This window comes from Bacillus sp. FSL R5-0439 (assembly GCF_038008805.1).
Classification (GTDB): Bacteria; Bacillota; Bacilli; order Bacillales; family Bacillaceae; genus Bacillus; species Bacillus safensis.
Map to the genome: position 1 here is coordinate 2,417,394 of NZ_JBBOZW010000001.1, position 57,671 is coordinate 2,475,064.

59 protein-coding genes, 1 riboswitch and 2 other annotated features (2 of these 62 cut by a window edge) are annotated in these 57,671 nt (G+C 42.4%); of the genes, 9 read left to right on the forward strand and 50 right to left on the reverse strand.

From position 1 onward, the window contains the following. Both secDF and NST59_RS12435 read right to left on the reverse strand, forming a co-directional pair. Positions 1-1,676, reverse strand: partial view of a protein translocase subunit SecDF gene (gene secDF, locus NST59_RS12430; RefSeq protein WP_039180313.1) — the 5' portion only. It extends 553 nt beyond the left edge of the window; 1,676 of the gene's 2,229 nt are visible here — the first part of the coding sequence; the start codon lies at positions 1,674-1,676; its stop codon lies off the left edge, out of view. Between the two features lie 41 nt (positions 1,677-1,717). Further along, the gene (locus NST59_RS12435; protein WP_003216788.1) at positions 1,718-2,014 is read right to left on the reverse strand and encodes a post-transcriptional regulator; all 297 of its coding nucleotides are present in this window, start codon (positions 2,012-2,014) and stop codon (positions 1,718-1,720) included. Positions 2,015-2,130: 116 nt separating this feature from the next. Between NST59_RS12435 and spoVB the strand changes: the two genes are divergently transcribed. Next, positions 2,131-3,681 carry a stage V sporulation protein B gene (gene spoVB / locus NST59_RS12440; RefSeq protein ID WP_341040671.1) on the forward strand — a complete coding sequence of 517 codons (1,551 nt, stop codon included), beginning with the start codon at positions 2,131-2,133 and terminating at the stop codon, positions 3,679-3,681. A 1-nt stretch (position 3,682) separates the two neighbouring features. Here the strand turns inward: spoVB and NST59_RS12445 are convergent, their stop codons facing one another. Then, complete coding sequence (locus NST59_RS12445) at positions 3,683-4,345, reverse strand: DUF421 domain-containing protein (RefSeq protein ID WP_039180318.1); 663 nt, start codon at positions 4,343-4,345, stop codon at positions 3,683-3,685. Positions 4,346-4,496: 151 nt separating this feature from the next. Here NST59_RS12445 and NST59_RS12450 point away from each other — a divergent pair, with 151 nt between their 5' ends. Further along, positions 4,497-4,874: a TIGR04086 family membrane protein gene (locus NST59_RS12450; RefSeq protein WP_341040673.1), complete on the forward strand. Its 378-nt coding sequence runs from the start codon at positions 4,497-4,499 to the stop codon at positions 4,872-4,874. Between the two features lie 49 nt (positions 4,875-4,923). Here the strand turns inward: NST59_RS12450 and yajC are convergent, their stop codons facing one another. From yajC to NST59_RS12485, 7 genes are all read right to left on the reverse strand, one after another. Then, complete coding sequence (gene yajC / locus NST59_RS12455) at positions 4,924-5,190, reverse strand: preprotein translocase subunit YajC (RefSeq protein ID WP_008360993.1); 267 nt, start codon at positions 5,188-5,190, stop codon at positions 4,924-4,926. Between the two features lie 47 nt (positions 5,191-5,237). Next, positions 5,238-6,383, reverse strand: a complete 1,146-nt coding sequence (gene tgt, locus NST59_RS12460) for a tRNA guanosine(34) transglycosylase Tgt (protein ID WP_034321314.1) — start codon at positions 6,381-6,383, stop codon at positions 5,238-5,240. Positions 6,384-6,414: 31 nt separating this feature from the next. Beyond that, positions 6,415-7,443 carry a tRNA preQ1(34) S-adenosylmethionine ribosyltransferase-isomerase QueA gene (gene queA / locus NST59_RS12465; protein WP_064497874.1) on the reverse strand — a complete coding sequence of 343 codons (1,029 nt, stop codon included), beginning with the start codon at positions 7,441-7,443 and terminating at the stop codon, positions 6,415-6,417. A 34-nt stretch (positions 7,444-7,477) separates the two neighbouring features. Then, a complete protein-coding gene (locus tag NST59_RS12470) occupies positions 7,478-7,678 on the reverse strand; it encodes a DUF2905 domain-containing protein (RefSeq protein WP_012010741.1) in 201 nt (66 codons plus the stop codon). Further along, positions 7,671-8,675 (reverse strand): Holliday junction branch migration DNA helicase RuvB, encoded by a 1,005-nt coding sequence (ruvB, locus tag NST59_RS12475; protein WP_024423143.1) that lies wholly within the window; start codon positions 8,673-8,675, stop codon positions 7,671-7,673. Before ruvB ends, NST59_RS12470 begins: the two co-directional genes overlap by 8 nt. Before the next feature lie 11 nt (positions 8,676-8,686). Continuing rightward, entirely contained in the window at positions 8,687-9,292 is a 606-nt protein-coding gene (ruvA, locus tag NST59_RS12480) for a Holliday junction branch migration protein RuvA (protein WP_024423144.1), read from the reverse strand. Positions 9,293-9,440: 148 nt separating this feature from the next. Further along, positions 9,441-9,941 (reverse strand): intercompartmental signaling factor BofC, encoded by a 501-nt coding sequence (locus NST59_RS12485; RefSeq protein ID WP_180272430.1) that lies wholly within the window; start codon positions 9,939-9,941, stop codon positions 9,441-9,443. A gap of 238 nt (positions 9,942-10,179) precedes the next feature. Between NST59_RS12485 and NST59_RS12490 the strand changes: the two genes are divergently transcribed. After that, complete coding sequence (locus NST59_RS12490) at positions 10,180-10,824, forward strand: serine/threonine protein kinase (protein WP_059375678.1); 645 nt, start codon at positions 10,180-10,182, stop codon at positions 10,822-10,824. 34 nt (positions 10,825-10,858) lie between these two features. On the opposite strand, the gene NST59_RS12495 is transcribed toward NST59_RS12490, so the two are convergent. Then, positions 10,859-11,041 carry a hypothetical protein gene (locus tag NST59_RS12495; protein ID WP_008342761.1) on the reverse strand — a complete coding sequence of 61 codons (183 nt, stop codon included), beginning with the start codon at positions 11,039-11,041 and terminating at the stop codon, positions 10,859-10,861. A 191-nt stretch (positions 11,042-11,232) separates the two neighbouring features. Here NST59_RS12495 and NST59_RS12500 point away from each other — a divergent pair, with 191 nt between their 5' ends. Continuing rightward, the gene (locus NST59_RS12500; RefSeq protein WP_180272418.1) at positions 11,233-11,379 is read left to right on the forward strand and encodes a hypothetical protein; all 147 of its coding nucleotides are present in this window, start codon (positions 11,233-11,235) and stop codon (positions 11,377-11,379) included. Positions 11,380-11,414: 35 nt separating this feature from the next. Here NST59_RS12500 and thiC read toward each other — a convergent pair whose 3' ends face one another. Then, positions 11,415-13,175, reverse strand: coding sequence for a phosphomethylpyrimidine synthase ThiC (gene thiC, locus NST59_RS12505; RefSeq protein ID WP_099663493.1), 1,761 nt, complete (start codon positions 13,173-13,175; stop codon positions 11,415-11,417). A 126-nt stretch (positions 13,176-13,301) separates the two neighbouring features. Continuing rightward, positions 13,302-13,410, reverse strand: a riboswitch (TPP riboswitch). Positions 13,411-13,645: 235 nt separating this feature from the next. Here thiC and NST59_RS12510 point away from each other — a divergent pair. Next, positions 13,646-14,278 carry a LysE family transporter gene (locus NST59_RS12510; protein ID WP_073979793.1) on the forward strand — a complete coding sequence of 211 codons (633 nt, stop codon included), beginning with the start codon at positions 13,646-13,648 and terminating at the stop codon, positions 14,276-14,278. Positions 14,279-14,323: 45 nt separating this feature from the next. Here the strand turns inward: NST59_RS12510 and NST59_RS12515 are convergent, their stop codons facing one another. From NST59_RS12515 to nadB, 5 genes are all read right to left on the reverse strand, one after another. Beyond that, positions 14,324-14,941 (reverse strand): YhcN/YlaJ family sporulation lipoprotein, encoded by a 618-nt coding sequence (locus tag NST59_RS12515; RefSeq protein WP_059375683.1) that lies wholly within the window; start codon positions 14,939-14,941, stop codon positions 14,324-14,326. Between the two features lie 334 nt (positions 14,942-15,275). Continuing rightward, positions 15,276-16,526 (reverse strand): SafA/ExsA family spore coat assembly protein, encoded by a 1,251-nt coding sequence (safA, locus tag NST59_RS12520; RefSeq protein ID WP_059375685.1) that lies wholly within the window; start codon positions 16,524-16,526, stop codon positions 15,276-15,278. A 130-nt stretch (positions 16,527-16,656) separates the two neighbouring features. Next, positions 16,657-17,766 carry a quinolinate synthase NadA gene (gene nadA, locus NST59_RS12525; RefSeq protein WP_144490374.1) on the reverse strand — a complete coding sequence of 370 codons (1,110 nt, stop codon included), beginning with the start codon at positions 17,764-17,766 and terminating at the stop codon, positions 16,657-16,659. Further along, complete coding sequence (nadC, locus tag NST59_RS12530; protein ID WP_247544488.1) at positions 17,753-18,616, reverse strand: carboxylating nicotinate-nucleotide diphosphorylase; 864 nt, start codon at positions 18,614-18,616, stop codon at positions 17,753-17,755. The genes nadA and nadC overlap by 14 nt, the downstream gene beginning before the upstream one ends. After that, entirely contained in the window at positions 18,598-20,172 is a 1,575-nt protein-coding gene (gene nadB, locus NST59_RS12535; protein ID WP_341040676.1) for an L-aspartate oxidase, read from the reverse strand. The genes nadC and nadB overlap by 19 nt, the downstream gene beginning before the upstream one ends. 94 nt (positions 20,173-20,266) lie before the next feature. On the opposite strand from nadB, the gene NST59_RS12540 reads away from it, so the two are divergent. Beyond that, on the forward strand, positions 20,267-21,409 hold the full coding sequence (locus tag NST59_RS12540; RefSeq protein ID WP_445285725.1) for an IscS subfamily cysteine desulfurase: 1,143 nt from the start codon (positions 20,267-20,269) through the stop codon (positions 21,407-21,409). A gap of 3 nt (positions 21,410-21,412) precedes the next feature. Then, entirely contained in the window at positions 21,413-21,955 is a 543-nt protein-coding gene (locus tag NST59_RS12545) for a transcription repressor NadR (protein ID WP_039180361.1), read from the forward strand. A 24-nt stretch (positions 21,956-21,979) separates the two neighbouring features. Here the strand turns inward: NST59_RS12545 and pheA are convergent, their stop codons facing one another. The 20 genes from pheA to NST59_RS12645 all read right to left on the reverse strand — a co-directional run bounded on the left by pheA (position 21,980) and on the right by NST59_RS12645 (position 40,106). Continuing rightward, on the reverse strand, positions 21,980-22,858 hold the full coding sequence (gene pheA / locus NST59_RS12550) for a prephenate dehydratase (RefSeq protein WP_024423155.1): 879 nt from the start codon (positions 22,856-22,858) through the stop codon (positions 21,980-21,982). Positions 22,859-22,876: 18 nt separating this feature from the next. Next, entirely contained in the window at positions 22,877-23,320 is a 444-nt protein-coding gene (locus tag NST59_RS12555; protein WP_008342790.1) for an ACT domain-containing protein, read from the reverse strand. A 55-nt stretch (positions 23,321-23,375) separates the two neighbouring features. Further along, positions 23,376-24,662: a GTPase ObgE gene (gene obgE, locus NST59_RS12560; protein ID WP_039180364.1), complete on the reverse strand. Its 1,287-nt coding sequence runs from the start codon at positions 24,660-24,662 to the stop codon at positions 23,376-23,378. Positions 24,663-24,683: 21 nt separating this feature from the next. Continuing rightward, positions 24,684-25,277, reverse strand: a complete 594-nt coding sequence (locus tag NST59_RS12565; protein ID WP_024423157.1) for a sporulation initiation phosphotransferase B — start codon at positions 25,275-25,277, stop codon at positions 24,684-24,686. Between the two features lie 256 nt (positions 25,278-25,533). Beyond that, positions 25,534-25,818 (reverse strand): 50S ribosomal protein L27, encoded by a 285-nt coding sequence (gene rpmA / locus NST59_RS12570; RefSeq protein ID WP_003216586.1) that lies wholly within the window; start codon positions 25,816-25,818, stop codon positions 25,534-25,536. A gap of 12 nt (positions 25,819-25,830) precedes the next feature. Then, entirely contained in the window at positions 25,831-26,169 is a 339-nt protein-coding gene (locus NST59_RS12575) for a ribosomal-processing cysteine protease Prp (RefSeq protein ID WP_099663499.1), read from the reverse strand. 14 nt (positions 26,170-26,183) lie between these two features. Then, a complete protein-coding gene (gene rplU, locus NST59_RS12580; protein ID WP_003216781.1) occupies positions 26,184-26,492 on the reverse strand; it encodes a 50S ribosomal protein L21 in 309 nt (102 codons plus the stop codon). 12 nt (positions 26,493-26,504) lie between these two features. Then, positions 26,505-26,577: a sequence feature (ribosomal protein L21 leader region), on the reverse strand. A 66-nt stretch (positions 26,578-26,643) separates the two neighbouring features. Further along, a complete protein-coding gene (locus NST59_RS12585; RefSeq protein ID WP_047203338.1) occupies positions 26,644-27,513 on the reverse strand; it encodes a M50 family metallopeptidase in 870 nt (289 codons plus the stop codon). After that, positions 27,506-28,297 (reverse strand): M23 family metallopeptidase, encoded by a 792-nt coding sequence (locus NST59_RS12590; protein ID WP_041086457.1) that lies wholly within the window; start codon positions 28,295-28,297, stop codon positions 27,506-27,508. The genes NST59_RS12585 and NST59_RS12590 overlap by 8 nt, the downstream gene beginning before the upstream one ends. Before the next feature lie 180 nt (positions 28,298-28,477). After that, on the reverse strand, positions 28,478-29,281 hold the full coding sequence (minD, locus tag NST59_RS12595) for a septum site-determining protein MinD (protein ID WP_017358134.1): 804 nt from the start codon (positions 29,279-29,281) through the stop codon (positions 28,478-28,480). Between the two features lie 2 nt (positions 29,282-29,283). Further along, positions 29,284-29,967: a septum site-determining protein MinC gene (gene minC, locus NST59_RS12600; RefSeq protein WP_046311942.1), complete on the reverse strand. Its 684-nt coding sequence runs from the start codon at positions 29,965-29,967 to the stop codon at positions 29,284-29,286. A gap of 54 nt (positions 29,968-30,021) precedes the next feature. Next, entirely contained in the window at positions 30,022-30,540 is a 519-nt protein-coding gene (mreD, locus tag NST59_RS12605) for a rod shape-determining protein MreD (RefSeq protein ID WP_039180381.1), read from the reverse strand. After that, complete coding sequence (gene mreC / locus NST59_RS12610; RefSeq protein WP_039180383.1) at positions 30,537-31,436, reverse strand: rod shape-determining protein MreC; 900 nt, start codon at positions 31,434-31,436, stop codon at positions 30,537-30,539. Before mreC ends, mreD begins: the two co-directional genes overlap by 4 nt. A 27-nt stretch (positions 31,437-31,463) precedes the next feature. Further along, a complete protein-coding gene (locus NST59_RS12615) occupies positions 31,464-32,483 on the reverse strand; it encodes a rod shape-determining protein (RefSeq protein WP_007501538.1) in 1,020 nt (339 codons plus the stop codon). 89 nt (positions 32,484-32,572) lie between these two features. Continuing rightward, on the reverse strand, positions 32,573-33,247 hold the full coding sequence (radC, locus tag NST59_RS12620; protein WP_029706175.1) for a RadC family protein: 675 nt from the start codon (positions 33,245-33,247) through the stop codon (positions 32,573-32,575). Between the two features lie 47 nt (positions 33,248-33,294). After that, a complete protein-coding gene (locus NST59_RS12625; RefSeq protein WP_039180386.1) occupies positions 33,295-33,864 on the reverse strand; it encodes a Maf family protein in 570 nt (189 codons plus the stop codon). 177 nt (positions 33,865-34,041) lie between these two features. Further along, on the reverse strand, positions 34,042-35,058 hold the full coding sequence (locus tag NST59_RS12630) for an SPOR domain-containing protein (RefSeq protein ID WP_039183241.1): 1,017 nt from the start codon (positions 35,056-35,058) through the stop codon (positions 34,042-34,044). Positions 35,059-35,214: 156 nt separating this feature from the next. Further along, on the reverse strand, positions 35,215-35,946 hold the full coding sequence (locus NST59_RS12635) for a prepilin peptidase (protein ID WP_341040685.1): 732 nt from the start codon (positions 35,944-35,946) through the stop codon (positions 35,215-35,217). A 147-nt stretch (positions 35,947-36,093) separates the two neighbouring features. Next, the gene (locus NST59_RS12640) at positions 36,094-37,398 is read right to left on the reverse strand and encodes a bifunctional folylpolyglutamate synthase/dihydrofolate synthase (protein ID WP_341040687.1); all 1,305 of its coding nucleotides are present in this window, start codon (positions 37,396-37,398) and stop codon (positions 36,094-36,096) included. 65 nt (positions 37,399-37,463) lie between these two features. Beyond that, positions 37,464-40,106 carry a valine--tRNA ligase gene (locus tag NST59_RS12645; RefSeq protein ID WP_041086475.1) on the reverse strand — a complete coding sequence of 881 codons (2,643 nt, stop codon included), beginning with the start codon at positions 40,104-40,106 and terminating at the stop codon, positions 37,464-37,466. A gap of 59 nt (positions 40,107-40,165) precedes the next feature. After that, positions 40,166-40,395 (reverse strand) — a binding site (T-box leader). Between the two features lie 168 nt (positions 40,396-40,563). On the opposite strand from NST59_RS12645, the gene NST59_RS12650 reads away from it, so the two are divergent. Then, a complete protein-coding gene (locus tag NST59_RS12650) occupies positions 40,564-40,752 on the forward strand; it encodes a hypothetical protein (RefSeq protein ID WP_003216497.1) in 189 nt (62 codons plus the stop codon). Between the two features lie 53 nt (positions 40,753-40,805). Here NST59_RS12650 and ysxE read toward each other — a convergent pair whose 3' ends face one another. The 8 genes from ysxE to hemA form a co-directional block, all read right to left on the reverse strand. Then, positions 40,806-41,837: a spore coat protein YsxE gene (gene ysxE / locus NST59_RS12655; RefSeq protein ID WP_341040689.1), complete on the reverse strand. Its 1,032-nt coding sequence runs from the start codon at positions 41,835-41,837 to the stop codon at positions 40,806-40,808. Between the two features lie 37 nt (positions 41,838-41,874). After that, positions 41,875-43,179 carry a LysM peptidoglycan-binding domain-containing protein gene (locus NST59_RS12660; RefSeq protein WP_341040691.1) on the reverse strand — a complete coding sequence of 435 codons (1,305 nt, stop codon included), beginning with the start codon at positions 43,177-43,179 and terminating at the stop codon, positions 41,875-41,877. A gap of 332 nt (positions 43,180-43,511) precedes the next feature. Next, the gene (gene hemL / locus NST59_RS12665) at positions 43,512-44,804 is read right to left on the reverse strand and encodes a glutamate-1-semialdehyde 2,1-aminomutase (RefSeq protein WP_341040693.1); all 1,293 of its coding nucleotides are present in this window, start codon (positions 44,802-44,804) and stop codon (positions 43,512-43,514) included. A 27-nt stretch (positions 44,805-44,831) separates the two neighbouring features. Further along, positions 44,832-45,800: a porphobilinogen synthase gene (gene hemB / locus NST59_RS12670; protein ID WP_029706177.1), complete on the reverse strand. Its 969-nt coding sequence runs from the start codon at positions 45,798-45,800 to the stop codon at positions 44,832-44,834. Continuing rightward, on the reverse strand, positions 45,800-46,591 hold the full coding sequence (locus tag NST59_RS12675; protein ID WP_341040695.1) for a uroporphyrinogen-III synthase: 792 nt from the start codon (positions 46,589-46,591) through the stop codon (positions 45,800-45,802). The genes hemB and NST59_RS12675 overlap by 1 nt, the downstream gene beginning before the upstream one ends. Then, positions 46,588-47,520: a hydroxymethylbilane synthase gene (gene hemC, locus NST59_RS12680; RefSeq protein WP_034279812.1), complete on the reverse strand. Its 933-nt coding sequence runs from the start codon at positions 47,518-47,520 to the stop codon at positions 46,588-46,590. Before hemC ends, NST59_RS12675 begins: the two co-directional genes overlap by 4 nt. A 37-nt stretch (positions 47,521-47,557) precedes the next feature. After that, a complete protein-coding gene (locus tag NST59_RS12685) occupies positions 47,558-48,388 on the reverse strand; it encodes a cytochrome c biogenesis protein (protein ID WP_039180413.1) in 831 nt (276 codons plus the stop codon). A gap of 7 nt (positions 48,389-48,395) precedes the next feature. Continuing rightward, positions 48,396-49,763, reverse strand: coding sequence for a glutamyl-tRNA reductase (hemA, locus tag NST59_RS12690; RefSeq protein WP_039180415.1), 1,368 nt, complete (start codon positions 49,761-49,763; stop codon positions 48,396-48,398). A 242-nt stretch (positions 49,764-50,005) separates the two neighbouring features. On the opposite strand from hemA, the gene NST59_RS12695 reads away from it, so the two are divergent. Then, positions 50,006-50,491, forward strand: coding sequence for a hypothetical protein (locus NST59_RS12695; RefSeq protein ID WP_034279808.1), 486 nt, complete (start codon positions 50,006-50,008; stop codon positions 50,489-50,491). A gap of 42 nt (positions 50,492-50,533) precedes the next feature. Here the strand turns inward: NST59_RS12695 and yihA are convergent, their stop codons facing one another. The 5 genes from yihA to tig form a co-directional block, all read right to left on the reverse strand. Next, the gene (yihA, locus tag NST59_RS12700; protein WP_024423177.1) at positions 50,534-51,121 is read right to left on the reverse strand and encodes a ribosome biogenesis GTP-binding protein YihA/YsxC; all 588 of its coding nucleotides are present in this window, start codon (positions 51,119-51,121) and stop codon (positions 50,534-50,536) included. Next, positions 51,118-53,442, reverse strand: a complete 2,325-nt coding sequence (gene lon, locus NST59_RS12705; RefSeq protein WP_039180421.1) for an endopeptidase La — start codon at positions 53,440-53,442, stop codon at positions 51,118-51,120. Before lon ends, yihA begins: the two co-directional genes overlap by 4 nt. 171 nt (positions 53,443-53,613) lie before the next feature. Next, on the reverse strand, positions 53,614-55,275 hold the full coding sequence (gene lonB / locus NST59_RS12710) for an ATP-dependent protease LonB (RefSeq protein WP_041086484.1): 1,662 nt from the start codon (positions 55,273-55,275) through the stop codon (positions 53,614-53,616). Positions 55,276-55,412: 137 nt separating this feature from the next. Further along, positions 55,413-56,678, reverse strand: a complete 1,266-nt coding sequence (clpX, locus tag NST59_RS12715; RefSeq protein WP_024423180.1) for an ATP-dependent protease ATP-binding subunit ClpX — start codon at positions 56,676-56,678, stop codon at positions 55,413-55,415. Between the two features lie 251 nt (positions 56,679-56,929). Next, positions 56,930-57,671, reverse strand: the 3' portion of a protein-coding gene (gene tig, locus NST59_RS12720; RefSeq protein WP_034279803.1) for a trigger factor. 533 nt of this gene lie beyond the right edge of the window; only the last 742 of its 1,275 coding nucleotides appear in the window; the start codon falls outside the window, past its right edge — the gene reads right to left on this strand; it ends in the stop codon at positions 56,930-56,932.

Genomic DNA, 57,671 nt, shown 5'->3' on the forward strand with positions numbered 1-57,671 from the left:
GGAGACACTGTACTTACGTTTGGCTCCGTTCCGTATTTATCTTTGAAGTAATCTTTCACTTCAGCAATCTTTTCTTTGTTCGGCACACCGACAAATCTCGCTGCTGCCTGATTCTCTTTTTGACCCGATAACACGACACTGTCTGTCTCAAGGTCAAGCTTTTTAAAGTCTTGCTCGACTTGTTCAGTTGACAGCTTGTGATCACTTTGAATATCAATTCTAGTTCCACTTGTAAAGTCAATTCCCGCATTCAGCTTGAAGATGGAAAGAACGATGATTCCCGCAATGGTGATAGTAGCTGAGAAAATCATAAATCCTTTACGTTTGCTGACGAAATCCCACTTATCAAATGGTGTTTTTGGCTCGGTGGTTTCTGTTGTCTCATGGATGTTCATAATGTCTTTTTGACGAACACCAAACCAGCCTTTTCTCCGGTCAAGATAGCGGCTTTCAACAAGAAGACCGAGAAGGAATCTTGATAGGAAAACAGCTGTGATAAAGCTTGTTAAAATCGAGAGGATGAGCATTGTTGCAAATCCTTTTACAGAGCTTGTCCCGAAGAAGAACAGCACTCCGCCGGCAATAATACTTGTTAAGTTAGCATCAAAGATCGTCGCAAATGATCTGCGGTTCCCTGATCTGAAAGCAGAACGGACTGATTTGCCGAGCTTCAGCTCTTCCTTGATCCGCTCATAAGTAATAATGTTGGCATCGACAGCCATCCCTACCCCTAAAATGAGTGCGGCAATTCCAGGCAGTGTCATAACCGCGCCCATCCAGTCAAACACTTGCAGCGTAATGTAGATATAAGCTGAAAGTGTGATGACAGCTATAAGACCAGGTAATCGGTAATAAAACAGCATGAATAAGAAGATAAATGCGATTCCTACTATTCCTGCGAACACTGTTTCGTTCAGTGCTTGTTCACCAAACTGTGCACTCACAGATGTGGAATATTTTTCTGTTAATTTCACTGGCAATGCCCCGGCATTTAAAATACTCGCAAGGTCTTTTGCCTCTTGGACAGTAAACTTTCCTTCTATTTGTACGTCACTGCTGTTAATCTCTTGATTCACATTTGGTGCAGATACATACTTGTGGTTTGATTTTGAGACTTCTTTTTTGAAGGAATCTCCTTTGTGGTAATCAAGCCAAATGACAAGCTGATTATTTGGTGCCATCGCTGCTACTTTTCTTGTGACGTCACCAAATTTTTTCGCATCCTTTAGTTTAACCGTCACAATTGGCTCATTCGTTTGACTGAATGTTTGTTTTGCACTGTTTTCGACTAGGTCAGCCCCGTTTAGGAGTTCTTTATCATTCGTATCTCTGAAGGATAGCTGTGCTTCAGTGGAAAGAATCTCCCTTGCTCTGTTTTGATCTTTTACACCCGCAAGCTGCACGCGGATACGGTTGTTGCCTTCAATCGAAATGTTCGGCTCACTTACACCAAGCACGTTTGCTCTTCGGTTAAGAGCCTCCACTGTACTAACGAGAACACTATTTGTGATCTTGTCCTCTTTTTTCACTGGATGTACATCATACAGGACTTCAAATCCACCCTGTAAATCCAGCCCTAGCGTCATATCTTTCGCAACAGGCTTTGTTAGTAAGCCCACGCCAGTTCCGATTAACAGAACCACTAAGAAAAACGCAAGAATGCGCCCTTTTTTCATTATGTATTTCCTCCTTAAACACCTGAATCCATTAAGATGGCTTATTTTAACAGTTCATCAAGCATATTCTTGCCATCTTCACTGTCCAAAAAAGCAGACGTTTTAAACGACTGAACGGTTGCATAGTTCATAAATTCGCCTATTTTCACAGATAAGATATCTGCAACCATTTCATGAATCGGATACTCTTGTTTTTTCTTCCACTTCTTATTCTCTAAGTATGACCATAATTCCTCTAAATCTACATCTTTATAGCCCAAAACGATGAATTCTTCAAGCTTACTGAACAGAAAAGGCTTTAAATGGTCTTTGTAAATAGCAGCTGGATGTTGTGTCATTGCGTAGCTCCCCCTTTTCAGTTTTTTATCGAGAGACTTGTCATGCTTGGACGATATACACGCATATCTTATTGTATATGATTCTATGTCGTTTGAGAAGGCAGGTGATCTGTGATTTGACGAAGCAAACGTTTTTAAAGGGGACCATTATTTTAATTTTAGCAGGTTTTATCACGAGAATATTGGGTTTTGTCAATCGAATTGTCATTGCGAGGTTCATTGGCGAAGAAGGGGTCGGGCTTTATATGATGGCTGCACCTACCTTTTTTCTCGCCGTGACGCTCACGCAATTCGGACTGCCTGTCGCCATTAGTAAGCTTGTCGCAGAAGCAGAAGCCCGGGGTGACAAACAGAAAACAAAACGTATTCTGGTCATGTCTCTTGCGATAACAGGAACACTCAGCCTGATTTTCACGCCGCTCTTCTTATGGTTTGCGCCCATCATGGCAGAAAATATGCTGACAGACCCTAGAACGGTCTATCCACTGCTTGCCATTACACCCGTCGTACCAGTCATCGCCATTTCCAGTGTGTTAAGAGGCTATTTCCAAGGCAGACAGCAAATGAGTCCGCTAGCGATGTCTCAAGTTCTGGAACAGGTCGCAAGAATTTCATTAGTCGCGGTATGTACAACGGCTTTCCTTCCTTACGGGATTGAATTTGCGGCAGCAGGTGCGATGGTGTCATCTGTGATTGGAGAGATGATTTCACTTGCTTACTTACTGATCGCCTTTCGCTATAAAAAGACCATTCGTATTCGAAAACAATTTTTTAAGGCGATTCATGACGGGAAGGACACATTTAAGCAGCTGATGAGCGTTGCCCTGCCAACAACAGGCAGCCGTTTTATCGGGAATATTTCGTGGTTTTTAGAGCCGATTGTTGTCGCGCAAAGTCTTGCCATTGCTGGATATGCGGCTGTTGAGGCGACAAGGCAGTATGGGGAGTTGACTGGACTTGCTCTGACCCTTTTGACACTGCCTAGTTTTATTACGTATTCACTCTCCACTGCATTAGTTCCGGCGATCAGTGAAGGCATGGAGCAGAATAAACGTAAAACGGTCGAATACCGGCTGAAGCAGGCGATGCGCCTTTGTTTACTCAGCGGAGGCATTTCATGTATTATTCTTTTCGTTTATGCAGAAGATTTAACGCTCTTTATGTATGGTTCGTCGCATGCAGCCATTTATGTGAAATTCATGGCGCCGTTTTTCCTTCTATATTATTTTCAGGGGCCCCTTCAAGCCGTGCTTCAAGCACTCAATTTAGCTGGTGCGGCGATGACCAACAGCCTGATAGGTGCAATTGTGAAAACAGGGATGATTTTTGTTCTTGCTTCACAGCCTGGCTTTGGCATTATGGGCGCAGCACTTGCGATCTTAATCGGCATCATCCTTGTCACACTGCTCCATGCGGCAACTGTTGGAAAGGTGCTGCCTATTCATTTACCATTAAAGGAATATGGACTATGCGTCCTTGTGATTATCGGTACGGGGGCTGTCAGCCTTTGGCTGAAATCTCAAGTAAACGGACTCTTTTCTGCTCCTATTGAACTTGTAACACTCATCATTGTTACGTGCATGCTGTATGTCATTCTATTAATCTGCCTAGGACTAGTGAAACGAGAAGAGCTGCGCCGCATCCCGTTCATTGGGAAGCTGTTTTAGCTCATCTCTTTTTGATCACTTCATCTTTCAAATCAATATAAAATGTTTTTTGATTAAAGCTGCAGTAAGAGATTTGCTCGATATCATGGTAACCTCTTTTAGCAAGCTCATCTTTCAGCCACTGTTCATTTTGATTGATTTGCTTAAGGTGATCATGCTGCACTACACCGTCCGCAACAAGTGGAAGCTCAAGCGCTGCATGTTTGAGCTTGTTTTCTTTTTCGACGACGGCGAGCTTTCCAGACGGCTCTAAAATAGCGTAAGAGACATCCTGAATACTGTCGATGTTATTTTCTCTTAATTGAATAAGCAGGTCATCAAAATTGTATCGCTGTTTTCTCATCGCACCCTCGTCTATTTTGCCATTGATGATGAGCAAGACCGGTTTGCCGTCAAGAAAGCGCCGGACGCCTTGGAATTTCAATGAGAGATAGGCAAGTGTGATTTGAATGAAGGTTAACAGCAGGATTGGCCATACCGTATGTAACATGTGATCCTCTACTTCTTCTATGGCGAGAACCGCAATTTCTGCAATCATCATAAAAATGACTAGATCTAAAATACTCAGCTCGCCAATTTCCCTTTTGCCCATTAAGCGAAAAATAAACCAAATAAGAAAATATAAAATGATGGTTCTCATGGAAATGATCAAGATGTCCTGCATGTGATGTAAACCCTCCTTCTCCAACATAGCTTGTGTCAAAACACTTTATTTATGTAGAAAAGAAACGTCTGAAACATGTCTATTTTTTCTCCACTGTGAATACATTTTAGTAAAAGACAAGCTTCGGTCAATTGGAGAGGAGACAAATCACATGCAAGAAACAAAACATATTGGAAAAGGCATTTTATCCGGATTAATTGCCATTTTTGTCGTGATGGTTGTCACAAGTTTACTTGTGTCGCTCATGCTTACATTCACAAGTATGCAGGAATCATCATTTAAATGGATGATTATGATTTTGTCCTTTATTGCCCTGTTATTAGGAGGCATCATTTCTGGCGGGAAAGCAAAGGAGCGCGGCTGGCTAATTGGTGCGATCACATCTATCATTTTTTCTCTCACTGTATTTTTATTTCAATATTTGGGGTTTGGAAAAACGTTTTCACCAGAGCAGTTCATCTATCATGGGGCATTTTTAGGCATTTGTATGCTGGGGGGAATGATTGGCGTCAATCTTCGAGGCAAATAAAAAAAGAGCGGTTCATATCGCTCTTTTTTTATTGCTATGTATCGGAGGATTAGCCTTTGTCAGCTAATTCTCTAATAGCACGGCGATCGAAAGTTAAACGGTTGTTTTCGCTTGTTTTGATGACCACTTTTGATTCATCAATTGAGTCGATTTCACCGTGTAAACCACCGATTGTGACGATTTTATCGCCTTTTGATAAAGATTGCTGCATCTGACGCACAGCTTTCTGTTGCTTTTGCTGTGGACGGATTAACAAGAAGTAAAGCACAGCAAACATGACAACAATCATAATGATTGAACCCATACCACCATCCATTCTATTTCACCCCTTTCTAAAGCATTGTAAAGCCTTTCGTTTATGCGTTAAAAGTTTTTCGCATTCGGTTTGTTAAAGCCATAACGCTCAAAAAACTCTTCTTTAAAATCACCTAAACGATCCTCACGGATAGCTTCTCTCACTTGCTCCATTAATTTTAACAGAAAATGAAGATTATGATAAGTTGTTAATCGAATTCCGAACGTTTCATTTGTTCGGATGAGATGTCTAATATAGGCGCGTGTATAGTTTTTACATGTATAGCAGTCACAGTTCTCATCGATTGGTCTAAAGTCACGCTCATATTTTGCATTTTTCACAACAAGACGGCCTTCACTAGTCATTAAGGTACCGTTTCTTGCAATTCGCGTAGGCAGTACGCAGTCAAACATATCTACACCGCGAATGGCGCCGTCAATTAAGGAATCTGGCGAGCCGACACCCATTAAGTACCTCGGCTTGTCTGCTGGTAAAAATGGTGTAGTGAACTCAAGTACACGATTCATCACATCTTTTGGTTCCCCTACAGATAAGCCTCCGATGGCGTAGCCTGGGAAATCAAGTGAAACAAGGTCTTTTGCACTTTGTTTTCGAAGCTCTTCGTATTCTCCGCCTTGGACAATTCCAAACAGCCCTTGATCCTCTGGACGCTGGTGCGCTGTTAGACAGCGCTCTGCCCATCTGCTTGTCCGCTCCACAGAACGTTTCATGTAATCGTACTCTGCAGGATATGGCGGGCATTCATCAAATGCCATCATAATATCAGAACCAAGCGCATTTTGGATCTCCATGGCTTTTTCAGGAGATAGGAACAGCTTGTCTCCGTTTAAATGATTACGGAAGTGAACGCCTTCTTCTTCAATTTTTCTAAATTCACTCAATGAGAAAACTTGGAATCCGCCTGAATCAGTTAGAATGGCTCGATCCCAGTTCATAAATTTGTGCAGACCGCCTGCTTCTTTTACGATATCGTGGCCTGGACGGAGCCATAAGTGGTACGTATTGCTTAAGATGATGCCTGCATCCATTGCCTTTAATTCTTCAGGCGCCATTGTTTTGACTGTAGCCAGTGTACCTACTGGCATAAATACAGGTGTTTCAAAGGAGCCGTGCGGTGTATGAACGCGGCCAAGACGTGCACCTGTTTGTTTGCATGATTTAATGAACTCATAACGTATCGGTAATTGCGACAAAAATGAGCCCTCCTGTCTTTGTTGTATGATGTTATTGAATCAGCATGGCATCGCCAAAGCTGAAGAATCGGTATTCCTCTTTCACAGCCTCATTGTACGCTTTTAGTACGTGCTCTCGTCCAGCTAATGCGCTGACAAGCATAATTAACGAGGATTTTGGCAGATGGAAATTTGTGATCATGCCATCAATTGCCTTGAATGTGTAGCCAGGGTAAATAAAGATCGACGTCCAGCCGCTTGAGGCTTTGAACTCACCATCGTGTGCGCTTGCAATGGTTTCAAGCGTTCTTGTTGACGTTGTGCCGACTGAAATAATCCGTCCGCCTTCTTTGCGAACGCGATTGAGCTCATCAGCTGTTTCTTCATTCATTTCATAAAACTCTGCATGCATTTCGTGTTCTTCAATACGTTCTGCACTTACCGGACGAAACGTGCCAAGCCCCACGTGCAGCGTAATAAAAGCAATGTGAACACCTTTCGCTTTCAGCGCATCCAGCAGCTCGGTTGTAAAATGGAGACCGGCCGTTGGGGCAGCAGCGGAACCAACCTCTTTTGAATAAACGGTTTGATAGCGTTCACGGTCGTCAAGCTGCTCTTTAATATATGGAGGCAGCGGCATTTCACCAAGGGATTCAAGCACTTCATAAAAAATGCCTGTATATTGAAACTCGACTTTTCTTCCACCATGTTCCATTTCCTCTGTACATACCGCTTTGAGTCGTCCATCACCAAAAGTGATAACCGTCCCTTTTTTCACCCGTTTCGCTGGTTTTACAAGTGTTTCCCAGTTGTCTCCTTCTTCTTGCTTCAAGAGAAGCAGCTCAACTTTGGCACCTGTATCCTCTTTCATCCCAAACAATCGTGCAGGCAAAACGCGAGTATTGTTTAGAACGAGACAATCACCTTTTTGAAAATAATCGATGATTTGTGAGAATGTATCGTGTGTAATCGCACCCGTCTGTTTGTTTAAGACCATCAGTCTTGATGCATCTCTTTTTTCAAGCGGCACTTGTGCAATCAATCTTTCTGGTAAATCAAAATCAAATAGTTCTAGCTTCATTTCCTTCACCTATTCTGTAGTTAACTAGTTAACGTTATTTCATCCGTCCAAAGATATTCAGTAATATGGTTAGTACGATGCTAATGACAATGCATGTAATGACAGGAAAAAAGAACGTTACATTTCCTTTTTTCACAAAAATATCACCTGGAAGCTTACCAACCAATTGAAACACTAATCCTGCGGCAAAAAGGACACCACCTAAAATCATTAATATTTTAGGGAATTCAGTCACGAATCGGAACCTCCATTTGAAAATGTTCATACGCTTCTCTTGTGACGACCCGCCCTCTTGGTGTTCTTTGCAGGAAACCAATTTGCAGCAAGTACGGTTCGTACACATCTTCAATCGTATGTGATTCTTCTCCAATTGTCGCTGAGATTGTATCAAGACCAACCGGACCGCCTCTAAATTTTTCGATCATACTTAAAAGGAGCTTATGGTCTATATGATCGAGGCCAAGCCTGTCGACTTGAAGACGCTCAAGGGCATCTTCCGCAATGTCCTGCGTAATAGCATGATTCCCAAGCACTTGCGCAAAATCTCTTACTCTTCTGAGCAAACGATTGGCAACCCTCGGTGTTCCCCGGGAACGTCTCGCAATCTCTTCGGCAGAGCGAATATCGATCCCAATCTCAAACAGCTCGGCTGTTCTTGCCACAATGTGAGCCAAATCTCTTTGCTCATAGTATTCCAATCTTGCATGTACCCCAAACCTATCTCGAAGCGGCGCTGTTAACAGCCCGACACGGGTCGTTGCACCTACAAGCGTAAATGGCGGTAAATCAAGCCGTACAGAGCGTGCTGTATCTCCTTTTCCAATGACAATATCTAAACAAAAATCCTCCATTGCTGGGTACAGCACTTCCTCAATTGAGCGCTGCAAGCGGTGAATTTCATCAATAAACAATACATCACCTGGCTCAAGAGACGTTAAGATGGCCGCCAAATCTCCAGGACGCTCAATGGCTGGTCCTGACGTTGTACGCAGCTGAACATTCATTTCATTGGCAATAATCGACGCAAGCGTTGTTTTCCCAAGTCCAGGAGGTCCATATAAAAGGACGTGATCAAGCGTTTCCTGCCGCATGCGGGCAGCTTCAATAAATACGCTGAGATTATCCTTTACTTTTTGCTGACCGATATATTGGCTAAGTGTCTGTGGCCGCAGACTTTGCTCAATGGCTGATTCATGGTTGTCTGCTTCAGTTGAGACGAGCCGTTCATCCATGAGACATCACCCTATTTCAACATTTTTTGTAAAGCTTTTTTCACATATTGATCGGTTGTGAGATTCTTTTCTTCTTTTAATAATGGAAGAACCTTTTTAATTTCACGATCACCGTATCCAAGGACACTCAAGGCTTCAAGCGCTTCATCTAATGCAGTTTGCTGCGTTTCAACCTGAATGTGGTCCTCGTGATTAAATAAGTTGCCAATCATTTCTGGTACCACATCTGCAAGTTTTCCTTTTAGATCCAAAATGATTTGACGTGCTGTTTTTTTGCCCACACCTGGGAATTTAATCAGGAACGCTTCATCTTCACGTTCTATCGCTGAAATGACAGCGCCAGGATCACCGGAAGCAAGAATAGCGAGAGCGCCCTTTGGCCCTATTCCTGTGACATTTAACAGTTTTGTAAACAGCGCTTTTTCTTCTCGTGTTTGAAAACCGTATAACGAAAATGCGTCTTCCTTTATGTAATGATACGTATAAATCGTTTCTTGTTTATTTACTCGATAGATAAACGGGTTTGGGGTATAGACTTGATATCCCACTCCGCCGTTTTCAATGACAACATATTGCGGGCACACATAATCAATGGTCCCTTTTACAAACTCTATCACCGTTTTCACCTCTTTGACTGTTCTTCATTGTAACATAAATCGAGGAGAAAACCGCAATAAAAGTTAACATACGTTCGCTCAGTACATTTTTATCATGAAACCACGAAAAACAGCTTGCGGTCTTCACACCAGCAAGCTGTTACACGCTTTAAAACGATATTTCATTTCGGTAAGGCTTCATGACTTCAAGCACATGCTCAAATTCATCCTTTGTTCGAAAAGGAATGCCTTGCTCAAGCTGTTTTTCCACATGACTTTCTAAACGGGACGTATCAATTTGAAAAAAGAGATGAATAGGCTCCGCCCAGCCGTCAGGCCTTCCATGAAACGTAGAAATCACACCGTCCTCTGATAATCCGATATATCCATTTGCTTTACTTAATGGAGAGATATCATCAATTTGCTTTCTAAAAAGGGCAAAATCCTCTTTTTGTTCTACCAGCGTCCAGCCTTTATACTGCGCCCAGAATGTGTCTTTGTCTTCTAATGATGCCCGGTGTCTTTCAATACTCACATCGCCGTCTAAATAGACTTTTTCAAGCTGGACGGTGATAGAGTTTGACTGCTTTTGCAAGTGTTCTTTCCCTTCCATATCTACAGCGAAAAAAAGCACACTTGTCATGATAAGTCCTGTAACGAAACATTTCATCTTCACTTTCACTATTTACACCTCTTTAGAACATGAGATCGATGCATGACATATGTAGTTTGACCCATTTTTCTAAACATTAACCAAATCGATGATTCAAATGTATGGTAAGAGTCTTTCGTTGTATCCTTCATTCGTAAATGTTATGTTTTATACAATCCATTGCTTTATCGAGTGACACGTTTTTTCATCATTCGTTTTTCAGCCGCATAAACTGAAACCAAAGAAGGTGAAGTCAATGTCAGATGTCAAAAGATTAGCCGAATCGATTCAGTATCATGAAGAGAAACGTTTTCATAAGCTTGCCTATAAACCAGCAGAGCTTGAACTGTGCGGCAAAGGAAGAAGTGCCTATGTCTTTTTATACAAAAAAGACGGCAAGAAAATGGCACTAAAAGTCTTTTTCCCTTCTTATCAGCATATTGCCCGCAAAGAGGCTGCCATTTACGAAAAACTTTCTGGTTCGTCTTACTACCCTGAGATTTATGAGTCTGGGGATCAGTATATTTTAATGGAATATATTAAAGGCTACACATTCTATGAATGCCTTACAAAAGGAATTCCTATTAAAAAACAGATGATTAATCAAGTCGATGATGCGCTGGAGGAAGCGCGCGAGAAAGGATTGAATCCTTCTGATATCCATCTGCGCAATCTGATCTTAACAAAAGAAGGACGGATCAGAGTCATTGACGTTGCCAGATTCACGCAAACGAAAGCATGTCATCAATGGGATGATTTAAAAGCCGCTTATGCTTATTACCAAAAACCTTTTTTCCCTAAAAAAGCACCGCGTCTGTGGCTTGAAGTGATTGCTTATTTGTATAAAAAGAACTGGCTGTCCCGCGGGCAGCTTAATAATCGGAATGATTTTTCTGCATAACGAAAGCCGCTCTCTTTTGAGCGGCTTTTTGCTGTTATTCTGTTTCTACATGGATACTATTGACGTTTAATAGGTTAATGATTTCATTATTCAGCTTAAACCAATGATTGGCTTCTTCAATTTTTTTATACACATCATAGGTAGCTGGACGTTTGAGCTCGAAATCAAGCACTTCCCCATTGTTCATATGAAATGTTACCTTAAATACTTTCATCATAAGATCACCTTCCACTCTTCTTGTTCGCTGGTCAAATAGATCAGCTCTTTTCATTCATTCTCTATTCAACTCGTTTCCCCTCCTTCTTTCCATTCAAACCCAAGAAGTTTAAATTTTGTTTAAATTCACACAACATATCTATCTCTCATATCTGCAAAGAAGTATATTAGTGAAAAAGGAGGCTGCCCTTGATGAAGCAGAAAGAGAAACGAACATCTCCAGAAAGAAAAACAGTCTTTTTTCATTTAACAGATGCTCTCATTCCGAGTGTGGACATGATGGCATATGCAGCAAAGGCATTTTTTCACCTTTTAAGAAAAGCCTTTTCAGCGGTTTGATAAAACCCCGCACAGCATCGTGCGAGGTTATTTTTTTATGGCTGATAAATTTGACTTCCTTGACTGACAAACTCCTTCGCCTTCTTTTCCATTTCTCTTTTTACTTCTTCAGATTGATTGCGGATATCATGAGAAATTTTCATACTGCAAAACTTCGGTCCGCACATCGAGCAAAAGTGAGCGGTTTTAGCGCCTTCGGCAGGCAATGTTTCATCATGGAACGCCAAGGCTCTTTCTGGATCAAGTGACAGGTTGAATTGGTCCCGCCACCTAAATTCAAACCTCGCTTTCGATAAAGCATCATCGCGCTTTTGAGCCGCAGGATGTCCTTTTGCTAGATCAGCAGCATGTGCAGCAATTTTATAGGCGATCACGCCTTCTCTCACATCTTCTTTGTTCGGCAGACCTAAATGCTCTTTTGGCGTTACATAGCACAGCATTGCTGTTCCGTACCAGCCGATCATGGCCGCACCGATCGCGGATGTAATGTGATCATAACCAGGTGCGATATCTGTTGTAAGAGGCCCTAACGTATAAAATGGTGCTTCCTTGCAAATGTCCATTTGCTTGTCCACATTCTCTTTGATTTTATCCATTGGGACATGTCCGGGCCCTTCAATCATTACCTGCACATCATGTTTCCAAGCAATCTCTGTTAACTCACCTAACGTTTCCAGCTCTGCAAACTGCGCCTCATCATTGGCATCAGCAATCGAGCCTGGTCTAAGTCCATCTCCAAGTGAAAAGGCGATATCATATTTTTTCATAATTTCACAAATGTCTTCGAAGTGAGTGTAGAGGAAATTCTCTTGATGATGAGCAAGACACCATCTTGCCATAATTGCACCGCCTCTTGAAACAATTCCGGTCACCCGATCGACAGTGAGCGGAATATATCTTAACAGCACGCCAGCATGAATCGTGAAATAGTCTACACCTTGCTCCGCTTGTTCAATTAATGTGTCCCTGTACACATCCCACGTCAAATCTTCTGCGACTCCATTCACTTTTTCAAGGGCCTGATAGATGGGAACGGTTCCTACTGGGACTGGGCAATTCCGAATGATCCATTCTCTCGTTGTATGAATATCCTTTCCAGTAGACAGATCCATCATTGTATCTGCCCCCCATCTGATCGCCCATGTCATTTTTTCAACCTCTTCATCAATGGATGACGTGACAGCTGAATTGCCAATATTCGCATTGATTTTGACATGAAAATTTCTTCCGATAATCATTGGTTCACTTTCTGGATGGTTAATATTCGAAGGAATGACGGCTCTTCCGCTCGCCACTTCCTCTCTAACGAACTCAGGGCTTAGCTCTTCTCTAATTGCGATAAACTCCATTTCAGGCGTAATGATGCCTTTTTTGGCATAATGCATTTGCGTCACGCGCGCTCCTTGTTTCGCGCGGAGCGGCTTATGATGAAAATCAGTTTGGACAGAATGGATGGACTCCTTCTCCCTTGAACGATATCCGTTATCCTCCGGTTTTACATGACGCCCTTCATAGCTTTCTGTATCTCCTCTTTCTTCAATCCATGCTGCCCTAAGACGCTTTAACCCCTTTGTGACATCAATATGAACGTTCTCATCGGTGTACGGTCCACTTGTATCGTATACACGGACTGGTTCATTTTTTATGTCGCCCGCCTCTGTCACAGTATGTGAGAGCGTGATCTCTCTTTTTGGCACTAAGATATCGGGTCTTGATCCTTTCTCATATACCTTATGGCTGCCGTCAAAGCTGGATAACAATGATTGGTTGGATGGGACACTTTTCTTTTCTTTCATTTGCTGTTCTCTCCTTTTCTTCTTGTCACCGGACAGGATGGAATCAGCACCAGCAAAAAACCAGGCTCTATTTAAAGAACCTGGTTTCGTCGTCAGAAATAAACATGCATATCATTGATATGATACATGCATCATCTTCAACTTCCCCACGCTGGTACGAGCCAGATCAGGTCCAAAGGGTTAAGAAGCTTATACTTCTCTCTCAGCCCATTTACGGGCACCCCTAGTCACTTTTATTGAATTCCACATCAGTTTAGCATAGAGACATCATGAAGAAAAGAAGATTCAGGAAAATAGTTCCTTTCCCCTACAAGCGTTATGGATCATGTTGATATACAGTCTTCTATACATCATCTATCTCTCTCATTTCAATTAAATCTGAAATAATCATTGATCCTTTTCTCCTATTATGTATAATTAATCTAAACGGAGAATTTTTATACAATTTATTTAAAGGAAGTTCTAGTCGATTGCAAACATTTCTCACATTTATCGTCGTAGGATTCTCAATTGCTCTGCCTGTTGGAGCAATCACGGTTGAAATGACAAAACAGGGACTGAAAAACGGATTTTTTCATGGTTTAACTGTCGGAGCAGGCGGTATGACCATAGACTTATTACTCATCTTGGCTTTATATGCTGGATTTGCTCAGTTTTTATCTTTGCCGTTTGTTCAAATCCCGCTCTGGCTGATCGGAGCTGTATTTTTAATGATTCTCGCATACGATTCCATTAAAAATGCGGATCAAGATATTCATTTAGCAGGAGAAAAGGTCAATAAATCATTCGTGAAAACATATCGAAACGGTTTGCTCGTGGCGGTATCTCCTGGAAATCTTGTGTTCTGGGTTTCTGTTTTTGGTGCTGTACTTGCAGATGCTTATACAAAAACAGATTCATCTGAATTTATGCTGGCTGCCGGCGGTATTTTGGCAGGGATTCTCCTTCATGACATTGGTCTACTCACCCTTGTATCCTTAACAAGAAAAGTGATGAATCGGACGATGATCAAGTGGACATCCATTATTGCTGGTATTTTATTATTAGGGTTTGGCTGTTATTTCTTTTACGAATTTTATATAGGCATCAAGGTTTATTTTTAAGAAAAGGCTAAAGTTCGTGATGAACTTTAGCCTTTTTGTGTCAAACTATCGGGTCATGCCTGTTTGTCCTGTTTCAAATTGCGTTCTTCTCATATCTCTAAAGCGTGTGAATGCACCTTCATCTTTCATGACTTGGACTGCTCTTCCATCTGCATAACGAGTCGCTGCTTCTTCTACTTGTGATACGCCTTCTGACGTCAGGCGGCCATCTGATTTAATGGCAATATACACATTCTCATCCGTCACCATGACTTGAGAGTCTGCCACGTGATTCATTTTATTGACGCGGTTGGCAATTTTTCTTGAACGCTGGATGTTCTCTTGTTTATCGTAGCCTGAGAACGACATTTGGTTATGATAGTTCATATCTCCATGACTGTAGCGTCCATCTCCACCTGCAAGAGGCATTCGATCATCGGCTTGAGGACGGGTGCGATAATCAACATTCGTTGTATTCCCACCGTTCATCCCTTCCATGAGTTCAGAAACTGGTCCTTGATGATCTTGGTTATTGTCATCTGCACGGTTATTCGAATGATATCCGACCGGCTGACCTGATTGATTATGCCTTGTATCTACACCTGCATTGTCATTTGTACCACATGCTGTTAACCCAATAGGAAGAAGCACTAATGCGATTGTTTTTTGCCATTTTTGTCTCAAACGAAAAACCCCCTGTACAAATTCAATCTCATGAGCGCGAAACAGGCTCTGTTTTAGCATGTACAGTTAGGAAGAAAATCAAGCTGTCAGTTATAAACAAAAAAAGGAACGATTGAGATCGTTCCTTCTGGTATGGTGACAAAAGGCTAAAATGTTCTTGATTTTAGCCTTTTGTCTTCTTTTCAGCGTAATAGAAAACCTTTGCATTCTAGGAAGGACGAGCACAGGAGCGGAGCGAATTTGACATTCGTGAGCACCGGAGCGCAGACCTGACACCGAATGCGAGGGTTTGTCTACACGCTGAAAGGAACGATTGAGATCGTTCCTTCTGTCATTAATCCTCTTCTTCCTCCTCCGGCCTTGCAAATACGGATTGGCCTGGATATGGCTGCATATAAGGCTGAGCAGGATAAGCACCCATTTGGCCATAAGGAACAGGATTCGGATAATGTCCTGGCCAAGGCTGATGATGCTTCATGCCATCATCACATCCGCAGTCTTCCTTGCCATATGCTGCATTTGAGACGTTTGGATAAAAGCCTTGATTTACGTTGGCATTTGCATTGGCGTTTGAATGCATATGGTGATGCCAGTGATGTCCGTCGTTTGCATGGTGCTCATGATTTTCCCCGTAGTAAGCAGGCGCTTGATACGCAGGATAATATGGATGAGCCGGGTATGGATATGGCATCATATGATGGTGATAATATGGATGGATAGGATAACATAGTCCTGATCCCGGTAAAATTGGCGATGCCGGCACCATTTGCTGCGGATATGGATACATCCCCGGCATGTAATGACCATGACCATAACCAAAATAAGGATCATATGGTTCATGATGATGGTGCTGGTGATGATGCTCGTTATTTTCAGCCACTCCTCCTACCGCTGCCCCTCCCACATTTGGCATTTGCGGGAAGTTAGGAAGGTTTGGGTAATTGCCATGCTCCATGTCTTTTCCCTCCTCTTTTTGATGCGGAATATGAATAAACGGGTCATATCCCTTTGCCACTTCATCTTTTAGATGACCTTTATTTTCATGGTGAAAATGGTCTTTGTTATCTTTATGGTCCTTATTTTCATGATGGGAATGACCCTTGTTATCTTTATGGTCTTTATTCTCATGATGAAAATGATCCTTGTGATCTTTTTTCTCGTGAACGTGATCTTTTTTCTCATAATGATCTTTTTTGGGAGGAGGCGTGAATGGCTGGTAGAGATTGGTCTGATAATAGTTCACATCGACTTGCGGAAAAACTGGCTGCTCGATCTTTGGCACTGGCGGTACATAAGGTACCGGTTCATTTGGCTTTTCTTTCGGTTTTGTATCTTGCACTTGCACGACATCTTTTGGCTTTTCTTTCACATACGGATGTTCTTTCGTTTTTGGCATTTCTTTTGCTTTGTGATGATCTGTTTTCACAGGAACACCACTAGATGGAATTTTAATCTTCATACCCGGCATGATCAAATCAGGATTACTGAGCTGAGAATTTAGTTTTTTCAATTCTTGAAAGTCGACTCCGTATTTCTTTGAAATTTTCCAAAGGGAGTCTCCTTTTTGCACAATATGAATTTTCAACGTTTTCCCCTCCTATGCAAAACGTGAACGTAACGGTTATGTCAGAAGTACAATATGTTTCAACATAAATTTATGCCTATTTACAAGCCGATATGATAAAAACTTGTTTTCTGATAGGAGGGGCAGATCATTATTTAATGGCGAGCATTTTCTCGAGTGCAAGTAAAGCGTCTTTCGTGATGTCTTCATTGACCTGTATCAACCCGACCGGCTGACCCTTTTCAATGCTTTCAAGTGACCATAGCAAATGAGGCAGATCAATCCGGTTCATCGTCAAGCATGGACACATATCTGGGTTAAGGGATTCAATTTGTTTATCTGGGTGCTGCGCTATGATCCGTTTGACTAAATTCATCTCTGTTCCAATCGCCCACTTGCTGCCTGCTGGCGCCTGTTTGATCGTATCAATAATAAATTTCGTTGAACCTGCTAGGTCAGAAGCCCTTACGACCTCATGCGTGCATTCAGGATGGACAAGAATTTGAATGTCACAGTCTTTTTTTCTCATTTCTTCTATATTCCGAACGGTAAATTTCTCATGTACGGAGCAATGGCCCTTCCATAAAATCATCTTGATCCGGGAAAGCGGCTGATCGGTGATGAGCTTTTCTTCTATCTGATCCCAGACAGCCATTTCTTCTAGCGGAATACCTAAATCAAAAGCCGTATTACGCCCTAGGTGCTGATCGGGGAGAAACAGAATCCGCTCTTTTTGCGTCATCGCCCACTCGAGTACTTTTTTAGCATTTGATGAAGTAACAGTCGCCCCGCCATGCTTGCCGACAAATGCTTTAATATCTGCTGTTGAATTGACATACGTAAGCGGAAGTATTGTATCTCCAAACAGATCAGTGAGCTGCTCCCATGCTCTGTCTGTTTGTTTCATGTTTGCCATATCTGCCATGGAACAGCCTGCTCTCATATCTGGCAATACGACGCTTTGATTCTTGTTTGACAGCATATCTGCCGTTTCTGCCATAAAGTGAACACCGCAGAACACAATGTATTCAGCCTCGTGATTGTCGGCCGCTATTTGTGCCAGCTGCAATGAATCTCCTGTTGCATCTGCAAATTCGATGACCTCATCCTTTTGATAATGATGACCCGGTATAAAAAGCTTTGATCCAAAAGCCCGCTTGATTTCTAACACTCGCTGCTTCATTTCATCATCAGAGCGGTGTTTATATTCATCTGGCATCATGGCTGCATGTTGATTGGCTAATACATTAAGCATGGACATGAGTTGTTCCCCCTTTATGACTGAATTCCATATTCATACTAAAATCAAATGCTGGAGCAGAATGTGTGAGAAAACCAAGTGAAATCAAGTCGACTCCTGTCCCCCTGTAGCTTGGCAATGTCTCTAGCGTAATGCCCCCTGAAGCCTCTGTCAGAATGGACTCTGGCGTCATTTGTTTAAAACGTTTAACCTCGTCCGGAGAGCAGTTATCAAACATGATGACATCCGCTTTTGCATCAATGGCTTCCATTAGCTGCGTTTCTGATTCAATTTCCACTTCAATTTTCACCATATGACCGGCATATGCTCTTGCTTTTTCTACCGCTTCACGAATAGAGCCGCATGCGGCAATATGATTATCTTTAATCATCACCCCATCTGATAAGCCAAAGCGATGATTCTTTCCACCGCCTGTCTTCACTGCGTATTTCTCTAACATACGCAAGCCGGGTGTCGTTTTTCTCGTATCACAAATCGTAATAGACGGGTCACCTAATCGCTGCACCGCCTCATGCGTTAAGGTGGCGATACCTGTCATTCGCTGCAATAGATTTAAAATGACCCGTTCTCCTTTTAATAAGTCGTTGACTGGGCCCTTTATTTTCGCCAGTACAGCGCCTGAATGAATCCAATCACCTTCTTGAAAAAACAGCTCAGTTTGAATCTGTTCATTCAACAGGCGGTAACCTATTTCAATCAGTTGTGATCCTGCCAATACACCAGATTGTTTCGCAATGATAAGAGCTGTTCCTTTCTTGTCTCCAAAGATGGCATCAGCTGATACATCTCCAAAGCCAATATCCTCTGTAAAAAAATGAGTGAGCATTTGTTTTAACTGTAAACGTTCCATTTGGCACCGACCCTTTCATTTTTCATGATATGAATATGACCTTTTTCATGAACAATCTGCCTGCCCTGCCACAACGCATCGCTTCGCTCTGGATAATCCATTCGATAATGGCCGCCTCTGCTTTCTGTACGGAGTAATGCAGATTTAGCAAGGCAAACCGCTAATGCCCATTGATTGCTTAATTCGATCTGTTCATTTGTGATATCCTTCACATTAATTTGCTGAAAAGTGACATCCTGTAACGTATGAAGCAAAGTCTGCAAGCCCTTTTCATCTCTCACAATGGCTGCAAATGTAGTCATCCATTGTCTCAGCTGATCCTTTGAAATCATTGGAACCATCCATATTTCTTGAATAGAAAAAGGGGGACTTGTTTCTTTCTGTTTAGGCAGCTGTTCAATTCTTTGTGCTGCTTTGCTGCCTAACACGAGACCTTCCAGAAGAGAATTACTCGCCAATCGATTCGCACCGTGTAAGCCAGTACAGGCCGCTTCTCCAATGGCAAATAGCGCTGGAACAGTCGTTTCTCCATATTCATTGACGCTGATACCGCCCATTAAAAAGTGCATACCCGGGGAAATTGGCAGCCTGCCGCTCGCCATATCGACACCTGCACGCTGGCACATCGCATCTATTGCTGGGAAACGAGCTGAAAAATGCGGAATATCATGGATGTTAAGATACAATTGATGGCCTAATTGCTGCTCATGAAAAATAGCTCTAGCGACCACATCTCTAGGTGCTAAATCAGCTTGTGGATGAATACCTTTCATGATCCGCCTGCCTGTTTCATCTTCTAAATAAGCTCCCTCTCCCCGTACTGCCTCTGAAATGAGACCAACTGCTTTTCCATCGATTGTCAAAAGAGTTGGATGGAATTGAACAAATTCGAGATCCACTAATTGCGCACCTGCTCGATAGGCCATCATCAGTCCGTCTCCTGTGACAGAAGGATCATTTGTGTTTGTCTCATATAGGGAGCCGCAGCCGCCTGTTGATAAAACAACGGCATCTGCGGTCATTGTTTGTACGTGTCCTGTCTCGTCTTTCCATACAACACCCTTGCATGTCCCTTCATGAACCAATAGTTCAATGACATGATGATACTCGTATAAATGAATATGTGAGCCGAGCTGACTTTTCAGATACTGTACAAGGGTTTTCCCTGTTTGATCTCCTCCTGCATGCAAGATGCGATGAGTGGTGTGTGCCCCCTCTTTGCCTAATTGCGGCTCTCCCGCTTCATCTTGATCAAATGGACAGCCATCTGCTACGAGCTGCTCCACAAGATGTTTTCCAAGTCTCACGATTTCTTGTACGGTTCTTTCATCATTGTGGTCACAGCCAGCATCTAGTGTATCTTGCACATGCTGCTCAGCTGAATCATGTGCTGAAAAGGCAGCAGCAATTCCACCTTGTGCCAGCATGGAATTACTAGATGAAAATTGTTTTTTTGTCATCATGACGACCTGGCAGTTTTTCGAGATATTTCTTGCAAAGGAAAGCGCTGCAATGCCTGATCCCACCACAATAACTTTTTTGATTGATGACACCATTGCCCCTCCTGTCATTTACACCTGTCTTGACACATATCATTACACAACACTAAAATAAATACAAGAAAAAATTTTCACACGGGAGATGGATAGGTTGGTTTATTTAGATTACGCAGCTTCTACACCTGTTTCAGAAGAAGCACTGCATGTTTTTGAGCAGCTGAGTAAAAATTTCTACGGAAATGCAAGCAGTCTTCATGATGCTGGGGGAAAAGCAAATGACATATTGACTTACAGCAGACAATCACTCGCTGCCATGATCGAGGGTGAACCAGATGGGATCTACTTTACAAGCGGTGGAACTGAATCCAATCTCCTTGCGATTCAATCGATCATCAATGGACTACCAGCACATAAACAGCATGTCATCACAACTTCAGTCGAGCACCCTTCTGTTCATCATGCAGTTAGCAGCTTAGAGCGTTTTGGCGTAAAAGTCACCATCATTGAACCGAATCAGGATGGAATCATAACAGAGGACATTATCAAAAAAGCATTATTGCCTGAAACAGGACTCGTATCTATTCAGCATGCTAATTCAGAAACAGGGATTATCCAGCCGCTTGCTGATTTAGCACCTCTTTTAAAAGAAAGGAACATTCTTTTTCATACAGATGCTGTGCAAACATTTGGAAAGGTACGTGTGTCCATCAAAGAACTTGGAGTCGATGCCGTGTCCATCTCAAGTCATAAAGTGTATGCTCCTAAAGGCGCTGGTGCCGTTTATATGGGCACTCAAGTTCCTTGGAAACCTTTATATACAGGAGCAGTTCAGGAAAATGGCTTACGTCCAGGGACAGCGAATGTACCGTGTATCGGTGCTTTTGCTGCTGCAAGTGAACAAGCAATGCTTAGGCTGGATGAACAGCAAAAATTAGATGAACAGCTGCGTGATTATTTTCTTCAACAGTTAAAAATCAGACAGTTGCCAGTTCGTACTCTTCAGGACAATGACAATCGCCGCACGCTGCCTCATATTATTGGTTGTTTTTTTGAAGGGTTTGAAGGACAATATGTAATGTTAGCATGTAACCGGCATGGGATTTGTCTATCAACTGGAAGCGCATGTGCTTCTGGTTATCACCATCCTTCCCCTGCTGTGAAGGCATTGCGTGTATCAGATCGTGATGCCCTTCAATTTATTCGACTATCATTTGGATGGCAGTCATCAAAAGATGACATCGATCAGCTTTTGCATACATTTGAGCATTTGCAAAAGGAGAAGAAGGGAGCTTAGGACGTGGAGCAAGAGAGGAAACTCATTGGCGAAGAAAGAAGAACCGCCATTTTAGAGTGGCTGAAAGAAACAGACACACCGCTTACTGGAAGCTTTTTAGCTAAAAAAGCGGCTGTCTCTCGACAAGTCATTGTACAAGATATTTCATTATTAAAAGCAAAAAATGAACCCATTATTGCCACAAGCCAAGGCTATGTGTATATGGCAGCGCAGCATGCGCCAGAAAGAGAAATTGAACAAATCATCGCCTGTAAGCATGATCCTGCTCGCACAGAAGAGGAACTGACCTTGATTGTAGACTTTGGAGTGACGGTGAAAGATGTGATCATTGAGCATCCTGTTTATGGTGAACTAACGGCCTCCATTCGCGTCAGCACACGGAAACAAGTCGCTGATTTTGTCCATCATATTTCTAACACCGGCGCGTCCTACTTGTCAGAACTAACAGACGGCGTGCATTTGCATACTCTCTCTTCTTACAGCCAAAAGCAGCTTGACCAAGCCATTCAAGCGCTGGATGATGCTGGGTTTTTAATAAAAGACTAAAAAAATAGTGTCCTGGTTGGGACACTATTTTTCATTCGTTAATTCATATGTTTGATAGCTGCCAAGCAGCTTGACCTCACAGCCAATCGCTTCTAATTCTTGAATCGCACCTGGGACTAGGACATCATCCATTTCTTTTTCGATATCAATAATAAATAAATAATGTCCAAGGCCTGTTTTTGTCGGACGAGATTCAATTTTTGACAAGTTAAGATTCCGCCAAGAAAAAGCAGACAGCACGCGGTGCAATGCACCTGATTGGTCATCCTTAGGCAGACTGACCACAATTGTCGTTTTTGGCTTTGATGAGAAACCAGAATTCATTGGGAACGATGCGTTAGGATCTTTATGTAAAATCACAAAGCGTGTATGGTTGTGCGGATAATCATGAATGTCTTTTTTCGCAATCGTCAAACCATACGTTTTTGCGGCAATTTCATTGGCAATAGCCCCGACAGCTTCATCTGGATGCTCACTGATGTATTTTGCTGCATAGCCTGTTGATTCCACTGGCCGGTGAGGAATATGAGGGTACTGTTTTTTCAGAAATTGATGACACTGGGCAATCGCGTGAGGATGTGATTGAATGACATCTAACGTCTCCCAGCTCTCCGCTCTTGATGGGTGGACAAGCAAATGCTGCCGTATCGGTGCTGTCATCTCCCCCACAATGGACAACGCTTCTTCATGAATTAAATAATCAATCGTTAAGTTCACAGATCCTTCGAGTGCATTTTCAAGTGGAACGACCGCCAAATCGACTTCGCCCTTTGACACAGCATCCATACATTGCGGAATCGTTGCATAGGCACGCTGCACTGCATCTTTTGGAAAACAAGAGCATACGGCCAAATGAGTAAATGTTGCCTCTGGTCCAAAATAACCTACAGTTAATTGCTTCATCTGCTATGATCTCTCCTTTTACGCCCCAGAACCTAGAATTTCAACTTTTTCGACAAATTCAAGCTTTCTTAATTGATTCATGACGGTGTTAATATCATCTGCCATACCTGCCGTACTAATCGATAGGGTGACATTCGCTCTTCCTTGCAGCGGAATCGTTTGGTGAATGGATAACACATTACAGCCAGAGTCAGCCACAATTTGAAGCAGCCTTGACAGAGCCCCAGACCGGTCTTCAAGGTGGAAAAACAATGTGATGATCTGCTCTTTTACCATTGTATAAAATGGAAAAACAGCATCTCGGTATTTATAAAAAGCACTGCGGCTTAAATCCGCTTTTTGAACAGCATCGGCAACTGAATCCGCTTTTTTGCGATCGAGAAGCTTTTTGACTTCAAGCGTTTTTCGCATCGCATCTGGAAGTACATCCTCTCTTACTAAATAGAACGTTTCTTCTTTCACCTGTTTTCTCCCCTTTTAAAAACGGGAGAGCCCATGGTCTGGACCCTCCTGTTGATCAATCAATAAATTCGAATTCAAATTCAAGCAGACGAATGATGTCGCCATCTTTTGCACCGCGCTCACGCAAGGCATCATCGACACCCATACCGCGCAGCTGTCTAGAGAATCGTTTAACGGATTCATCTCTTGAGAAGTCTGTCATCTTAAAGAGACGCTCAAGTGCTTTACCCGTTAAGACAAATGTGCCATCAGGATCTCTAGAGATCTCAAATGGTGCATCGCCCTCATCAAATCTGTACATCACGCGGTTATCCGACAGCTCCTCTTCATTATAGAGCGGGAATTCCGGTGTTGTTTCAAGCTGATTGGCGATTTCAAATAAGAGCTCACGAAGCCCTTCTCTTGTGATCGCACTAATCGGGAACACTTTATAGTCATCCGTTAATTTTTCTTTAAATGCCGCTAGATTGTCAGCTGCATCTGGCATGTCCATTTTGTTCGCAACAATGATTTGCGGACGCTCAGTCAATCTCATATTGTACTGCTCAAGCTCTTCATTAATCGTCACGTAGTCTTCGTATGGGTCACGCCCTTCAAGTCCAGACATATCAATGACATGGACAATGACACGTGTACGCTCAATATGACGTAAAAATTGATGACCTAAGCCAACGCCTTCGTGCGCTCCTTCGATCAGTCCTGGCAGATCCGCCATAACAAAGCTTCGGTTATCGTCTGTTTCAACAACCCCGAGGTTCGGTACAAGCGTTGTAAAATGATAATCCGCAATTTTTGGTTTCGCAGAAGAAACAATCGAGAGCAGCGTTGACTTCCCGACACTTGGGAAACCAACAAGTCCGACATCTGCAAGTACTTTTAATTCTAAGATGACGTCACGTTCTTTACCTGGCTCACCGTTTTCAGACAGCTGTGGTGCAGGGTTTGCTGGTGTTGCGAAGCGTGAATTTCCACGTCCGCCACGTCCGCCTTTGGCAATCACAGCCCGCTGCCCATGCTCTGTCAAGTCAGCTAGTACTTGTTCCGTCTCTGCATCTGTCACAACCGTACCCGGCGGAACTTTGACAATCATTTCTTCCGCATTTCGGCCATGCTGGTTTTTACTCATTCCATGCTCGCCGCGGTCAGCCTTGAAATGGCGCTTATAACGAAAGTCCATTAACGTTCTAAGTCCTTCGTCTACTTCAAATACAACATCTGCACCATTTCCGCCGTCGCCGCCTGCTGGGCCGCCCTTTGGTACATATTTTTCACGACGGAACGCCACCATACCGTTTCCGCCGTCACCGCCTTTAACATACACTTTAACCTGATCTACAAACATAACTTCCTCCGTTTCTCTGCATCACATATCTCGTTCTTGCCTCAAACAAAGCTCAATCATGGACTCATGAGGCGTCACATGAAATTGCGTTATACTCATACATGGATAGTTTGCGTCATGAAACGCATTTAACGCATCCAAACTTGTTAATTTTCCTTTGAAATCAAAATATAAGATCACATCATTTTCTTCATGATCTGTTTGGAACGTGACCGTTAAATGATTTTCAGTTTTTTGGCAAACTGATTGATCGAATATCGAAAACAACTCCTGTGATACCGTTAGCAGCTGCGATTCATATGCTGATAAGTCTCGGGTTTCACCAAGCACTTCATATTCTAAGGTGATAAAATGCGACTCCCAATTAAATGTTAGAAAGTAATAGGCCAATTGGGGAATTTTTAAATTTGAGAGTTTGGATTCATGCTGTGCTTCAATGACCATTTCTTCTATAATTTCAAACACGCGGTCATATTTTTCTAATGTCAAGTTGCCTTTGATCAGCTGTAATTTATTCATCCAGTCGTGTCTTGAACGACTGAGCAGATAGATCAATTCATTTGTTAATGCAACGTGAGTTAATTTTTCATTTTCTTTACTTGGTATCTCTTCCATTATCGCACTCCCAATCGTTTGGTCTCTCTTTTAGGAGTCTTATCATCAATATGTCTCCCTGAATTATAACAGAGAAGACAGCATAGAAAAACACTAGTTATGTGAGGAAAGGTTGTTTTTTCTGATCGTATAGGAGAAAATGAGGCAAAGTCAGCAAACGTTCTTTGATATTTATGGAGTGCATCTTCTTTTATCATCTTCGGTACTGCTTGTAAAAGTGAAAAAAACTCCAGTCAATGACCGGAGTTTTTAGCAATTATTGTGCCGCAGGATATACGCTCACTTTTTTACGGTCACGACCGAAACGTTCGAATTTAACCGTTCCGTCGATTTTAGCGAAAAGAGTGTCGTCGCCTCCGCGTCCAACGTTTTCACCTGGATAGATTTTCGTTCCACGTTGACGATAAAGGATAGAACCACCAGTTACGAATTGACCATCAGCACGTTTAGCGCCTAAACGTTTAGACTCAGAGTCACGTCCGTTCTTTGTAGAACCTACCCCTTTTTTAGATGCGAAAAATTGAAGATCTAATCTAAGCATGAAGTTCACCTCCTATTTTTTTGTTGATATTCTCACATAATCGTGATAATCTCGTTCGATTGTCTCTAAGGAAACGACCATGCCTTCTAAAAGCAGCTGGGCTTTTTCAAAGGATACTGGATCTGTATCAGCCGGCAGTTCAAAAGAGAAGTAGCCGCCTTCTTCACCAATATCAAGCAGTGGGTCCAATCCTGTCAGTGCAATAACTGAATTGACTGAGCCGAAAACAACAGCAGATACACCTGCACAAACGAGATCCTGACCTTTTTCAGCAAACTCGGCATGTCCTGTCATCTGAAAAGACGTAATGCTTTCATCTGCTGATGACCGAGTAATGGTTGCTTTGATCATATCACTCACACGCCTTAAGCGTTGATTTTTTCGATAACAACTTTAGTGTAAGGTTGACGATGACCTTGTTTCTTGTGGTTGTTTTTCTTCGGTTTGTACTTGAACACAGTAATTTTCTTACCGCGACCTTGTTTTTCAACTTTAGCCGTTACTGTTGCTCCAGCAACTGAAGGGTTACCCACTTTGACAGTGTCTCCGCCGACAAACAATACGTTTTCGAAAGTTACTGTTTCACCTGCTTCAGCAGCTAGTTTTTCAACATAAACAGTTTGACCTTCTTCAACTTTTACTTGTTTACCACCAGTTTCGATAATTGCGTACATCTCTGCACCTCCTAATAAACTCAGACTCGCCGAATACAGGGGGCCATAGGCACTTTACACCTGCTCCGCGCGGTTGTAGCACGGGTGCTACATATCCATAACATTAAAAAATATATCAAACTAGACGCAAAATGTCAATGTATTTTCACCATTAGTACGGTAAAAGAAGCTCTTCCATTGAGGAGGTCGTTCTGCGATCTGAAAAATACGCATGGAGCAGTTCATTTTCATCAAGCTGACTCATCTTCACGCCATCTCTTTCAATAATAATCGGATGCTTGCAGCCCCTTTGAAATCGTGCCATCACTTCGTAAACTTTTTCCTCTGCACTTGCTCTCAGCGGAATCAGTTTTTCTACCTTTTGCTCTTTTTTACCGTAATACCGTTCTAGTAAAAAACGAACCCTGACGTAATGCCGCTGCCTGTGCTCCATCACGAGTGAATAAGCTAAAAAAGTGAGCAGCACCCAGCCATTGAATTGCAGCGGTGCAAACAAAAGTAATCCTGCTGTCAATAGACCGAAAAAGACAAGTGAGCCTTTTATGGCTAGAGCATGTGCACGTTGGAAAGGGTAAAAAATAGATAAGAGCAAAAAGAATAATTTTCCGCCATCAAGCGGCCAAATGGGCAAAAGATTGACAAGAAAAATCGCCATATTATAAAAGGTAAACATCGTAAAGACGTCATGCGAGATAAGAGAAGCCTCCATGAACAGCCACGCCATGAGCTGGAGCGGTACATGCTGAAGCGGCCCGCACAAAATGACCGCCAGCTCCTCTTTTAGCGGACGGTTTCCATGTTCCTCTACTTCAACCGTTCCGCCAAATGGCAGTAAAAAAATCCGCCGAATGCGCCAATGATAATAGCATGCAGCCGCTGCATGTCCAAGTTCATGGACACAGACGATCACAAGCAGGCAAAGCAGCGGCTTAATTTGACCTGACAGAATCGCAAACGCCATCACAATCCACAGCAGCGGATGGATGTGAATTTTCGTCAGCATGAGCAGCCATCTATTCAAAGGTCATCACCTGAATAGGATCGATAAATTGTTCATTTTGTTTAATGGCAAAGTAATACGTGCCCTTCCCTTGATCATCAAGCGAAATCTGGCCAATTTTTTCACCTTTATCAACAAAATCGTATAAGGCCACATCGGCTTTCTTTAATTGACCGTACCAGCTATAGCTGTTATCTGCATGCTGCACCACAACGGTAAGCCCAGTGTCGCTTTTCTTTTTCACCTCGACCACATAGCCTTCCTTCATACTATCAATGGCTTCAGCGGATGTTTCAACTTTGACCCCTGCTCCATTTTGCGTAAAGGATTCCTGCACTTTACCAGAGGCAGGCACAGCTAGTTCTTGATTCGCTTGTACGTCCTTTTGGCCCTCTTTTTTCTCTGTTAAAAATGCCAGCGGATGTCCGACTGTTTTTTCAATCCAGCGGTTGGCAGCAGCAAATTGAAAATCTTGCTCAAAGGTCTGAGTAATCATCGGCTTCAGCTGCTGAAACGGACCTGCCTGACCTTTAAATGAAATGGCTGCAATCAACACAAGGGACGCTGATAATAAGCATTTAAGCACAAAAGTATTCGGGTTAAATAAGGGATGACGATATTTCTTTGGCTGATGAGACGCCGGTTCATAGGAGGTCGAGCCAGAATGCTTTTCTTCCTCTGTCAGCATAACCCATGGCGGGATATCCTCTTTTTTCTTGAAAGCCGTCTTCTTAGGAGGAGCAGCTGGCTGCATCGTTTTGCGGCGCTGCGCGATTTTCTTTCGGTACTCGTCCACTCTTTTCATGAGATCACCCTTTACATACAAACAGTTTGTACATTTTATGTGACAACCTCATCTGATATGCAACAAAAAGACCGATTCTAAATCGAATCGGTCTCAGCGTGTAGACAAACCCTAGCATTCGTTGTCAGGTCTGCGCTCCAGTGCTCGTCCTTACTAGACTGTAAAGGTTTTCTATCACGATTATGCTCTTACACCAAAAAATGCTTTCAGCTTTGCAAACATTCCCTTGTTTTCTTCTTCAAAGGATTGAAGCGGAACAGATTCGCCTAGTACGCGGCGGGCAATATTGCGATAGGCAATCGATACTTTGTTTTTAGCATCCATAACAATCGGTTCACCATTGTTTGAAGCCTTAATCACATCATCATCATCTGCTACGATGCCAAGTAGATCAATCGATAAGTGATGTACCACTTCATCTACATCCATTGAATCGCCATTTTTCGCCATGTGTGTACGAATACGGTTGACAATCAAACGAGGCGGTTCGATATCTTCTTGTTCTAACAAACCGATGATTCGGTCCGCATCTCTCACAGCTGAGATTTCAGGTGTCGTCACGACAATGGCCTTGTCTGCACCTGATACAGCATTTTTAAAGCCTTGCTCAATTCCAGCAGGGCAGTCAATGACAACATAATCAAAGTCTTGTTTCAATGATTGAATTAATTCTTTGATCTGTTCTGGCTCTACAGCCGTTTTATCACTTGTTTGAGCAGCAGGTAAAAGATACAAAAGATCCTCGAAACGCTTATCTTTTACAAGCGCTTGGTGAATTTTGCATCTTCCTTCTACTACATCAACTAGATCATAAATAATGCGGTTTTCAAGCCCCATCACGACATCCAGATTCCGAAGGCCGATGTCCGTATCGACTAGACACACTTTTTTCCCTTGAATTGCTAGTGCTGTGCCTAAGTTTGCAGATGTTGTTGTTTTGCCAACGCCGCCTTTTCCTGAGGTAATCACAATAGCCTCGCCCAATTTCACATTCCTCCCTCAAGCCTTGTCAGATTAGGTCTTATATGAGCCAATTGCTGCAGGCGTTCAATGATCATATTGCCATCTATATCTAAATAAGCACATTCCATTTCATTTCCATCTTCTTTTTGGTCTGGTGCACGGTTAATAACTTGTGCGATGCGAAGCTGTGTTGGAATCATATGTGATGCCGCAATAACAGCCTGCTTGTTGCCATTACATCCAGCATGCGCCACACCTTTTAATGCGCCAAGCACAAAAATATTTCCTCCTGCGCGAATCGTTCCGCCAGGATTGACATCTCCTATTAATAAAAGATCTCCTTCGACATACAGCACCTGTCCAGAGCGTACAATTTTTGCTACAGAAGTAATTTCAGCCTCTGCTTTTAATCGTCTCGCCTCTTCAGTTGACATGACGTCACTTTCAATGGAGTGGATCACGAGATGTTCATTTTCAGACACCGCTTCAGTCAAACGCGTCTCCTGATCCTCCGTTAAATAACGAAAACCAAGCTTAATATGCACATTGACCTTATGTCCTTCTCTTCCATCTGTATATTGCTCAAGTAAAAGAACCTCTCGTAAGCCAGAAAGAAGATCATCAAACGAACAGTCATCATTTAACTGTAATGTTAATCCGTTTTTTGTACCTTTTATCGTCACATATTGCTGTTTTTGAGTTTTCAAGATGCTCACCTCAACAACATACTCATTTCGCCTTAATTGGACAAACTCCTGCTTTTATTCGTCGATCAGTCCTTGTTTCACATTGATGAAAAAGAGCCTAAGCGGCACAACAAGTATGAGAGACGCAGCAGTATTTAAAAGAATCGTTGGAATAAAGCGTTCGATGACATACGTATTAAACGGCATAATCCCTGGTTGAATTGTCGCTTGAACGCCGTATACATAAAACTCCATGACGGAAACAGCAATAATCGACAGAAAGACGACGACTAACATATTCGTTTGCAAAACTTTAAAGGCTTTTGCTAGCAAATAGCAAAGCGCCCCAAAGCCAAACATATGAACACCAAGTATGCCTGTATATGAAATATCATATAAAAGTCCAAAGATAAATCCGTAAATCACACCATATTTTTGATTCACAAAAGCAGTCATAAATACAAGTGCAAGTAAAATGAAATGAGGAGCTAAAATTTGATTCTCTGAAACAAATGGGAGCTTCACTAAATCGACAAAAATGCTGTCAAATACGAAGATAAACAACATGACGAAAGCAAGAAGGACACGTTTCACGAGCCTTCCTCCTTCGTCAATTCAGATGCATCTGCTGTACTTGTGCTGCGATTCACCACAATCACACGGTCTAAATTGTTGAGTTCAGCCGCTGGTTCTACGTAAATGATCTTCGTCAGGCCGTAATGGTCTGGCTCGATTTCACTCACCTTACCAATCGTCAAGCCTTGCGGGAATACGCCCCCTGCTCCAGATGTTTCAACAAGATCTCCTTTTTTGACATCCCCATCTGCATCGGATTTTAGAATATTCATAGTCAGCATTTTTTTCTTGCTGTCATAACCGTTAATGATTCCATTGAGTTCTTCTTTGCCCTTTTTCGCAAAAATTTTCGTTGAAATTCTATTATTTTGGTCAGTAGAGCTTAGCAACCTTACAGTTGAAGTAAAATTGTTGAGCTTATCACTTTCAATCTTCCCAATTAATGCGCCACTCTCATTTGTGACCGCCATATCTTTGTCAACGCCTTGTTTTTTCCCTTTATCAATCATCACAAAGCTATCCCAAAGAGATGGGTTTCTTGCGATAACAGTTGATAGAATTGGCGTGTAATCACGAACAGAGTTCACATAGCCAAGCTGTTTGCGAAGCTTTTTGTTCTCATCTTCTAGTTCTTGAAGTTTCGCCTCATATTGGGTTTGTCCATCAAGTTTTTTTCGAAGACGCTCGTTTTCATCATATGTGTTCTTTAAATCTTGTACGTTCCCATAAATACCGGCAATAAATTGTGATGGTTTATGAAAGACACCTTGAAAAAATCCTGTCGTATCCCCCACTAATTTTTCCGGCCATGAAGCACCTCTGCCGCTTTTCACTGAAAAACCAATCATGGCCACCAGTACGATGACACAGACAAGGAGCAACATTAATCTTTTATTCATAAAAAACTGCGGCATGTCTTACACCTCTTTAATTACGCCCGATTATCGATTATCTTTTGATTTTCCTTTGAACAAATGAATATGTTCTAGTGCTTTCCCTGTTCCGATCGCCACACAGTCAAGCGGATCTTCAGCAATAATGACTGGCATTTTCGTTTCATCGCTAATGACTTTGTCAAGATTACGTAGTAATGCACCGCCTCCTGTTAAAACAATTCCGCGGTCCATAATATCTGCTGCCAGCTCAGGCGGGGTTTTTTCAAGCGTCATTTTTACTGCATCGACAATTGTTTCCACCGTATCGCGAAGCGCTTTTGCAATCTCTTCTGCCGTAATAGAGATTGTTTTTGGCAGACCTGTTAAAAGGTCACGTCCACGAATGTCCATCTCATCATGTACATCAGGCTGCGCAGAACCGATTTCCATTTTAATCGCTTCTGACGTACGATCACCAATCATCAGGTTATACGTTTTACGGATGTAGCTGCTGATCGCATCATCCATTTCATCACCTGCAACACGGATTGATTGTGATGTCACAATGCCGCCAAGAGAAATAATCGCTACTTCTGTTGTACCGCCGCCAATATCCACAACCATACTTCCTGTTGGCTCCCATACAGGCAGGTTAGCACCGATTGCCGCAGCAAATGGTTCTTCAATCGGATATGCGTCACGTGCACCAGCTTGTCTTGTTGCATCAATAACTGCACGCTCTTCTACAGCTGTAATGCCAGATGGCACACATACCATGACGTAAGGTTTACGAGCAAAAAGCCCTTTGCCTTTTAATGCTTGATTAATGTAATATTTCATCATTGTTGCTGTCGTCTCGTAATCTGCAATGACTCCGTCTTTCATTGGGCGTAGTGCCACTACATTACCAGGTGTACGGCCAATCATATTTCTAGCATCATTTCCGACCGCCACTATAGACTTCGTATCAGTTTCCAAAGCTACGACCGAAGGTTCTCTCACAACAATGCCTTTTCCTTTAATAAAAACAAGCGTATTCGCTGTTCCAAGATCTATTCCAAGGTCTTTTGTACCAATTCCAAACATATGTATGTATCTTCCTTTCTTAAACCAAAATTCCCTTAGGGAAAAACTCATAAACTCTATTATATCGTAAAACATTGAAAAAAAAAGTGTTACAAATACCCTTTTTCCTTCAAACTCACAAATTTTTGATCACCTATGACAAGATGATCAAGCAGCTGTATTCCAATCAGCTTTCCACATTCAAATAGTCTCTGTGTGACTTCAATATCTTCCCTGCTGGGCGTCGGATCTCCAGATGGATGGTTGTGCACACAAATAAATGAAGCAGCGGACCGTTTAAAGGCCTCTTTGAAAATTTCACGCGGGTGAACGATGGATGAGTTCAGACTTCCAATAAACACGGTATGTTTATGAAGAACTTGATTTTTTGTGTTGAGATAAAGACAAACGAAATTTTCCTGTTGTAAAAACCTCATATCTTCCATCACAAAGTTTGCCCCATCCTCTGGTGTGCGGATCACATAGCGGTTGTCCGTCGTTTGATGGTGTAATCTAGTGCCGAGTTCTAAAGCAGCTAAAAGAGAGACCGCCTTCGCCTTTCCAACTCCTCGAATCTTCGACATTTCTTCAATTGAGGCTTCTCTTATAGTACGAAGACCGCCAAATGTTTGCAGAAGTCTTGCGGAAATTTGAAGAACTGATTCCTTTTTTGTGCCTGTCCTTAAAAGAATCGCAACAAGTTCATGGTTTGACAGACTGCCGGGACCATATTTGATCAATCGTTCTCTCGGCTTTTCATCTTGAGGAAAATGCTTTAGCAACATAGGGAAATCGTTCATGATGCCCACTCCTTTTAGATTCCTTCCTGTCATCAAAAAGGGGTGATTCCAAATGTTTCGAGCACTCTAACTGTTTTGGCAATAGGGAGACCTACAACGGAAAAATAATCACCGTCTATTTTTTGAACAAACAGTGCGCCTTTCCCTTGAATACCATAGCTTCCCGCTTTATCAAGCGGTTCTCCCGTTTCGATATAGCGGTCTATTTCATTTTGCGTAAGTGCCCAAAACGTCACTTCTGTCTGTTCATAAAATGTTTCTTTTCTATTCTCTGACTGAATCGTGACACCCGTCAAGACTTGATGTGTCTTTCCTGACAATAATTGAAGCATTGAGGCCGCTTCTTCCTTGTCTTTTGGTTTCCCAAGACATTTGCCGTCAATTGCAACAATCGTATCTGCACCAATAATCACAGCTTCGGGATATAATCTTTGAATATCACTTGCTTTTTGTTCTGCCAACCATTGGACGTTCTCTGCAGGAGAAAAGTTTCGATTTATTTCTTCTTTTAATTGACTTGCTTGAATGTCATAAGAAAACCCTGCTAGATCAAGCAATTCTTTTCTTCTAGGGGATTGAGATGCGAGAATCAATCGGTTCATGTTTGTTCATCCTTTCAGGGTTTAGCCTAAGAAGTAAGATACCCATTCATCCTATCAAATGTACATCTTACCGACAATTTACGAAAATTCATTTTTCATGTTCCTTCATCATTATGTTGGATGAAAAAGAAAAAAACTAGTCATTTTTTGACTAGTTTGGTTTCTTAAAATATGATTTTACGTATTTAATTGATCAAGCAGTGCCTGCTGAGATTTCCACCCGTTTTCAGCAGTAGGTTCATTTAACAGCTGCACCGCTTTCAGCAAACTGCTTTTAGCTGGTGCGTCCGTTGTTTTGGCACTTTCAAGCTCAGAGATCAGCTGCGTAACGTCCTTTTGATCCACATCATCTCCTGCAATGACCTTAGAGGATAATACAGATGCCTTTTCTATTAAACTAGTCAGCTCATCCGGTACTTGAAATGAGAGCTCCTTGCCTCCCCATGCCTCAAAGTGCTGATCAATCAGCTTCTTCCCAACAGCACTTGTCATGCCCTGTTCTGTCGCAAGCCCAGCAATGACATAATAGCCATCATCCATTGAGATCTTTTTCCCCGCATACCCTGCTTCTTTTAAACTGCCAACTAATTCATCTGCTCCTTTTTCAGAGGAAAACTTTCCAGCCTGTACGACATAGGTTGAAAAATGGCCAGAGGCGCTTTTTTCATCTTTATTCTCTTTTGATTCATCAGCAGTATCTGCTGGCGGCGCATCCCCGCCCGCTTTCATTGATGATTGATTTCCGGACGCTGAAACGCTGATATCTCCCCCTGATGGATTCTGAGTACCATCTTGACTTAAGCTAAGTGCAAACACACCAAGGCCTGTCCCAAGAACCACTGCAAACACAATCGTTGTCATCACTCTCTTAAACGGGCCGCGGTTTTTACCGAACTTCTGATCAAAGGAACCTTTTTTCTTTTGATAAGGTGTGACGACCTTTGGATCAGAATGATAAATATGATCAGCTGCGTCATCCCACTGGAAGTCTTCTTCTTTCGGTTTAGCCGGTTCTTCCTCAGATGCAGCTGTCTCCTGTTCTGACTGCCTTTTTTCCTCCCAATTCGAAAACGTCACTTGATCATCCTCTTGCTGTTTTGGCGGCTGGTGGTCATCTTCATGAAGCATTTCTTCTTTGCCATTAATATTGACTTTTAATCCTTGTTTTTTTGCCTGCCTTTTTTTCACTGTCATTCCCCGCTTTCTGACATTGTTTGTAAGAAAGACCTTTTTGTCCAATGAATCAGCGCGAATGTACCCGTCCTTCTTTCTGTTTCACACTTTAACATAGCGGAAAAAAAAAAGAACAAGACTTTTGTCGGCAGGGAAAAAAAGTGTTCGCCAATTTTTTCAACCGGTCGACCCTGCGAATGGGAGCATGACATGAGCTCCATAGAGATACAGCCAAAAAGAAAAAGAGATCGCAGGAACAAAGGGAAATGGTTCATCTAATCGAAAAGAAAAAACCTTCGCATAGGCGATTCCAGAGATACACGAGAGGAAAAGAATGAGAAGGAATGGCTTGAAGCCAAAGCAAAACGCAAGAACACCGAACAGCTTCATATCAGCTCCGCCCATGCTATTTGGCTTGAAACGTTCTAAACTATAAAACATGAGAAAGCAAAAAAGAAGCGAAGACGCTCCTTCCCACCAAATTAGAAGAGGTTCAAGCGTGCGGTATATGACGAAAAGAGGGAAAAAGAAGAGAAACAGCTCGTTTGGCACCCTCATATAAAGGAGATCACTCACGACAGCAATCACAAATAAACTACAAAGAATCACAAGAAAAAGACTTTCAAACGAAATACCAGCGATTCTATACATGAGCAAAAAAAGACTGCCTGACAGCAGCTCAACCAGTGGATATAACAAAGACAGCCGAGTGCCGCAATGCTTACAAGTTCCCCTCAATAACGCATACGAAACGAGCGGGATCATCTCGTGCAGGGAAAGCGGCTGTTTACAGACTGTGCAGTGAGAACGAGGAAGAAGAATAGATCGCTTAAGCGGCAGCCTTTCACCAACTAGATGAAAGAACGACCCCATGGTGACGCCTGCAAGAAACACAAAAATGCCTATCATATATCGTGACCCCTTCCGAGAATAAGATAGACCGGATTTTATCACGATCGTATTCATTGAGCACATAGCGAAAATATGATTTTACTTTCCATCTGCATATCAAAAGAAAAAAACACAAATGGCGTTAAAGCCATTTGCGTTTTTGTGTTACCCGATCATACGATTTCGTATATCTGAAATAAAATAAAGAGAACCTGTCACAATGATCACCGCTGAAGGATCATCACTTTTTTTCTGAATGAACTCAAGCACTGTACGAGGGTCATCATCATACGATTTTGCGTCTAACTGACTGCATACATAAAGCTTTTCAGCTGATTCGGCTCTTGGAAAATCAAATGAAACAAAATGGATAGAAGAACTGACAGCTTCAAGCTTTTGAATCATTTGCTTGTACGGCTTATCTTTTAAAGCACTAAAACATATATGCACCTGTTTACTAGAAAAATGAGCTTGTACACTTTCAATTAAACGGTCGATCCCTTCTTCATTATGAGCGCCGTCTAAATACACTGGAGGATGATCTTTGACTTTTTCAAATCTCCCAGCCCAAGCTGCCTGCCGAATGCCCTCATATATTTGCTCTTCTGTCACACTAATATAGCCTTCTTGCTCCAGCCATTCAATGAGTAAAACAGCAAGGGAAGCATTTTGCCTTTGATGCGTTCCGATTAATCCTGTTTCAAGCTGCGGATACTGCTTTTTTGATGTGCGTAACGTGAAACGTTCACCTGTTTCTGTCGGCTGCTGCTCATCAAAGCTACAAGTATCATGTAATGAAATACATTCAGCATTCTTTTCTTTTGCTGTGTTTTGAATGACAGCAAGAGCTTCAGGCTGGTGAACTGCCGTGATCATTGGAATACCCTCTTTGATAATACCCGCTTTTTCAGCTGCAATTTGTTCAAGTGTGTCACCTAAAATGGCCATATGATCATGACCAATCGACGTAATCGCTGTTAAAATAGGAACAGCAATATTTGTAGAATCAAGTCTTCCCCCAAGCCCTGTTTCCAAGAGGACAAAGTCTACTTGGTGCACATGAGCAAAATAAGCAAATGCACATGCTGTAATGATTTCAAATTCTGTAGTTGCGCCAAGCTCTGTTTGATCTAATTCGTCAACAAAAGGCTTGATTTCATTCACCAAACTCAACCATTCTTCATCTTCTATAGGCACTCCATTAACACTGATTCTTTCATTGAACGTTAGTATAAACGGAGAGGTGAAAGTTCCGACCGAATAGCCGGCTGCCTGCAAAACAGAACGCGTAAACGCAATGGTTGATCCTTTACCATTTGTACCTGCAACATGTACTGTTTTTATACTTTGTTCCGGATTTCCTAGTCTGTTCATCAGCCATTTCATTCGTTCAAGACCCGGTTTTACGCCAAAGGCCAGTCTGCTGTGAATCCAATCAATGGCTTCATGATAGGTTGTAAACAATGTCATCTCTCATTTCATACGAAATTTTCAAAAAAGACGACTCCCTTTCATTAGGAGCCGTCTTTTCAACCTTATGCTTTCAGCTCTTCAATACGCTTTTGAACAGCTTCGCGTTTTGCGACATAATCACGTTCTTTCGCACGCTCTTCTTCTACGACACTTTCAGGCGCTTTTTTCATAAAGCCTTCGTTGCCAAGCTTTTTCTGTACTCGTTCCACTTCTTTTGTCAGCTTATCAAGCTCTTTTTGCAGACGAGCAATTTCTTCATCTAAGTTGATTAAGCCTTCAAGCGGCAGAATGAGTTCTGCTCCAGAAATAACAGCCGTCATCGCTTTATCACTAGCTGGGATATCTGTGCCAATTTCAAGAACACTTGGGTTCGTGAAGCGCTCAATATATGAACGGTTTTTCTCTAAGCGTTCCTGCACATCAGATGTAGAGGCTTTAATGTAAAGTTCAACTTGTTTGCTCATTGGCGTGTTCACTTCACTGCGAATGTTACGAACAGAGCGAATGAGTTCCACAAGCAGCTTCATATCAGCAGAAGCTTGTTCGTTGGAAAGCTCCGGCTTCACTTCAGGCCATGCCGCAACAGTAATGGACTCACCTTCATGCGGTAGATGCTGCCAGATTTCTTCTGTTAAGAACGGCATAAACGGATGTAAAAGTCTCATCGTTTGATCTAATACATACGCAAGGATCGAACGAGTCGTTTTCTTCGCTGCTTCGTCTTCTCCATAAAGCGGAAGTTTCGCCATTTCAATGTACCAATCACAGAAATCATCCCAAATGAAGTTGTATAAATGTCTGCCCACTTCACCGAATTCATACTTGTCAGCAAGCTGTGTGACACTTTCAATTGTTTCATTTAAGCGTGTTAAAATCCATTGGTCAGCAACTGATTTTTCTCCTGTTAAATCAAGCTCATCATACGTTAAACCATCCATATTCATTAAAGCAAAACGGGATGCGTTCCAAATTTTGTTCGCAAAGTTCCAAGTGGATTCAACCTTTTCAAAACTAAAACGAAGATCCTGACCTGGTGAGCTTCCAGTCGCTAAGAAATATCTTAATGAATCCGCACCGTACTTGTCGATGACCTCCATTGGATCAATTCCGTTGCCGAGCGACTTACTCATTTTACGCCCTTGTTCATCGCGGATAAGCCCATGAATAAGGACATCTTTGAACGGTTTTTCTCCTGTGAATTCAAGACCTTGGAAGATCATGCGGGATACCCAGAAGAAAATGATGTCATAGCCAGTTACAAGCAGATTGGTTGGATAGTAGCGCTTGAAGTCTTCACTGTCTGCATCCGGCCAGCCCATTGTAGAAAACGGCCAAAGAGCTGAACTGAACCATGTATCAAGTACATCGTTATCCTGTTCCCAGTTCTCAATATCTTCTGGAGCTTCAAGTCCAACGTATACTTCTTTCGTTTCTTTATGATACCAAGCCGGAATACGGTGTCCCCACCATAGTTGACGAGAAATACACCAGTCACGGATATTTTCCATCCAATGTAAATATGTCTTTTCAAATCGGTCTGGAACAAATTGAACTTGGTCGTCACCTTTTTGCAGATGAATGGCTTCGTCTGCCAGCGGCTGCATTTTCACAAACCATTGTGTTGATAAATACGGTTCAACGACAGCTCCACTTCGCTCACTATGACCAACTGAATGCATGTGGTCCTCAATTTTGAACAAAATGCCTTCTTCTTGTAAATCCTTCACAAGCTGTTTGCGGCATTCAAAGCGGTCCATTCCTTTATATTGCAGGGCATTCGCATTCATTGTGCCATCTTCATTCATGACAAGAATACGCTCTAGCCCGTGGCGGTTTCCAAGCTCAAAGTCATTCGGGTCATGAGCAGGTGTAATTTTCACAGCACCTGAACCAAACTCCATATCAACATAGTCATCACCGACGATTGGGATCTCACGGCCTGTAATTGGTAAAACCACTGTTTTTCCAATCAAATGCTGATAACGCTCGTCATCAGGGTGTACGGCTACGGCTGTATCTCCCAGCATTGTTTCAGGTCTTGTTGTCGCAATTTCAATTGAACCCGTGCCATCTGAAAGCGGATATCTCAAGTGATAAAACGCACCTTGAACATCCTTATAAATCACTTCAATATCAGAAAGTGCCGTTTTCGTTGCTGGATCCCAGTTAATGATGTACTCTCCGCGATAAATAAGCCCTTTTTCGTACAATTGAACAAACACTTGGCGAACGGCTTTATTCAGACCTTCATCTAAAGTAAAACGTTCACGGGAGTAATCGAGACCAAGACCCATTTTCGCCCACTGGCTGCGAATAAAATCTGCATATTCTTCTTTCCACTTCCACGTTTCTTCCACAAATTTCTCTCGGCCAAGGTCATACCGGCTTACGCCTTCTTCGCGAAGCTTTGCCTCGACTTTTGCCTGAGTCGCAATACCGGCATGGTCCATACCTGGAAGCCAAAGAACGTCATAGCCCTGCATCCGTTTCATACGTGTCACGATGTCTTGGAGTGTAGAATCCCATGCATGCCCAAGGTGCAGTTTTCCTGTCACGTTTGGTGGAGGAATGACGACTGTATATGGATCTTTCGTTTTGTCATTTTGTGCTTCGAAGAATTTTCCTTCAAGCCAGTACGTATAGCGGTCTTTTTCAATCGCATTAGGATCGTACTTTGTTGGCATTTCTTGATTATTTGTTCCCATTTGTGTAACCTCCACATTTTTTCGGCTGATGAAACATAAAAAAAGCCTTTCCATCCTTATAAAAGGACGAAAAAGCTTTTTCGCGGTACCACCTTTTTTCACGAGACACATACACGTGTCCCATACACTCTAAAGGATAACGGGGTTCTCCCGAATTTCTCTACTTGTTCATTCAAGAAATTAAGCTCACAGGCGACCTTCCAAACAAGTACATCCTAGGAAACCTCTCAGCTCTTGGCTTCCCTCTCTTTAGGGTCTTGCTCGTACTCTTCCTGATCCACGCTTACGATATATCACGTTCATCAGCACATACTCATCTTTTATTAATATTACTAAATGCCTTTTGTTTTCGTCAATCATCTTTTCCGCTTTTCTTCTTCTTTATACAAATTGGGCAGGCACCCTTCGCCCTTTTGCCCATATGATAATAACAAAATGAAGAAGGAGGGCGTTTGATTTGAAGAAGATCAATCCTTACACACTCCCCCCCTGGCTGAGACAAATTCGGGCAGTTGCCTCCCAAGTCGTTCTCCCGATTGCTATATTTCAAGGATTTCGTACGATCATTTTCCCTACAACATTTGACGTCCTCATTCTAGGTATTCTTATTTTTCTCGCCTGTGCCTTTCATCTTGATTGGTTTTAAAAAAACTCATGCTTATGTACCTGCCCATATAAAGCCAACGCAGCATAACCTCGTCATTCCGCTGATGACGAGGCACTTTGTTCTTCTTCAAGCCGTCTAGCCTGCTCAATCTCATGAATCTTCATGACGGTCGGCTCAGAATTTTTCATCTGCCAATACGCTCTTAACAACTGCTGACAGCTTTCCATTTCATCCTGCCCGCCTGCTTCATAAGCTTTTACTGTATCAAACAGCCCTTGCGGATAAGCAAGGTAGCTTAGGAACAAATGCAGTTCTTCCTCCCGAAGAGGGTTTCCTTTTTGATACGTATAAAACAAAGAAGTGCATTCAGGACAAGACGTGGGATAGGTTTTGAATGTCCGAAAGAAATAGGTCAGAAGATCATAGATGGGGGCGGCTTTTTTAGACCGCTCGAAATTGGTGAAATGTCCTGTTCCTACATCATTATACAAAAAATGATGGATTGATAGCTGTCCATGATTTAGCACAACCCGCGTTGTCTCTTTGTCTTTCATTTCTTTATGCCAATCTTCTAATCGTTCAAGCGCAAATTCGCTGGCAGACATTGCCTCTGAAAAATACATAGCAGCGGCCAGCTCAAATGGCGACATATACCACGTTTGTTCTGCCCGCTCTATGAATCGTTCATACATGTCTTTCTCTGTTTCCCATTTGGTCTTGATTTGGGTGTAATGCGCTTCTATCTCTTGCTCTGTGATATCCATCATGACTTCAGTACGCTTATGAAGTCTTGCAATCTCTTGAAATAAATATTCGTGCTTATCGTCCTGCTCTTCTCTCTTTTCATTCGTCAGCCACGGCATCAGATAGTATGCATACTGGCTTTCCCGATGACTTGAGAAAAAGGAACCGCTCTTCGTCCGATAAATCGGCACAAAGGAGCGATATCCCTTTGATTCTAGTTCAAGCATTTGTTCAGTAAATTGCATATGCCGGTTGGCTTTTACTCGCTTCAAGGCAAATACACCCTGCTTTGTATATACCTTGATGACAACAGGACTGACAGGTTCAATATATTCAGCCTCAAGTCCGTATTCGTATAAGACAGATTGGATTTCATCCACGTTCACTCACCACATTTTCTCGGTCAGTCATCGCTTGCTATGCATTGCTTTTTTGATATTCAGGAATATAAAGAATCTGCCCTTCCTCAAGCTCCGCATCAATCGATAATGAGTTTGTGCGAAGAAGCTGCTGCACATTCAATTGATATCTCTCACAAATACGATCGACCGTATCTTCTTGCTGAACTATACATATTTTCATGCGAGAAAAATCTTCCTCCTCCTGCTTAGCGAACAGCTTTGTTAAATAAAGAGAGTTCTCACTGCCAGACGTTTTTCTCACGTCTTCTTCAAGCTCCTCTTCTTCTTGAGCTGACTCATATATTTTAGGTGCTTCCCGTTCATATAACCGCCCGAGCTGATATTCGTCACCCTGCTCCTCTTGCTCAGGTTCCACTTGATAAGCAGGTGATTCAAATGCCGGATATGACTGTACCGTTTCTTCCTGCTCTTCGGCAGCTTCCGGATCTTTTCTCACTTCCACTTCAAAGAATGTATCCTCCCGCTCCTCTTCTTCTAAAAGCTTAGGTGGTTCAAAAAATGGCGGTTCCTGCACGTGAGCTTCAGGGATGGATCGATAGCCAAGTGCCACAGCTTCTTCTTGGTTATTCGGCTGTTCCGGCTCTTCTTGTTCTTCTGATTCTTCCGGTTCTTCGGACACTTCCTCTACTTCCCTGTTCACCAGTTCTATCTCAATTTCTTCTTCCTCTTCTTCTTGATCTTCCTGTTCTTCTTGCTCAGCACGTGTGTCATGTTGGACAACAGGCTGCTTCTCATCATCCTCATGTTCTTCGCCTTGCAGCTCTTTTTGTTCTTCTTGTTCCGGCTGCAACTGATAATCGTAAGCCATATCACCATAATCCTCTTCAGGACGATGGACAAATTCATACGGCTCCTCTACAGGCGCTTGAGGCGTTTCCTCGTCTAACAAGCCCTCAATGGCTAAATCAGCCTGAATGGTAAGCAAACGATTCTCTGTCAGCTGGTAATCAAACGCATCAATAAACACAAACACATCATTTAAATGACTAATTTTGTTCTTCGGAATGGTGATATCGACTGGAAATTGATGCAGAAGCTCCGCCGTTCCGTCTTCTCTTACCTTTACCTCATCTGCTTCCCTGTATGTTGGAAAGGAACTCAATTCACCCAATAGCTCCTCTTGATTTATGTTGTATTCTCCTGTTAGCTCGAGTGAACCTCTAATGGAAACATAATCATTCACTTCTTGAACGAGAATGTCAGGGTCGAGAGAAATTGACAGCAGCTCACTGACTTCCTGTCCGCTTTTAAAATAAATGGATTCTTCTACCGAAAACTGTAATCGATTGTTTTGAGACAAGTCGGTGTCCTCCTTTCATCTAATCCTTAAAAAATAAAATTAGATGTCAATACAGTTGTATGTGGGAGGAAGTGAAAATATGAATCGTTTTCTCCAACGCAAAAAGCCGATATGTCTCCATATCGGCTCAGCGTGTAGACAAACCCTCGCATTCGTTGTCAGTCCTGCGCTCCGGTGCTCACGAATGTCAAATTCGCTCCGCTCCGCTGCTCGTCTTTCCTAGACTGCAAAGGTTTTCTATCACGCTGAAAAAAGACAAAGGGCTAAAATCAAGATCATTTTAGCCTTTGTCAACAATCTAAAGCCGATATGTCTCTATATCGGCTTTTGTTTTATCGACGTAGTTTTTGAAATACCTTTTCCACTGTCTCAATCGTATATTCGATGTCTTCATCTGTATGAGCTGTTGACAGGAATAGTCCTTCAAATTGAGAAGGCGGGAGGAAAATGCCGTAATCGGCCATTTCCTTGTAAAATTCAGCGAATAAAGCAAGATCAGCTGTTTTCGCTTTGTCATAATTGATCACTTCTTCATTTGTAAAGAAGAATCCGATCATGGAACCTGCACGGTTAAACGATAATGGAATTCCGTATGCTTTTGCTGCTTTCGAAATACCTTCTTCTAAACGGTCACCTTTTCGTTTAAACTCTTCATAAGACTCAGGTGTGAGCTGTTTTAGAGTTTCTAAGCCTGCTGTCATCGCAAGAGGGTTACCAGATAACGTTCCTGCTTGATAAATTGGACCACTTGGCGCAATTTGTCTCATAATATCCGCTCTTCCGCCATAAGCACCGACTGGAAGACCGCCTCCAATGACTTTACCAAGACACGTCAGATCAGGTGTGATGCCAAAATAGCCTTGCGCGCAGTGATAATCCACACGGAAGCCAGTCATGACCTCATCAAAAATGAGTAATGATCCGTATTGCTCCGTAATGTCTCTCAGTCCTTGCAAGAAACCTTCTTGCGGAGGGACAACCCCCATATTTCCTGCGACCGGCTCTACAATGACACCAGCGATATCGTCGCCAAATTCTTGAAAAGCAACTTGAATGCTTTCTAAATCATTGTACGGCACTGTGATCGTGTTGCTTGCAGTCCCTTCAGGAACACCAGGACTATCCGGGAGTCCAAGCGTTGCCACTCCAGAACCTGCTTTAATGAGCAAAGAATCACCGTGGCCATGATAGCAACCTTCAAATTTCACAATTTTATTTCTGCCTGTAAAACCGCGAGCTAGACGAAGTGCACTCATCGTCGCCTCTGTACCAGAGCTGACCATGCGAATAACTTCGATGGAAGGGACCCGCTCTGATACAAGTTTAGCTAATTCATTTTCAACTAACGTAGAAGCACCGAAGCTTGTCCCATTTTCCGCTACTCGCTGAATGCTTTCAACGACACGATCATTCGTATGTCCTAAAATCAGCGGTCCCCATGATAAGACATAATCGATGTATTCATTTCCATCAATATCATAGATCTTGGCGCCTTTGCCTCGTTCCATAAAAATCGGGTCTGTGTTGACTGATTTAAATGCACGCACAGGGCTGTTGACACCACCAGGCATTAAATGCTGTGCTTCTTCAAATGCTTGTTTTGATTTTTCATAGCTACGTCCCATTTCAATGTCCTCCTGTCTATCCGTTCTTTATTCTGAGAGCCATTTTGCTGCATCTTTTGCATGATACGTAATGATGAGTTCTGCTCCTGCACGTTTCATACTTGTCAGCATTTCCAGAACAAGCTCTTTTTCAGAAATCCAGCCATTTTGAGCAGCGGCTTTCACCATTGCATACTCTCCGCTCACATTGTAAGCAACAACAGGGAGTGTAAATTCATTTTTCACATCACGCATAATGTCTAAGTAAGAAAGAGATGGTTTGACAATCAAGAAGTCTGCTCCCTCTTCTACATCAGATTGCGCTTCTCTTAGAGCCTCTAAACGGTTTGCAGGGTCCATTTGATATGTTTTACGATCTCCAAACTGCGGTGTACTATGTGCTGCATCACGGAACGGACCGTAAAAAGCACTTGCATATTTCACGGCATAAGACATGACTGGTACATGAATAAAGCCTGCTTCATCCAGTGCCTCACGAATGGCAACAACAAATCCGTCCATCATATTTGAAGGCGCGATGATATCTGCACCTGCACGCGCTTGGCTGACAGCAGTTTTCGCTAATAGCTGAAGAGATTCATCATTTAAAATTTCACCATCTTCAACGATTCCGCAATGTCCGTGATCTGTATATTGGCATAAGCAAGTGTCTGCAATGACCACGAGCTCTGGGAAATGCTTTTTGATCTCAAGCGTTGCTCTTTGAACAATGCCATGATCGTGATACGCCTCACTGCCTACATGATCTTTATGATCTGGCACACCAAATACAATGATCGATTTGATGCCGAGATCAACAAGCTCTTGGACTTCTTCTTTCACAAGATCTACAGAAATATGATACACACCTGGCATTGAAGAGACTTCTTTTCGGACATTTTCTCCCTCTACAAAAAAGATCGGATAAATGAAATCAGATGGTCTTAAAAAGGTTTCTCTGACTAATTCTCTCATTCCTGCGCTTGTCCGCAATCTGCGGTGTCTGTTAAATTTCATCAATGGTTCAACTTCCTTTCAGATAAACGGCACATCAAATCAAGCATTCCGTCTATCGTATAAGTATCTGGGGTTTCAGAAGAAATCCCGTATTGAAGCAGTGCCTCTTTTGTCAGAGGACCAATCGTCACAAAACAGGTGTCAGATGCAGCAAGCATCGCTGCATCTGCTTCCATCACATGCATAAAAGAATGAACAGTAGATGAGCTCGTAAATGTAATAAAATCAAATGATAGCTTCGTCATTGCCGTTTTAAGAGCAGCAATTCCTTCCTCATCCTTGACTGTTTCATATAAAATCCATTCTTTTACCTCTATGCCGAGCGGAACGAGGGTCTCTTTCACCACATCTCGTGATAGATGCCCTTTTGCTACAAACACACGATCTCCTGGGCGTACATGGTCAAGTAATGCATCCGCCAGCTCTTCCGCTATAAATCGTTCTGGCACAACATCCACCTTCAAGCCGTGCTGCTCAAGATAGGCAGAGGTTTTCTCTCCTACAGCAGCTACTTTTAAATGGGATAAGCTCTTATGGAAATGATGGTCTTTTATGTAGTTCAGAAAAAAAGACGCACCATTCACACTCGTGAAAACAAGCCATTGGCTATTTTCTAAGTCCTTTAAAAAGTCCTGCGCTTTTTCTTTTGTGAGCGTAGGCTCAAACCGAATAAGAGAGGTTAAAACCGCATGGCCGTTCAGCGCTTCAATCTTTTGCTGAAACACGCCCGCTTGACGTTCATTTCGAGTGACAAGCACCGTCTGTCCGTGAAGCGATTTGCCTATGCTCATTGAGACAGATCCTTTTTCACCTTGTCGATCAAATCCTTTGCTCCCTTATCGGCCATCTGCTTCGCACACGCTGTCCCAATTGCTTCAGGGTCTGTGCCTGTGACGGTTTCTCGAATAATTGTGTGCCCATCAGCAGATGCAACAAGACCTGTTAGTTCAATTTCATTATGCTCATTCATCGTTGCATAGCCAGCGATCGGCACCTGACAGCTTCCATCCATTTGTTTGAGGAAGGCTCTTTCTGCGAGGACCGTTTTCTTCGTATATTCATTCGTGAATTGGGCGAGAAGCTGCAACAGCTCTTCATCATCCCCGCGGCACTCAATCGACAGCGCGCCTTGTCCAACCGCTGGAAGGCACGTCTCAGGAGATAAAAATTCCGACACAACCTCTTTGCTCCATCCCATTCTGGACAGACCGGCAGCCGCTAGAATAATGGCATCATACTCTTCATTTTTCAGCTTTTCCAATCTCGTATCAATGTTTCCTCGAATCCATTTAATCTCAAGATCTGGTCTTTCCTGAAGAAGCTGTGCGCTGCGCCGTAAGCTACTCGTTCCCACAATTGCACCCTTAGGCAGTTCGCTGAGACTTAGATGATCCTTCGAAATAAGTGCATCCCGCACATCTTCACGCTCAGGAATACAGCCAATCACTAAACCTTCCGGAAGAGCTGCCGGCATATCCTTCATGCTGTGCACCGCCATATCAATATCATGATTCAACATCGCCTGCTCAATCTCTTTAACAAACAGTCCTTTTCCGCCAACCTTAGATAAAGTCACATCTAAAATCTGATCACCCTTTGTTACAATTTCTTTTATTTCAAAAGAATAAGAAGGGTTTAGTTCAGACAGCTTTTGAATGACCCATTTTGTTTGTGTAATTGCCAGCTTACTTCGTCTAGAACCTACTTTAATTGTACGCAATACGTCTTCCTCCCGACAATGCCTTTAAGACTCATCATTATTGAAACCAATGAAAGGTTGATAAGCTACCAAGCAGAAAATAATTGATCATCAGCACAAGGAATGAAGCGACATTCCAAAATGCCACGATTTTGCCCTGCATATTTCTCACCAATCTGATATATAAGTAAAAGCCATATAAAAACAGCATAATAAACGAACCAAGCACCTTTGCATCTGTCCAGTACAACGTATCATACGAGATATATGCCCAAATGATGCCAAGAATTAAACTAAGCAAAAGCATTGGCACACCAATAATGTTTAATACGTATGCCATATGATCCAGCTTTGATAAGTCTTCAATTCTCAAAAGCCATTTTCCCCATTTTTTCTTTTTCAGCAAACGATATTGAAAGAGATAAAGCAGTGAAAATGCAAAAGAAAGTGAAAAGGCACCGTAGGATAAAATCGCCATCGTAATATGAATCACGAGCAGTTCACTCGTCAGCTTCCCCGTTAGTTCTGCTGAATGGAGGTCAGATGGTGTAAAGGTGTGAATCGCCATCATGGAAAAACCGATCACATTTGTAAAAAAGACAATAAATTCAACGCGCAATATCTTTGTGAGGACAAGCGAAAGTGTCACAAGCACCCACGTATAAAAATATAACCCCTCTGCTACATTCAACACAGGGAATCGGTCTGTTTCCATCATAATATAGAACATGTAGACTGTTTGCAGCAGCCAGACAATAGAAAGCAACCAGAAAGCCATTTTTCCAGCCTTCCGGTTGTGTTGAAGAAAATCTATGAAATAGAACAAGACACTTAGTGCATAGATTAAGATCGTTGCTTCATTGAGTCTCGCTACAATGGATTCCATCATCGCTTAATCACTCACTGGCAACTGTAGCAAAGCCTTGTGCCATATTTGGTTTGAACAGCTGAAATGCCCCTTGCTCCACCTGTACAGGTTCGACCTTTTGCTCTTCATCTTCAACCTGTAAATCAAAGATTTCTTTAAAAAGTAAAAGTTTTTCCTCTGCATTTGGCTCCGCGGCAATTTCTTTTGCCTTTAAGATAGGATCTTTCAGCATTTGGTTGATGATGCTTTTCGTATGTTTATTTAACAGCTTCATTTCACGGTTTGTGAGGTTTGGAAGCTTTCGCTCAATACTCTGCATCGTATCGGCTTGAATTGTGAGTGCCTTTTCTCTAAGTGCAGAAATGACTGGAACAACACCTAACGTATTCAGCCATTGCTTAAATTCTACAATTTCTGCTTCAATCAGGAGCTCAACCTGCTCAGCCACTGCACGGCGCTCTTTTAAGTTGGCAGCCACGATGCCTTCAAGGTCATCAATGTCATACAAAAAAGCACCTTCTACTTCAGAAATGGCTGGATCTAAATCACGGGGTACAGCAATATCTACCATAAATAGAGGTCTGCCCTTCCGCTTTTTATTCGCACTTTCGACCATTTCTTTTGTAATGACAAATTGTTTCGCACCCGTTGAGCTGATTAAAATGTCCGCTTCGGATAATGTTTTTTCTAATTGGTTTAAGCTCTTAGGCTCTCCTGAAAAACGACCGGCCAATTCCTTTGCCTTCTCAAACGTTCGGTTGATGACCGTTACTTGGCCAATTCCTTGCCCTTGAAGGTTTTGAGCCGCCAGTTCGCCCATTTTGCCCGCGCCAAGAATCAGGACATGCTTATCAGAAAGACGTCCAAAGATTTTTTTAGCAAGCTCAACCGCTGCATAGCTGACAGACACCGCATTAGACGCAATATCCGTTTCCGCATGAGAGCGTTTTGCAACAGTGACCGCCTGTTTAAATAAATAATTAAAAACGGTACCAATGGTCTTCTCCTCTTGAGCTACTTTAAAGCTGGAGCGTACTTGACCGAGTATTTGCGTTTCACCAATCACCATGGAATCAAGTCCACAGGCCACACGGAATAAATGCTCAACCGCTCCATCGTTTTCATAGAACTTCAAATACGGAGAGACATCTTCTTTTTCTAAACCGAACCAATCGGCTAAAAATCTTTTTATATAAAACCGTCCAGTATGAAGCTGATCTACTACTGCGTAGATCTCTGTTCGATTACATGTTGAGATGACGATATTCTCTAGAATGCTTTTTTCTTCTTTAAGCTTGGACATCGCTGTTCCGAGCTCACTCGGTTCAAAGCTCAGCTGTTCCCGTATCTCAACAGGGGCTGTTTTATAATCTAAACCCACAACAAGAATATGCATAACTTCAGCTTGCACCCCCAACGCCCTGTCTAATTTATAATAATTACAATATAGAATTTATTATTTATAATGATTATAACATATATTCATTTTTAACTGGATAAAAATTGTGAACAGATTTCAAAAATGTTGTGATATAGTAGAAAAATGTTCGACACCGTTTATGCCATATCATCACTTCAAGCAATTTACCAGATTTGGCGCGTGCGGACAAATGATCTGCTTAAAAGAAGGTGACATCTTTGAAGAAGAAATCCATTTTGCTGCCGCTTACTTTACTGGCTGTAGCGCTATATGCCATTCTCTCAGGAGGTCAATTTGACATTTGGAAGGATCAAGAGAAATGGTATACACTTGTACTGCTTTTTGGACTCGCTTTTTTATATCAAGGAAAGAAGGAGCAAGAAAGCGCTCATGTGTTTATCGGTATGCTTATGACAGGCCTTTCGCTACACTTTATTCTTCAGCCTAAATTGGACCACTGGCCAGACACATTTACGATGATTGTATTCATCGTAGGACTTGCACTCTTTGTGAAATCATCTCAGAAAAAAGAATATCGTATTGAAAGTGTTGTGCTGATCGCACTCGGTCTGTTCCTTTATTTCTTTCAGCAAATTACAAAACAGCTAAGTTCCCTTTCGATTCCTACTTCTGGCTTTGAATTGTACTGGCCTTATGTACTGATTGCTGTCAGTCTCCTCTTATTATTTTTAAAAAGGAAATAACTTATACAATAAAAAAGCATCTGCTCATCGCAGATGCTTTTTTTAGCCGTTTACTTTCGCAAGGATCGCATTCCAGGCTTCATCTTTCCCCTTTTTTGTTTCAGAAGAGAATAAGATGAGTTCATCTGATGGGTCAATGTCGAGCGTCTGTTTGACGACTTTCGCATGTTTTTCCCATTTGCCTTTTGGAATTTTATCCGCTTTTGTAGCGATGACGATCACGGGAACTCCGTAATATTTAAGGAATTCATACATGTTCACATCATCTACTGATGGCTTATGACGCAGGTCCACAATTTGGACAACTGCTTTTAATTCTTCACGCATTGTAATATACGTTTCGATCATTCTACCCCAGGCTTCGCGCTCTGTTTTTGATACTTTGGCAAAGCCGTAGCCCGGAACGTCCACAAAATGGAGCATATCATTAATAATGTAGAAATTAAGCGTCTGTGTCTTACCTGGTTTAGAAGACGTACGCGCTAAATTTTTACGATTAATCAATGAGTTGATGAACGAGGACTTTCCAACATTTGATCGTCCAGCAAGCGCGATTTCAGGCAGTCCGCCGCTCGGGTACTGCTCTGGTTTCACCGCACTAATGACGATATCTGATTTTGTTACTTTCATCTTCCCTCTCCTACCAACGCTTTCTCAAGCACCTCATCTAGATGTGAGACCGGAATAAAGGTTAGTCCTTCTCTCACACTTTCAGGAATATCATCAATATCCTTCTCATTGTCCTTTGGAAGAATAATGGTTTTCAATCCTGCACGATGTGCGCCTAATGCTTTTTCTTTTAGTCCGCCAATTGGAAGCACTCTTCCTCTTAACGTTATCTCTCCTGTCATACCAACCTCTTTTGATACAGGACGTCCTGTGAGTGCTGATACAAGAGCCGTCGCAATGGTGATACCAGCTGATGGCCCGTCCTTTGGAACCGCACCCTCTGGAACATGGATATGAATATCGTGCTTTTCATTAAAATTAGGATCAATGTTCAGTTCATCTGCTTTGGAACGAATATAACTGAATGCCGCCTGTGCAGATTCTCTCATAACATCACCAAGCTTACCTGTTAACAAGAGCTTGCCTTTACCAGGCGAGAGTGATACCTCAATTGATAGGGTGTCTCCGCCAACTGTCGTATACGCAAGTCCTGTAACAACCCCCACTTGGTCTGTTGTTTCAGCCTGACCATAACGGTAAAGTCTTTTTCCAAGGAATTCAGATAAGTTCTTTTCCGTCACTGTGATGCGTTTTCGGTCTTCAGCCACAATCGCTCTTGCCGCTTTTCGGCAAATGGCCGCAAGCTGACGCTCTAACCCGCGGACTCCTGCTTCTCTTGTGTAATAGCGGATCATATCATAAATCGCTGCTTCACGAAGCTGCAAGTTCCCTTTCTTTAATCCGTGCTCCTTTAGCTGCTTCGGCAGAAGGTGATCTTTCACAATCTCTGCTTTTTCAACCTCTGTATACCCTGCAATCGTGATAATCTCCATTCTATCACGAAGTGGGCCCGGAATGGTTGCTAAATTGTTGGCAGTGGCAATAAATAACACTTGTGATAAATCAAATGTCTCTTCAATATAGTGATCGCTAAAGTTGTGATTTTGCTCTGGATCCAGCACTTCAAGCATCGCAGAAGACGGATCACCTCTAAAATCAGAGGACATCTTATCAATTTCATCTAAAAGAAACACCGGATTCATTGTGCCTGCCTTGCTCATCCCGCGAATGATGCGGCCTGGCATCGCGCCTACATACGTTCTTCTATGTCCACGAATCTCAGATTCATCACGCACACCGCCAAGAGAGATACGGATAAACTTTCGGTCAAGTGATTTAGCAATCGATTTGGCAAGTGACGTTTTCCCTACCCCAGGAGGTCCTGCTAAGCAAAGAATCGGTCCTTTTAATGAATTGGTCAGCTTTTGTACAGCAAGGTATTCAAGCACACGTTCTTTGACCTTTTCCAGCCCATGATGCTCATCATCTAAAATCTCACTTGCCAGCTTTAAATCTAGACGATCTTCTGTATAGATGCCCCATGGAAGATTGATCAGCCAATCAATATAATTTCGAATGACAGAGCTCTCCGCAGAGCTTGAAGGAATTTTTTCATAACGGTTCAATTCTTTTAGTGCCGTTTCACGAACAGAATCCGGCATGCTGGACTCTTCGATTTTAGACATTAATGAACTGACTTCGCCCGTTTTTCCTTCTTTGTCACCTAGCTCCTTTTGAATGGCTTTCATTTGTTCACGCAAATAATATTCTTTTTGCGTTCGTTCCATTGAACGTTTGACGCGCTGACCAATTTTCTTTTCAATCTCCAGCACTTCTTTTTCATTGTGGATTAAGCTGATGACACGGTTCAGACGTTTTTTAACATCCACTGTTTCCAGTACTTCTTGTTTGTCCTTTAATTTAAGCGGCAGGTGAGAAGCGACGATATCTGCCATTCTCCCCGGTTCCTCAATATCCGTCACCGTTGCATATGTTTCAGCTGAGATTTTTTTTGAAATTTTTATGTACTGATCAAAGTGATCTAACAAAGTGCGCATGAGTGCTTCTGCTTCTGCGTCCTTTAAATCTTCTTCTGCCAACTCTTTAATATCGACGGACGTATAGTCCTCAAGCTCCACATATGATTCGATCTGCGCTCGATTTAAGCCCTCTACGAGTACACGAATCGTTCCATTCGGCAGCTTCAGCATTTGTTTGATTTTTGTGTAGGTGCCGACTTTGAAAATTTCCTCTTCACCTGGTTCATCTATTGAAATTTCCCGCTGTGTTGCTAGAAAAATCATATGATCGTTCATCATCGCCTGTTCTAATGCTTGAACAGACTTCTCGCGTCCAACGTCCAAATGCAAGACCATTGTTGGATAAACAAGCAAGCCTCGCAATGGGAGGAGCGGAACATTCTTTTTGATTTCATCTGCCATGTTGATTGACACCTCCGTCACTAGTATGAATCATTATAATATACCTGTTTCAGTCTTGTACAATGTAAAAGACTTGAGAAATGATGATCTTACCGTAGTATACCCTTTCTTTTTATCTTGAAAAAGAAAAAAAGATCTATTTCACTAAAAAATCCCCATATGTGATGGGGATTAAACAGATTTTCTTTTCATTTCCTCTTCTAGTCCATCTTTCTTCTCGTCTGGCGGGTTGACCAAACACTGATCCAGCACCTCTTGGAAGTGCTTCACAGGCACAATGGTGACGCCTTCAATCTCTTTTAAGATCGACTGCTGGTTGTCATAAGGAATAATCACGGTTGTGGCACCAGCTTGTTTCGCCGCTTTAATCTTCGGTATCACACCGCCGATCGGCTTCACCTGACCCTGCAATCCGATTTCACCTGTCATTGCTGTCAGATGATCGATCGGGATTTGATGAATGGCAGAGAAAATCGCCGCCGCCATGGCAATCCCAGCAGACGGTCCATCAATCGGGGCACCGCCTGGGAAATTAATATGGATGTCATATTCATTTGTCCGTATGCCTAAGTTTCTCAGCACTGTTAATACATTTTCAACAGACCCTTTGGCCATACTTTTTCGTCTAATGGATTTAGACTGACTGCCAATGCTTTCTTCTTCGGCAATGCCTGTAATGTTGATACTGCCTTTTTCAAGCGCCTTACATATATTCACTTCAATCTCAAGCAACGCACCACTGTTTGGACCGTAGACAGCCAGACCATTCACTACCCCGACTTTTGGCTTTTCCGGTACTTTTTGTTCATACCTTGGTGTCAGCTGACTTGAATGAATGACCCACTCGACATCTTCGATCGTGATGTCTTTTCGGTTTTCTGTGACGGCCATTCCAGCGGCGATCTGCACCATATTGACTGCTTCACGACCATTTTTCACATAAGAGGTTAACAGGTTCAACCCTTCATCACTTAATTCCTTTTGGATTTTTTGGACAGCCTTAGCAGCAACAATTTTCAGTTCATGCTGGTCAAGGTCCTTAAAGAAAATTTCCAAACACCTTGAGCGAATGGCTGGTGGAATTTCTTCAGGTGTTCTTGTCGTAGCACCAATCAACCGGAAATCAGCCGGAAGCCCATTTTGAAAAATATCGTGGATGTGATTCGGAATTTGGGTGTTTTCCTCACTGTAGTAGGCACTGTCTAAAAATACTTTCCGATCTTCAAGGACTTTCAGCATTTTGTTCATTTGGATCGGATGCAGTTCGCCAATTTCATCAATAAACAGAACCCCGCCATGAGCATGCGTAACGGCTCCTTGTTTTGGCTGCGGAATGCCTGCCTGTCCCATCGCTCCCGCCCCTTGGTAAATCGGGTCATGCACGGAACCAATGAGTGGGTCTGCGATGCCCCGTTCATCGAATCTTGCGGTTGTGGCATCGAGCTCCACAAATACCGCATCTTTCTTAAACGGTGAATCAGCATGACGCTTCGCTTCTTCCATGACAAGACGGGCAGCTGCTGTTTTTCCAACTCCCGGTGGGCCGTAGACAATGACATGCTGAGGATTTGGTCCGCAAAGCGCTGCTTTTAGAGCACGAATGCCGTCTTCCTGCCCTACAATATCTTGAAACCCCTTTGGCCGGACTCTCTCTGATAAAGGCTCACTCAGCTTGATTGAGCGCATCTTTCTGAGTGCTTCCATTTCTTTCTTTGATTCTTTGTCTATCGTCACCTTTTGTGTGCGCTGATTTCGCAGTAAGTTCCAAAAGTACAGCCCGATGACGATACCAAAGAACAGCTGTATAAATAATACGATTCCTGTCCAGCTCAATCGGTGCTCCCTCCTTCATCTATCGTATGTATTGGTTTCTGTCTGCTAGTATTTCCTAGAGCTGGACGGAATAAACACATCTTCCACGATAAATAAAAAACTCCTGAATCAAAATGATTCAGGAGTGAGACTTCTCTTTATGCAGATGTTTTTGTATCTTTGTTGACGACTGTGCCATCTTTTAACACAAGACGCGGCGGCTCACCATCAGCAACCGTTGCACCAGTGATGACACATTTTTCAATATCATCACGAGATGGAAGGTCAAACATCACATCAAGCATGATGCCTTCAATGATCGAGCGAAGACCACGAGCTCCTGTTTTACGCTCAATTGCTTTTTTCGCAATTTCGCTAAGAGCATCTTCTTCAAATTCAAGCTCTACATCGTCAAGCTCAAGCATTTTTGTATATTGCTTAACGAGCGCATTTTTAGGCTTCGTCAAGATTTCTACAAGTGCTTTTTCATCTAACGGCTCTAGGCTTGCAATAACCGGTAGACGACCGATGAATTCTGGAATTAAACCGAAGCGAAGCAAGTCTTCTGGCAGTACTTTTGATAGAAGAACTTCTTTTTCAAGATCTTCGACTTTATTTTCCGCACCGAATCCAATTACTTTTTGACCTAAGCGGCGTTTGATGATTTGCTCAATGCCGTCAAAAGCTCCACCACAAATAAAGAGGATATTTGTTGTATCGATTTGAATGAATTCTTGATGAGGATGCTTACGTCCACCTTGAGGCGGTACACTAGCAACTGTTCCTTCAAGAATTTTCAAAAGGGCTTGCTGGACACCTTCCCCAGATACATCTCGAGTAATAGAAGGGTTTTCTGATTTTCTTGCTACTTTATCGATCTCATCGATGTAGATAATGCCTTTTTCCGCTTTTTCTACATCATAATCCGCTGCCTGGATCAGCTTTAGTAAAATATTCTCTACGTCTTCACCAACATAACCTGCTTCAGTTAATGATGTTGCATCTGCGATCGCAAATGGAACATTTAAAATACGAGCAAGTGTTTGAGCAAGTAATGTTTTACCGCTTCCTGTTGGTCCAATCATAGAAATATTACTTTTCGAAAGCTCAACATCATCAATCTTGCTGTTGGAATTGATCCGTTTGTAATGGTTATAAACCGCTACAGCTAAGGATTTTTTCGCATTGTCTTGTCCGATGACATATTCATCAAGAATCTCCCGAATTTCATGAGGCTTCGGAACATCCTTGAATTCAACTTCTTCCTCTGTGCCGAGCTCTTCTTCAACTATTTCCGTGCAAAGCTCGATACATTCATCACATATATATACGCCAGGTCCTGCGACCAGTTTACGCACTTGATCTTGCGTTTTTCCGCAAAACGAGCATTTTAATTGACCTTTTTCCTCGTTGAATTTAAACATTCTTTCACCCCTTATTCTTCTTCACTTGCCTGTAGCTAACAGTCAGCTACCTTTCTGGGTCCAGTATGTATGCATTTTACCATACTTTCCTAAAAGACGGTAACGATGTGTTTCTAACACCGCACATTGAGATATGTATGACAGAAAGATGCGACTTACACTATCGTTTCCAAAAGAAGCGATGATAAGTCAAAAATTGTACAAAACAAGGCACGAGTCACTCGCGCCCTGTTTTATTATTATGCACCATATTAACGGTTTTCTACAAGAAAATCAATTGCTTTACGAACTTTTAGATCTTCTTTCATTGCTTCAGTAGATCCGATCGCTTGTTTGATATTTTCAATTGGCATGTTGTATGCTTCAGCCATTTTTGAAAGTTCTTCTTCCACTTCTTCGTCAGACACTTGTAAGTTTTCTGCAGCAGCAATTGCTTCAAGTGTTAGGTTAGATTTTACGCGTTTAGCAGCATCTTCTTTCATTTGCTCTTTAAGCGCATCTTCATCTTGTCCAGAGAATTGGAAGTAAAGCTCAAGGTTCATACCTTGCATTTGAAGACGTTGTTCGAATTCTTTCATCATGCGGTCTAGCTCTGTGTCAACCATCGCTTGTGGGATGTCAACTTCCGCATTTTCAGAAGCTTTCGCAACTAGCTCTTCACGAAGTTTTCCTTCTGCTTCGTTTTCTTTTGCTTCTTCAAGACGTTTCTTCGTTTTTTCAGTTAACTCAGCAAGTGTTTCTACTTCTTCATCAACATCTTTAGCGAACTCATCGTCAAGTGCTGGAAGTTCTTTTGCTTTGATTTCATGAATTTTCACTTTGAATACAGCTGGTTTACCTGCAAGGTCTTCAGCATGGTATTCTTCTGGGAATGTAACTTCTACGTCTTTTTCAGCGCCAGCTTCAAGACCAACTAATTGCTCTTCGAACCCAGGGATGAATGAACCAGAACCTACTTCAAGAGAGTAGTTCTCAGCTTTTCCGCCTTCGAAT

Excerpts from the sequence above, each read along its gene's own strand:
- thiC (WP_099663493.1), bottom strand. The coding sequence starts at position 13,175 with ATGAAAGAAAAGAAAAGTGTCCCATCCAACCAATCATTGTTATCCAGC.
- NST59_RS12565 (WP_024423157.1), bottom strand. The coding sequence starts at position 25,277 with ATGGAAGAGATACCAAGTAAAGAAAATGAAAAATTAACTCACGTTGCA.
- clpX (WP_024423180.1), bottom strand. The coding sequence starts at position 56,678 with ATGTTTAAATTCAACGAGGAAAAAGGTCAATTAAAATGCTCGTTTTGC.
- NST59_RS12685 (WP_039180413.1), bottom strand. The coding sequence starts at position 48,388 with ATGATGGAATCCATTGTAGCGAGACTCAATGAAGCAACGATCTTAATC.
- pheA (WP_024423155.1), bottom strand. The coding sequence starts at position 22,858 with ATGAAGCAATTAACTGTAGGTTATTTTGGACCAGAGGCAACATTTACT.
- NST59_RS12675 (WP_341040695.1), bottom strand. The coding sequence starts at position 46,591 with ATGAGCATAGGCAAATCGCTTCACGGACAGACGGTGCTTGTCACTCGA.
- NST59_RS12495 (WP_008342761.1), bottom strand. The coding sequence starts at position 11,041 with ATGATGAAAGTATTTAAGGTAACATTTCATATGAACAATGGGGAAGTG.
- NST59_RS12500 (WP_180272418.1), top strand. The coding sequence starts at position 11,233 with ATGAAGCAGAAAGAGAAACGAACATCTCCAGAAAGAAAAACAGTCTTT.
- NST59_RS12450 (WP_341040673.1), top strand. The coding sequence starts at position 4,497 with ATGCAAGAAACAAAACATATTGGAAAAGGCATTTTATCCGGATTAATT.
- hemA (WP_039180415.1), bottom strand. The coding sequence starts at position 49,763 with ATGCATATTCTTGTTGTGGGTTTAGATTATAAAACAGCCCCTGTTGAG.
- yajC (WP_008360993.1), bottom strand. The coding sequence starts at position 5,190 with ATGGATGGTGGTATGGGTTCAATCATTATGATTGTTGTCATGTTTGCT.
- hemB (WP_029706177.1), bottom strand. The coding sequence starts at position 45,800 with ATGAAATTTAACAGACACCGCAGATTGCGGACAAGCGCAGGAATGAGA.
- NST59_RS12630 (WP_039183241.1), bottom strand. The coding sequence starts at position 35,058 with ATGACAGTGAAAAAAAGGCAGGCAAAAAAACAAGGATTAAAAGTCAAT.
- NST59_RS12485 (WP_180272430.1), bottom strand. The coding sequence starts at position 9,941 with ATGAAATGTTTCGTTACAGGACTTATCATGACAAGTGTGCTTTTTTTC.
- rplU (WP_003216781.1), bottom strand. The coding sequence starts at position 26,492 with ATGTACGCAATTATCGAAACTGGTGGTAAACAAGTAAAAGTTGAAGAA.
- queA (WP_064497874.1), bottom strand. The coding sequence starts at position 7,443 with ATGAAGCTAGAACTATTTGATTTTGATTTACCAGAAAGATTGATTGCA.
- NST59_RS12575 (WP_099663499.1), bottom strand. The coding sequence starts at position 26,169 with ATGATCAAAGCAACCATTACTCGGTCATCAGCAGATGAAAGCATTACG.
- NST59_RS12625 (WP_039180386.1), bottom strand. The coding sequence starts at position 33,864 with ATGAACCGATTGATTCTCGCATCTCAATCCCCTAGAAGAAAAGAATTG.
- rpmA (WP_003216586.1), bottom strand. The coding sequence starts at position 25,818 with ATGCTTAGATTAGATCTTCAATTTTTCGCATCTAAAAAAGGGGTAGGT.
- NST59_RS12445 (WP_039180318.1), bottom strand. The coding sequence starts at position 4,345 with ATGCAGGACATCTTGATCATTTCCATGAGAACCATCATTTTATATTTT.
- NST59_RS12490 (WP_059375678.1), top strand. The coding sequence starts at position 10,180 with ATGTCAGATGTCAAAAGATTAGCCGAATCGATTCAGTATCATGAAGAG.
- lon (WP_039180421.1), bottom strand. The coding sequence starts at position 53,442 with ATGGCAGATGAAATCAAAAAGAATGTTCCGCTCCTCCCATTGCGAGGC.
- mreC (WP_039180383.1), bottom strand. The coding sequence starts at position 31,436 with ATGCCGCAGTTTTTTATGAATAAAAGATTAATGTTGCTCCTTGTCTGT.
- NST59_RS12615 (WP_007501538.1), bottom strand. The coding sequence starts at position 32,483 with ATGTTTGGAATTGGTACAAAAGACCTTGGAATAGATCTTGGAACAGCG.
- NST59_RS12590 (WP_041086457.1), bottom strand. The coding sequence starts at position 28,297 with ATGAAAAGAGTGGACGAGTACCGAAAGAAAATCGCGCAGCGCCGCAAA.
- radC (WP_029706175.1), bottom strand. The coding sequence starts at position 33,247 with ATGTTGCTAAAGCATTTTCCTCAAGATGAAAAGCCGAGAGAACGATTG.
- obgE (WP_039180364.1), bottom strand. The coding sequence starts at position 24,662 with ATGTTTGTAGATCAGGTTAAAGTGTATGTTAAAGGCGGTGACGGCGGA.
- NST59_RS12640 (WP_341040687.1), bottom strand. The coding sequence starts at position 37,398 with ATGACATTGTTTACAACCTATCATGAAGCCATTGATTGGATTCACAGC.
- hemL (WP_341040693.1), bottom strand. The coding sequence starts at position 44,804 with ATGGGACGTAGCTATGAAAAATCAAAACAAGCATTTGAAGAAGCACAG.
- NST59_RS12435 (WP_003216788.1), bottom strand. The coding sequence starts at position 2,014 with ATGACACAACATCCAGCTGCTATTTACAAAGACCATTTAAAGCCTTTT.
- yihA (WP_024423177.1), bottom strand. The coding sequence starts at position 51,121 with ATGAAAGTAACAAAATCAGATATCGTCATTAGTGCGGTGAAACCAGAG.
- nadA (WP_144490374.1), bottom strand. The coding sequence starts at position 17,766 with ATGTCCATGCTTAATGTATTAGCCAATCAACATGCAGCCATGATGCCA.
- NST59_RS12645 (WP_041086475.1), bottom strand. The coding sequence starts at position 40,106 with ATGGGAACAAATAATCAAGAAATGCCAACAAAGTACGATCCTAATGCG.
- ruvB (WP_024423143.1), bottom strand. The coding sequence starts at position 8,675 with ATGGATGAACGGCTCGTCTCAACTGAAGCAGACAACCATGAATCAGCC.
- nadC (WP_247544488.1), bottom strand. The coding sequence starts at position 18,616 with ATGGAACGTTTACAGTTAAAACAAATGCTCACTCATTTTTTTACAGAG.
- NST59_RS12635 (WP_341040685.1), bottom strand. The coding sequence starts at position 35,946 with ATGATAGGCATTTTTGTGTTTCTTGCAGGCGTCACCATGGGGTCGTTC.
- nadB (WP_341040676.1), bottom strand. The coding sequence starts at position 20,172 with ATGGTGTCATCAATCAAAAAAGTTATTGTGGTGGGATCAGGCATTGCA.